Raw genomic sequence first — 51,836 nt, forward strand, 5'->3', positions numbered from 1 at the left:
TGGATCGCAAACCGGGGCAGCTGTCCGGCGGTCAACAACAGCGTGTGGCGCTGGGGCGCGCCCTGGTGGCCCAGGCCCATGTGTGCCTGATGGACGAGCCGCTGTCCAACCTTGATGCCCAGTTGCGCCAGGAAATGCGCTCTGAGCTGCGTGAGCTGCAACAGCGCCTGGGGCTGACCGTGGTGTACGTCACGCACGACCAGGCCGAAGCCATGAGCATGGCCGACCAAGTGGTGCTGCTGCACCAAGGCAAGGTGGAGCAATACGCCGCACCGCGCGCCATGTATGCGCAGCCTGCGACAACTTTTGCTGCACGCTTTATTGGCACTCCCGCCATGAATTTGCTGCGTTTGCAAGACGGCTGCATTGTGGGCAGCCCGTTGCAAACGGGCAGCGTGGCCGCCGCCAGCATGGGGCTGCGGCCCGAAGCCGTGCACTGGGGCGAAGCCCCCACCGCAGACAGCGTAGCGGTGCAGGCGCAAGTGACCGGGCAAGAGTATCTGGGCGCTGATGTGGTGCTGCGTTGCCAGGTTGGACACGAAACCCTGACGGTGCGCGCGCCCGGCAGCCTGCTGCCGGAAATAGGGCAGCAGGTGCCGCTGCACTGGCACCGTGCGGATATGCACTTCTTTGACACCCATGGCCAGCGCATGGCCGCCTGAATCCATTTTTTCTACCCGCGAGGAGCAATCACTATGCAACGCAAGACCTTCCTGAAGGCTTCGGCCGCAGCCGCAGTGCTGGGCATGACCGCCGCAGCCTGGGCGCAAACGCCTGTGGAAGTGCCGTTTTATTACCCGGTTGCCGTAGGTGGCCCCATCACCAAAACGATTGACGGCTATGCGGCAGACTTCAACAAGGCCCACCCGGAATACAAAATCGTGCCGATTTATGCGGGCACCTACCAAGAAACCATTGTGAAGGCGCTGACCGCGCACAAGTCGGGCAAGGCGCCGGCCACTTCGGTGCTGCTGTCCACCGACATGTTCACGCTGATCGATGAAGATGCCATCGTGCCCATCGACGATTTTGTGAAGACCGATGCCGACAAGGTGTGGCTCAAGGGCTTTTACCCGGCGTTCATGGCCAACAGCCAGACGGGTGGCAAGACCTGGGGGGTGCCGTTTCAGCGCTCCACGGTGGTGATGTACTACAACAAGGAAGCCTTCAAGGAAGCGGGGCTGGACCCCAACAAGGCGCCCCAGACCTGGGCGGAGTTGAAGGACGCCGCCAAAAAGCTGACCAAGAAAGACGCCAACGGCAACGTCACGCAGTACGGCATTCAAATTCCGTCCACAGGCTTTGCCTACTGGATGCTGCAAACCTTCACTACCCCCAACGATGTGCTGCTGGCCAACGAAGCGGGCACGAAGGTGACCTTCGACCACCCCAAGGTCATCGAAGCGCTGGAGATGTGGGTCAATCTGGCCAAAGATGGCGTACATCCCAAAGGCGTGGTCGAGTGGGGCACCACACCCAAGGACTTCATGGAAAAGAAGGCCGCCATTATCGTGACCACGACCGGCAACCTCACCAACATCAAAGCCAATGCCAAGTTTGACTTCGGCGTGGGCCAGATTGCGGGCCATGTGCGCAAGGGTTCACCCACCGGCGGCGGCAATTTCTACATCTTCAAGAGCGCACCCAAGGCACAGCAAGAAGCAGCTTTCAAGTTTGCGCAGTGGATCACCCAGCCCGAGCGCGCGGCGCAGTGGAGCATGGACAGCGGCTACGTGGCCGTGTCGCAAGCAGCGTATGACACCCCGGTGCTGAAAAAGTACGGTCAAGAATTTCCGCAGGCATTGGTAGCGCGTGACCAGCTGCCCGTATCGGTGGCGGAGTTTTCGACCCACGAAAACCAGCGCGTGACCAAGGTGCTCAACGATGCCGTTCAAGCCGCGCTCAACGGCACCAAGACCTCAGCCCAAGCCATGAAAGATGCGCAAAAAGAAGCCGATCGCATCTTGCGCAGCTACCGCTGATGCCACGCGGACAAAGCGGGTGCAGCCCTGTGCTGCGGCTTTGTCTGCATCACGCCTTGCCGCATGCGGTTTACAAGACCGCGCATTCGGGCAAGGCGCTTGTTGTTTGATGTGAGAAGTTGGGAACGCATGTCAGGTTCTGTTTCATCACCCATGGCTGGTGCCAGCCAACGCAGCATGCATGCGTGGCTGCTGCTGTTGCCAGCCCTGGTGTTGTTGGTGACGTTTACGCACTGGCCCACCGTGGCCACGCTGATCGATAGTTTTTTCTCCACGCCCAAGGGCGCGCAGCCAGCACAGTGGGTGGGGCTGGAGAATTACGCCGTCATGGCCGATGACCCCGTGTTTTGGCAGGCGGTGCGCAACAACCTGTGGTTTGCAGCGGCCACCATTCCGGCATCGATCGGGCTGGCGCTGCTGATGGCCGTGTGGGTGAATGAACGGATTGCCGGGCGCACTTTTTTGCGCATGGCGTATTTCACCCCCACGGTGTTGCCCATGATTGCCGTGGCCAATATCTGGCTGTTTTTCTACACCCCGCAATATGGGCTGCTGGAGCAGTTCACGGGCGCGCTGGGCTTTGCGTCACACAACTGGCTGGGCGATCCGGCCACAGCCCTGGCCTGCGTGACGCTGGTGGCGGTGTGGAAAGAGGCCGGTTTTTTCATGATTTTCTATCTGGCGGCACTGCAAACCTTGAACCCCAGTTTGAAAGAAGCAGCGGCCATTGAGGGGGCCTCGCGCTGGTACTTCTTTCGTCGCGTGCAGTGGCCGTTGCTCATGCCGACCACGCTGTTTGTGCTGATCAATGCCGTGATCAATGCCTTCCGCCTGGTGGACCATGTGTTCATCCTCACGCGCGGCGGCCCCGACAATGCCACCACGCTGCTGCTGTACCACCTGTATGAGGTGGGCTTCAAGTTCTGGGACACGGCCTACGCGGCGGCCATCACGGTGGTGCTGGTGGCGGTGCTGGCGGGCGTGGCGCTGTTTCAGTTTTTCGTGCTGGATAAAAAGGTGCATTACCAATGAGCGCACCCGCTGTGATTTACCGCCACACCTGGCTCGATACCCTGGCGGCGTGGACATTGGCGCTGTTGTGGATCTTGCCGCTGGCCTATGCGTTTTGGACCGCCTTTCACCCCAGTGAGTACGCGATTCGTTTTGACCTGAGCGCGCCCTGGACGTTGCAAAACTTTCGCAACGCCTGGGAAGCGGCCCCCTTTGCCCGTTATTTTTTCAACACCACGGTGCTGGTGTTGCTGATTTTGGCGGTGCAGTTGGTGCTGTCCACCCTGGCGGCTTTTGCGTTTGCGCGCTATGAGTTCCGCGGCAAGCATGTGGCGTTTGCGCTGGTGCTGGTGCAGCTGATGATCATGCCGGACATCTTGCTGGTGGAGAACTACCAGACCATGGCCAAGCTGGGGCTGGTGGACACTTTGCTGGCCATCGGCCTGCCGTACTTCGCCTCGGCCTTTGCGATCTTCTTGTTGCGCCAAACCTTCATGGGCATTCCCAAAGAGCTGGATGAGGCTGCCCGCGTGGAAGGTGCCAGCACGCTGCAAATTTTGTGGCGCGTGTATGTGCCGCTGGCCAAGCCGGTGTACACCGCGTTTGCGCTGGTGTCGGTGAGCTTTCACTGGAACAATTTTCTGTGGCCGCTCATCATCACCAACAGCGTGGAGTCGCGCCCGCTCACCGTGGGGCTGCAGGTGTTTTCCAGCGTGGAGCAGGGGGTGGACTGGTCCACCATCACAGCCGCCACGTTGATGACATCGGCGCCGCTGCTGATTGCCTTCATCCTGTTCCAGCGCCAGTTTGTGCAAAGCTTTATGCGCGCTGGGATCAAGTAACTCCACCCGGCCCTTTTATAAAAAAGAGAGCTGGTTGTGCTGATGAAAAAAGGGTTTCAGATACTTTTCTATCTAAAACCCTTGTTTTTCAAGCGCTACAAGCTACTTTTTTTGTTAATGCCTGAGCATGCAGGCTCAGCATGCGCGTTCAGCAGGGCCACACCGCCATGTGGTAAGCGCTGTCCCAGAACATCCATTCCAGTCGCGCTGCATCGGTATAGGCTTGGTGCATCTCGGTCACAGTTTTGGCGTCTGCCTGCGCGGCCACGGCATCGACGGTCTCGCGCACGGCACGCACGTGGGCGTGGAACTCCTCGCCGCCGTAGGTGTCGATCCAGCCTTGGTAAGGGTTGCCCGGCACGCTGCGTTTTTGCAGTTCGACCCCGACTTCGGCATAAATCCAAAAGCACGGCAGCAGCGCCGCCAGGGCTACCGCGTAGGGGCGGCTCCACGCCGTGGACTGCAAAAAGTGGCAGTAGTGGTGGCAGGCGGGCGACAGCGGTGTGCGCTGGAATATCTCTGGCGTGACATCGTAGGCACGCATAAAGCTGTTGTGCAGCAGGCGCTCGGTCACCACGGCTTCTTGGGCGGCTTGCGAAAACTGCACTACACCTTCGGCATCATCGGCCTTGCCACCCGCAATCGCCAAGGCACGGCCAAACGCCACCAGATAGTGGGCGTCTTGGATCATGTAATGCTGAAAAACGTCACGCGCCAGACTGCCGTTGGCTAGTGCCTGGTTGAAAGGTAAGGCCACGGTGGCGTTAAAGAGTGGCAGATTGCGCTGCCATGCTTGTTCACAAAAAGTCATGGTTGTAAAGGTGATGAAATAGCAGAAAAAAATCTCAAACTCGGATGAAATGCACTGTAGGGCGACAAGAACAGGTATGTTTCAGCCTGTGTGAGCGTGTCGTCACGGTTCGTCTCACCATGCTTAATGAGAGTGTGTCATGCATTTAGTCACTTGGAATACCCAATGGTGCTGCGGCCTGGACGGTGAGGTGCGCCCCGAGCGCATTGTCCAGACCGTGCAAGCCATGGGCGAATGCGATGTGTTGTGCCTGCAGGAAATTGCCATCAACTACCCCCAACTAAGGGGTGGTGCCGCCCATCAGGTGCAGCAGTTGCAAGCCCTGCTGCCCGGCTGGTCGGTTTTTTTTGGCGCTGCCGTGCACGAATGGACCGAGGCTGGCGAGCAACAGTTTGGCAATCTGATTGCCACGCGGCTGCCGGTGCTGCAGGTGCAGCACTACCCGCTGCCCTACCCGGGCGATCAGCACGTACGCACCATGCAGCGCATGTGTACCGTGGTGACGGTGCAAGACCCCCTGCTGGGCCCGGTGCGCGTGCTGACGACGCATTTGGAGTACTACTCCAAACGCCAGCGCATGGCGCAAGCGCGGTATTTGCGTCGCATGCACTTTGAAGCGTTGTCGCAGGTGTTTGCACCACCGCCGCTCGCGGACGACGGCTCGCCTTTCCAGCGCAAACCGTGCACAGAGCATGCCGTGCTGTGTGGCGATTTCAACTTCGAGTCGCACGAGCTGGAGTACGCGGCGCTGAGTTCTCCCGCAGCCGTGATTGAGTGCCTGGAGGCGGGCTGGCCCGAAGGCGTGGTGGGCGCGGCCTGGAATGATGCATGGCGCGTGCTGCGCACCCATCAGCCCCAGCCCGATACCTTCCGATTGTTTGACCGCCAGTTTGGCCCTGAGCCAGGCGCTTGCGATTTTGTCTGGGTCAGCGACAGCCTATACGACAAGGTGCGCAGCTTTGAAGTGAACCAGCAAACGCAGGCCTCAGACCACCAGCCTGTGCGCGTTGTGCTGGGCTGAGCGTTTGCCAGTCTCTCTTGCAGGCTGGCGGTGGCTGGCGGCGCTGGGTGTGCTGTGCCTGCCCGCGTGGGCTTGGGCCTTACCCACGCCGCACGAAGTGCGCAGCAGCTTTCAGTCTTCAGAAACGTACATCCTCTCGCGCGAAGGTGAGGTGCTGCAGCGCCTGCGCACCAACAGCCAGGTGCGTCGCGGCGCCTGGGTGGCCTTGAGTGAGGTATCGCCTGCCTTGCGCCTGGCCTTGCTGGTGAGCGAAGACCAGCGTTTTTATGCCCACAGCGGGGTGGACTGGCGCGCTGTTTCTGCTGCGGCCTGGGGCAATCTGTGGAACAGCAAAACACGCGGTGCCAGCACCATCACCATGCAATTGGCGGGGCTGCTGGACGAGGACTGGCGCGCCAGTGCCAGCGGGCGCAGCATGGGGCAAAAGCTGGGTCAGGCGCTGGCTGCAACGCAGCTGGAGCGGCGCTGGCGCAAAGACCAGATTCTGGAGGCCTATCTGAACCTGCTGCCTTTCAAGGGGGAGTTGGTGGGTATTGATGCCCTCAGCCGCACCTTGTTTGGCAAAGCTGCGCATGGCCTCGATGAGATGGAGTCTGCGATTGCCGCAGCCTTGGTGCGCGGCCCCAATGCCAGTGCGGCCGTGGTGGCGCAGCGCGCCTGTGCGGTCTGGCAAGACTTGCAGCCGCATGCGATCCCTACGAACGGCGCACCCAAGACCGCCTCACATGCAGCACCCCAAGCGGGGTGCACCACAGTGCAATGGCGCACCGAACAGGCCTTGCGGGCACGCCTTTGGCCTGCGACAGAAGGTGATGCTGCGCACTGGGCGCAGCGTGTGTGGGCAGGTTATGACCATGCACAAGCCATTCCCCGGCAAGGTATTGCCACCACGCTCAGCGCACCGGTGCAGCGTGCAGCGCAAGAGAGTTTGCAGCGCCATTTGCGAGAGCTGCAAGGGCGCAATGTGCAAGACGGCGCGGCGGTGGTGCTGGACAACCGCAGCGGTGAGGTGCTGGCGTGGGTGGGCTCATCGGGCACGCTCAGCCAGGCCAGCGAGGTAGATGGTGTGCTGGCGTGGCGCCAGCCGGGCTCAACCCTCAAGCCTTTTCTGTATGCGCAGGCGCTGGACGAGCGCCGCCTGACAGCGGCCTCGCTGCTGGAAGATTCTGCGGCCGAGATTGCCACGCCATCGGGCCTGTACATTCCGCAAAACTATGACCGGCGCTTTAAAGGCTGGGTGTCGGTGCGCATGGCACTGGCCGCATCGCTGAATGTGCCCGCCGTGCGCACGCTGGTGATGGTGACGCCGGATGCGTTTTTTAACCAGCTGCGTCAGCTGGGACTGCCGCTGCGTGAAAACGCCGGGTATTACGGCTACAGCTTGGCGCTGGGCAGTGCAGAAGTGCCGCTGCTGCATCTGACGAATGCCTACCGGGCCTTGGCCAACGGCGGCCAGTTTGCGCCCGTGGCACCTGCGGTTTTGGGTGCAGCACCGCGCGCCAAGCCGGTGCAGGTGCTGTCGCCGCAGGCCGCATTTGTGGTGGGCGATATATTGTCGGACGCTCAAGCCCGCGCCAGCACCTTTGGGCTGGATAGTGTGCTGGCCACACGGTTTTGGACGGCGGTGAAAACCGGCACCAGCAAAGACATGCGTGACAACTGGGCGGTGGGCTGGTCGCAGCGCTACACCGTGGGCGTGTGGGTGGGCAATGCCTCGGGCGAAGCCATGCATGGCGTCAGTGGCAGCAGCGGTGCAGCGCCCATCTGGGCCGACATCATGGCCGCGCTGCATGCGCGGCTGCCCAGCCGTGCGCCGTCAGCGCCCCCAGGCTTGCGCCCGCAGGCGGTGCAATTTGTGGCGGCTGCGGCTGCGGGTGCTGCGGCGCTAGAGCCGGGACGCAAGGAGTGGTTTCTGGAGGGAACGCAGCAGCCCGTGTTTGCTATAGAAGGGAAAGCTGCTAGCGCTCGCGATTCAAGCACTCCAGGTATGAAAGTATCTGAAAAGACTAAGAATCAAGCGCAAGCAGCTATCAAAAATGCGTTGCCTGCCGTGCATGCCCAGATTGCGCAGCCGGTCAGCGGCACCATTTTGGCGCTGGACCCCGACATCCCCCCCCAGCACCAGCGGGTGCAGCTGCAGGCCCGGCCTGTGGGGGCGGGCAGCGCCGGTTGGCAGCCGCAGGGGCTGCGCTGGCAGTTGGTGACGCGCCAGCCGCACGGGGAAACCGTGCGCCAGGAGCTGGGGCGCGGCAGCCCTGTGGCGTGGCTGCCTTGGCCGGGGCGCCACCGGCTGGAGCTGCGGGATGCCGCAGGCCAGTTGCAAGACAGTGTGGAGCTGGAAGTGCGCGGTGCAGGGGCTCGTCAGCAGCAAAGGGCTTCTTCATCTGTGCCTTCAGCACGTTCGCGCTGAATGCGTGGGGCGGCCCAATCGGCCGCAGAGAATCAGCGCTCGCGCACCAGCAAGTCGCCGGTGATCTCGGCCACGTTTTTCACGCTGGTCAGCGTCATGGCCACGCGCATTTCTTTTTCCAGCAGGTTCAGCAGGTTGGTCACGCCGGCGCCGCCTTCGGCGGCCAGTGCGTAGATGAAAGCGCGGCCAATCATCGTGCAGTCTGCGCCCAGGGCCAGCATGCGCACAATGTCCAGCCCGTTGCGGATGCCCGAGTCGGCCAATATCTTGATCTGGCCTTTGACCGCGTCAGCAATTGCGGGCAGGGCGCTGGCCGAAGACAGTACGCCATCGAGCTGGCGGCCGCCGTGGTTGGAGACGATGATGCCGTCAGCACCAAAGCGCACGGCATCCTTGGCATCTTCCGCGTCCAGAATGCCCTTGATGACCATGGGCCCCTTCCAGGAATCACGAATCCATTCCAGGTCTTTCCACGAGATGGAGGGGTCAAAGTTAGCCCCCAGATAGCCCATGTAGTCTTCCAGGCTGACGTTTTTGCCCATGTAGGTGGAGATGTTGCCCAGGGTGTGGGGGCGGCCCAGCAGGCCCACATCCAGCGCCCACTGTGGGTGCAGCACGGACTGCACATAGCGGCGCATGGCGGCGTTGGGGCCGCTCATGCCGGAGTGTGCGTCGCGGTAGCGCGCTCCCGGCACGGGCATGTCGACCGTGAATACCAGGGTGGAAACGCCGGCCGCCTGCGCGCGCTCCAGCGCGTTTTTCATGAAGCCGCGGTCTTTGAGCACGTACAGCTGGAACCACATGGGGCGGTTGAGCTTGGGGGCGACTTCCTCGATCGGGCAGACCGAGACGCTGGACATCGTGAAGGGAATGCCTTTTTGGTCAGCGGCCATGGCGGCCTGCACTTCACCGCGGCGCGCGAACATGCCCGTCAGGCCGACGGGGGCCAGCGTTACGGGCAGCGATAGCTTTTCGCCAAACAGCTCAATGCTGGTGTCCAGCTGGCTCATGTCTTTGAGCACGCGCTGGCGCAGGGCCACGTTGGCCAGGTCATCCACGTTGCGGGCCAGCGTTTTTTCTGCATAAGCACCACCGTCAATGTAGTGAAACAGAAACGGAGGCAAACGCTTTTGTGCCGCAGCACGGTAGTCGGTGGTGGAGGAAATAATCATGACGAGGTCGCAACAGAAGGTGAAAGGCGTCCCAGGCGCTGAAGCCGGGCCGTGTCTGCATCGGCTTGGGTGAGTTTGTCGTGGACAAAATTCAGGTGATCGCTGATCACGCTGCGGGCTTGCTCCGGCTCGCCATTCAAAATGGCTTGCATGAGCTGGTAGTGCTGTTGCGTCAATTGCTCCAGCACTTTGGTGTTGTCATGCACAAACATCAGGCGGCGGTTTTCGGCCACGGTGTTGAGCATCAGCTCAAACAGGCTGCGCATGACTTGCACGATGACGGCATTGTGGGAAGCCTCCGCAATCGCCAGATGGAACTGCGCATCGGCATTGGCAGAGGCTTCGGTATCTTGCAGGTGCTGGTAGTGCAGCAAAGCGTCAAAGCTGCGCTGAATGCGCGTCTTGTCCTGGGCGGTTGCACGCTGGGCCGCATGCCAGGCGGTGCTGACTTCCAGGCTTTGTCGGGTTTCCAGTACGTCGTAGCGGTACTGGGGGTCATCGCGCATCAGGGGAACCAGCGGGGAGATGACCTGTTCATGCCAGTTGGGCTGGCTGGGCGGGGTTTGCACAAAGGTGCCAGCCCCGATACGGCTCTCCAGCAGGCCGCGGCTGGAGAGTTTTTGAATGGCTTCGCGCAGTGCGGTGCGCGACACACCCAGATCTTCGGCCAGCTGTCGCTCGGCGGGCAGACGCTGGCCGGGCTGCAGCTGGCGCTGCTGAATGAGGGTGTAAAGCTGCTCGGCTATCTGATCGGAAATTCGCATGTTGGTGACTCGGTCCATAACGCCCACAGCGAATTCGTTGATCCCGTCGAGATAGCCGAGGCAGCTGCTTTAGCGCGCAGCGGCCAGGTTTTGGCCTTGGTGCCCGCCAGCTGCCAAAGGCTTGCCCTTGGTCATCGACAGGGCCGCCAGCACCACCACCAGCCACACGGCAGCAGCTACCCACCAGCCCAGGCTACCGGTGATGAGCGCTTGGCCAATCAAGCCCGCTTGAATGCAGTAGTAGGCCATAGGAACCAAGGTCTTGCGGATGACTTCACCTTCACGGTTCATCATGCCAACCACAGCGCCCGCAGCGACCACGTTGTGCACGCAGATCATGTTGCCTGCAGCACCGCCCACCGCTTGCAATGCCACCACGACGGCCGATTGATCCAGATTCAGCGCAATTTGCTGTGCGGTAGAGAACTGGAAGTAGGCAAACATCATGTTGCTGACGGTGTTGGAGCCTGCAATGAATGCACCCAGGCTGCCCACCCAAGGCGACACATTGGGCCATGCATTGCCGGCCAGGGCGGCGGCACCCTGTGCCAGCACCAAAGGCATGCTCAGCATCGAGCCGTCAGCCGAGGCGGAATTGATGAACACCTGCACCATCGGTACGGCCAGCAGCAAGGCGGGCGCCGCCTCCACCATGGTGTGTGCGGAAGACTTCACAGCGCGACCATATTGGCCTTGCTTCATGCTGAAGATCAAGATACAGGCCAGCGATGCCAGGATCAGGATGAAACCGGGCGAGTACAGGAACTGTGCCGAGGGCGAGATATTGGTGCCAAACAGCGCAGGAATCTTCAGCGTGGTCAAAGGGCCGGTCAAAAAGGCCTTCAGCGGTGCCACGGTGCGGGTGAGGATCAGCAGGGCAACCACCAGCACATAGGGAGAAAACGCACGCAGCACCGAGAACTTGGCCGCTGTGGTTGCAGAGCTGTCAGCATCGTTAGAGACGGTGCCCAGCCACTTTTGCTCCCAGGCTGCACGGGGGGGGAAGTCAAAGCTTTGTTTGGGAACCAAGAAGCCTTTTTTGGCAGCGCTGATCACGATGACCAGACCAACCAGTGCACCGACCATCGAGGGGAACTCAGGGCCTAATACGCGGGCAATCAGGTAGTAGGGCAGGGTGAAGGCCATGCCGGCGAACAGTGCAAATTTCCAAGCCTTGAGGCCTTCGGTGAAGGATTGTTGGGCACCGAAGAAGCGGGTGAGCATGCCGCACAGAATCAGCGGAATCACGAAACCCACCAGCGCGTGAATCATGGCCACGTTTTCCACGATTTGCTGCAGGTACTCCAGCGGCTGCATGGGAGCCAGCAATTGCGCCACATCGGTCTTGTTGTCAATGCCCGAGCGCACGCCCACCAGCATGGGAGTGCCTACCGCACCAAAGGACACGGGGGTGGACTGGATGACCAGCACTGCCATCACCGCAGCCATGGCTGGGAAGCCCAGCGCCAGCAGCAAAGGAGCGCCCACGGCGGAAGGCGTGCCAAAGCCCGACGAGCCTTCAATCAGCGAACCAAACAGCCACGCCACGATGATGACTTGCACGCGGCGGTCAGGAGAGACATCCATGAAGCCTTGGCGGATGGCCAGCAGTGCACCGCTTTCTTTGAGGGTGTTGAGCAGCAGCACCGCGCCGAAAACGATAAACAGCAAGGTGATGGCCGTTACCACTCCGTTGATGGTGGCAGCAGCGATTACCGCACCGGGCGCCTGCCACACAAACAGTGCCAACAGCGCTGTGACCAAGTAGGCCGAACTCATGGAGAGTTTGGCCGATCGCCCTAAAACCACCATCAAAAGAAACACCACCGCAATCGGGGTGAGGGCTAAAAGCGTGTGTCCAAGATTCATGTGTGATGTCTCCAAGGGTGGCTGCGCACGGGCGCGTGGCTTATGAATGCCACGTCACCTTTGCATGGTTTTAATTGGTCGTACCAATATTATTTAATGTTGAGCTGCAGATTGTAAAAGTCATTGCATGGACTCTATTTCCCGGTTTTTGTCTGTTTTTTCGTGGTTTACCCTTGTTTTTTGTTGATTGGTAATACCAGTCGGTGCGCAGGTTCAACGCTTATCCACACGTAGGGAGTGCGATTGCACAAGCCCTGCTTTTGCACCTCATCGATGGCTTTCGATAATGCAGCGTTTTAAAAAATGCAGCACAGGCATTGCGCTGCATCTAAGCGCAACGTGATGGGCCTTCCTAAAATGCGCAAGTCCATGATGAAGTCCATGCTGCTCCGTTTTCTTTCACACCGCGTCGCTTGGCTGGCGGTGGTTGTGTCGCTGGGCATTGGTGCGCTGTTCGCGCACACCATGTGGTCCATGCACCAGGAGCATTGGGACTATCAGTTGCGCACCAACACCAACTTGAGCAGTACCTTGGCCAAGGGGCTGGAGTGGTCCCTGGATGCCGTGGATTTGTCGCTCCAGAAAACCGCGATTGCACTCAATGAAGTGCGCGCGCTGGAAGGGCAAGAGGACAGCGAATCACACCGCGCATTGCTGGATGCTTTATGGCGCGATATCCATAACAGTGATTTATTGGTCTTGGATGACCAGGGGCGGGTCGTACACCGTGCGTTGGGCGTGCAAAGTGTGGGCAAGCAGTTTGTGTCCCATGATTTCTTTCAGGCGTTTCGGGTTCACCAGTTTCCGGGCGTTTTTATTGGCCAGCCCACCAAAGAATTGCGCATGGGCGAATATGTATTGCCGATTGCCCGTGCCATACGCGGTAAATATGGGGTGCTCAATGGCGTGGTGGTGGGCATGCTGCGCATGCAAGAGATCAACGCCTGGCTCTCCACCATGGATTTGGGGGCGCACAGCGGGGTGAATGTCATTCGGGAAGATGGTCTGGTGCTGACGCGTTTTCCCTATCAAGAAACTACCGCACCGCACAGCTTGGCGGGCTCGGGCAATTTGGCGCAGTTTGTGGCTGTTCCCCAAGGCAGCTTTGTGGGCACGGCGGTGATTGATGGTGTGGAGCGCTTGTACACCCACAACCGTGTAGGCCATTTCCCGGTGGTGGTGAATGTGGCGCAGTCCACGTATTCCATCTTTCAGTCCTGGCGCCGCAATGCGCGGCAGCTTGCAGGTTTTGCCGCTTTGCTGATGGTCAGCTGCCTGGGCTTGGCGGTGCTATTTGTGCGCGAGCTGACGCGCAGAGAGGCCACAGAGGCAGATCTGTTCACAGAAAAAGAGCGCATGCGCTTGACGCTGCAGTCGATTGGTGATGCCGTGGTGTGTACCGACGCGCAAGGCCATATCACCTACCTGAATCCGGTGGCGCGGCAAATTACCGGTCTGGAGATGCGGGAGGTGGAGAACCACCCCATCGAAGTTTTGCATGCCTTGCCCTATGCCGTGGCTGGGGGTGCGCAGGCATCGGCGCTGCGCCGTGCACTGGAAAGCGGCAAAACCGTAGACCGCTCCCGCACGACGCTGCTGCACCGAGGCAGTGGCGAGCTGCTGGAGATGGATGAGTCGGCCAGCTTGGTCAAATCCTTTGATGGCCATGTGCTGGGGGCTGTGGCGGTGCTGCGTGATGTCACGGTGGCGGCAGCCCATGAGGCGCGCATGCAGCGTCTGGCGTTCCATGACGTGCTCACCGGTTTGCCCAATCGCACACTGCTGCAGGATCGGGCGCAGCAAGCCATGGCGCACAGCAAGCGCACGGGCGACATGCTTGCGGTGCTGTACCTGGATCTGGATGGCTTCAAGCAAATCAATGACCGCCTGGGGCACCAGGCGGGGGATGCTGCGCTGGTGCATGCGGCCAAAGCGCTGCAAGCCAGTGTGCGCGAAAGCGATACCGTATGCCGCTTGGGTGGCGATGAGTTTGTGATTTTGCTGTGCGAGCTGGCTTCTAAAGCGCACCTGCAAAGCATTGCGCACAAAGTGCAGCAAGCGTGCGCTACACCGTTTGTGTGGCAGGGGGCAAGCTATGTGCTGCACGCCAGCGGTGGTGTGGCGCTGTACCCCGACCATGCCCTGCAGTGGGATGCGCTGCTGCACTGTGCCGATACGGCGATGTACGCGTCCAAGCAGGCCGGGCGCCACCAGATTCGCTTGTACCAGGTCCACGCAGAGGCTGTGCTGCTGGCGCGCGCTGAAGCCGCCGCCCAGGCGGTCGTCGGCCCCAAGGCGTAAGCCACACTTTTCGCCATCTTGCTTGCGCACGATGTGCATGCCCAGGCTGGGTGGTGGCAGCACATGGAGTGCATGACGACGCACTACGATATGCGCCCTGACTGCAATGACTGAATGAAGAAGGGCTGACCTGTGGCTGACCTGTCCAAAATTACCTGTATTGAAGACTTGCGCGTGATTGCCCAGCGCCGCGTGCCGCGCATGTTTTATGACTATGCCGATTCGGGCTCGTACACCCAGGGCACCTACCGCGCCAACGAAGATGATTTCCAGAAAATCAAGCTGCGCCAGCGTGTGGCGGTGAACATGGAAGGGCGCAGCACGCGCACCACCATGGTGGGGCAAGATGTGGCCATGCCCGTGGCGATTGCGCCCACGGGCCTGACGGGCATGCAGCACGCGGATGGTGAAATTCTGGCCGCCCAGGCGGCCAAGGCGTTTGGCATTCCTTTCACGCTGTCGACGATGAGCATTTGTTCGCTGGAGGACATTGCACAGCACACCGAGCGCCACCCGTTTTGGTTCCAGCTGTATGTGATGCGCGATAAAGCCTTTATGGAGCGCCTGATTGACCGCGCCAAAGCGGCCAACTGCTCGGCCTTGCAAGTCACGCTGGATTTGCAGATCCTGGGCCAGCGCCACAAGGACATCAAGAACGGTCTTTCCACACCGCCCAAACCTACGCTGAAGAATCTGCTCAATCTGGCCACCAAGCCGCGCTGGTGTCTGGGCATGCTGGGCACCCAGCGGCGCTTCATGGGCAACATCGTGGGCCATGTCCAAGGCGTGTCCGATATGAGTTCGTTGGCTTCGTGGACAGCCGATCAGTTTGACCCCACGTTGAATTGGAGCGATGTGGAGTGGATCAAAAAGCGCTGGGGTGGCAAGCTGATCTTGAAAGGCTTGATGGACGCTGAAGACGCGCGGCTGGCTGCGCAAACGGGTGCCGATGCCTTGGTGGTGAGCAACCACGGCGGGCGCCAGCTGGACGGTGCGCCTTCGTCCATCGAAGCCCTGCCCAGCATGGTGGAGGCCGCTGGCAAAGACATCGAAGTGTGGATGGATGGGGGCATTCGCAGCGGGCAAGACGTACTGAAAGCCCGTGCGCTGGGCGCGCAAGGCACCTTGATTGGGCGCAGCTTTTTGTACGCTCTGGGGGCCTTTGGGCAAGCGGGCGTTGCCAAGGCCTTGAGCATCATTCACAAAGAGCTGGACACGACAATGGCTTTTTGTGGACATACCAATATCAACCAGGTGGACACAGAAATTTTGGTGCCCGGTACCTACCCCAAACCTTTTCCAGCCGCTTAACGCAGCGCTTGCCTGCGTTGTGCAGGGCCTGCAGGGTGGGTTGATGCGCCCGATGTGTACGCCATGAGCACGCCATAGGCATGCCATGGCAGTGCGTATGTAGTTATAAAACAGTAGCTGCTAGCGTATGTAAATAAAGACTTTCCAATACTTTGGTATGGGAAAGCTTGGTTTATCAAGCGGTGGCAGCTACTTTTTTTTATGCATGCCTGTGCAGCACATCGCTGACGACAGCGCCCACCCTCGCCAATGTGTGGGGCGCAATCGCAAGGCGGTGGCTATGCTGCAGGCACAGCGCGGGTGCTGCTTGGTGATTGTGGGTATGTCATTGTCTTTGGAAGAAATCGCTTGGTTGTGGGTGCCGTTTACGCTGTTTGCTGCAGTGGCACAAACGGTGCGCAACACCGCACAGCGCGCGCTGACGCAGCAGCTGGGCACGCTGTCTGCCACCTTGGTGCGCTTTTTTTATGGCCTGCCGTTTGCCGCAGTGTTTGTGGCGCTGCTGTATGTGTTGCCTGCGCAAGCGCCGGCCGTGCCGCAATGGAGCGCCGCCTATTTCGGCTGGATTGGGCTGGGCGCATTTTTTCAGGTGGCAGCGACCGTGGCGTTGCTGCTGGCGATGAAAGAGCGCAACTTTGCAGTCGCCGTCACGCTGTCGAAAACCGAAATTTTGCAGGTAGCCCTGTTTGGCGCGGTGTTCTTGCATGAGCTGCCCACCGCATGGGCGCTGGTGGCCATGGTGGTGGCCACCATAGGGGTGCTGCTGTTAACGCTGCCGCCGCGGGGGCAGATTTTTTCTTTGCAAGCATGGATGAGCAAGTCGGCTTTGTATGGGCTGCTGTGCGGGGCGTGCTTTGCGATTGCGGTGATTGGTTTTCGCGGCGGCGCGCTGGCGCTGAATGCAGCCACGCCGTGGCTGTCAGGCGGCTGGGGGGTGCTGGTGGCGCAAACGCTGCAAAGTATTTTTCTGGGTGCCTGGGTGGCGCTGAAAACGCCGCAAGGCATCATGCCCATCTTCCGCGCGTGGCGGGTTTCACTGCTGGCGGGCTCCATGGGGGCAGCGGCATCGCTGGCGTGGTTTACGGCCTATGCCATGCAAAGTGCGGCAGCGGTACGCACGCTGGGCATGGTGGAGGTGGTGTTCAGCTACTTGGTTTCGCGCCGGCTGTTCAGTGAAAACTTCAGTGCAGTGGAAAAAGTTGGAATGGCGCTGATGGTGCTGGGCCTTGTGCTGATTTGTCTGCAAGGGCTGTAAAGCTTCTTTCACAATAGCGGGGTGACCTCGCCTGCTGTGCCCCGCCGTATTGCCCACCTCGATATGGATGCATTTTTTGCATCTGTGGAGTTGTTGCGCTACCCGCAGCTCAAAGGCTTGCCTGTTGTCATCGGTGGCAGCCGCCACAGCGCCGAGCATGAAGCGCAGCTGCTGGCGCAATGGGGCGCGCTGGAGCAAATCCCTGTGGATGCATTCCCGCGACTGGGTCGGTATGTGGGCCGGGGGGTGATTACCACGGCGACCTACGCAGCGCGCCAGTTTGGGGTGGGGTCGGCCATGGGCATGATGAAAGCCGCCCGGCTGTGCCCGCAGGCCATCTTGCTGCCCATTGATTTTGTGCGTTACCGCCAGTACTCACGCGCTTTCAAAGAAGTGATTGTTGCCACGGCCCCGGTGATGGAGGACCGCGGTATTGATGAGGTGTACATCGACTTCACCCACGCGCCCGGCGGCCAAGCCGAAGGAGGGCGTGTGCTGGCCATGCAGCTGCAGCAAGCTATTTTTGCGGCCACGGGGCTGACCTGCTCGGTGGGTGTGGCACCCAACAAGCTGCTGGCCAAGATGGCCAGCGAGTTCAACAAGCCGCAAGGCGTTTCTGTGCTGCAGCCGCAGGACTTGGAAGCACAGATCTGGCCGCTGCCCTGTCGCAAAATCAATGGCATCGGACCTAAAGCTGGTGCGAAATTAGAGGCGCTGGGTATCGTGAGCATTGGCGATTTGGCACGACAGCCTTTGCCCTGGCTGGTGCAGCACTTTGGCAAGGCATATGGGGCATGGCTGCATGCGGCTTCTCATGGTCTGGATGAACGCCCCGTGGTCACAGAAAGTGAGCCAGTCAGCATGAGCCGCGAGACGACTTTTGCACGCGATTTGCACGCCCGCGATGACAGGGCGGAACTCACCGCCATCTTCACCCAGCTGTGTGAGCGCGTGGCGGACGATTTACAGCGCAAAGGCTATGCGGGGCGCACGATTGGGGTGAAGCTGCGCTATGCCAATTTCAAAAGTGTGACCCGTGAAATTACGGTGGATACCTTCACCCAAGAAGCGTCAGCCATTCGGCGTGTGGCTGGTCAATGCTTAAAGCGTGTGCCGCTGGAGCAGAGCATTCGATTGCTGGGGGTGCGTGTGGGGGGACTGGTGCATTGGGATGCCACCAAGCAACAGGCACAGGGGGAGGTGCTGGGCAGCGGGCGAAAGGCTGGTGCGAAGGGGGACTTGTGGTCACTGCCGCTGTTTGACTAATTCGTGGCCTGCAAGCTTTGTGGTGCGTCAAAAAAATGTCACAAAAGCGACGAGCGGTTTGGATGGTGAGCGTTTGCTTTGTGGCTAATGCAGGTGCAGCCTGGGAAACTGGAATAGTCAATTGTCAGCAAATGCAATCTGGTTATGGGATGATCTTTGGATTCCCTGAAGGTGTGTTTTTAATGCCATCAGGCTTGTCAGTCTGGAGAATCTAGTGCGAGCCAACTTCCCCGTTACACAAAATAATTACGATTTCCCGGGTGATGAATTGTTGGTCTCTGTGACCAACACCAAGGGCGAAATTACCCATTGCAACCCCGCATTTGCGCGTGTCAGCGGGTTTGAATACGAAGACTTGATCGGGCAGCCCCACAACCTGATTCGTCACCCCGATATGCCTGCTGCCGCCTTCAAAGATATGTGGCGAACGATTGCCCACGGTTATCCGTGGACGGGCATTGTGAAAAACCGTCGGCGCAATGGCGACCACTATTGGGTGCGGGCTAACGTGACCCCCATCATGGAAGGGGGCAAGCCCCAGGGCTATTTGTCGGTGCGCACCAAGCCCAGCGTGCAAGACATAGAAGCTGCCGAAGCGCTGTATGCAGACATGAATGCGCAAGCGCAATCCGGCCAAGAAACCTTGCGTTTGCGTGGCGGAGAGGTGCGCCGTCTGGGTGTGCGCGGTTTGTGGGCGCAGCGCAGCGATGTAGGCTTGCTGGCGCGCATGGTCATCATGCTGATGATGGTGGTGGCTCTCACCATGCTGCCTGATGTGCTGGGCTGGCAAGGCGTGGCGGCGTGGGGGCTGCGCTTGGCGGCATTGCTGCTGGGCAGCGCATGGATTGCCTGGCGCTTTCAGGCGCGTTGTGTCAGCGGTATTGAAGAGGCCAATATGTGGGCCGCGCAAATGGCCAGCTGTAATTTGACCAGCACCCATGCACACAACTACACGGGTGCGGTAGGTACTTTGATGGCCCGTCTGCAGCAAATCCAAATCAACCTGCGCGCTGTGGTGGGTGATGTGCTGACCGAGGTGCAAGGCTTCAACACCATGTCCAAAGAAATCTCGCTCAGCAGTTTGGATTTGGCCAAACGCACGGAATCACAGGCCACGGACCTGGAGCAGACAGCGGCTTCCATAGAAGAAATTACTGGCACGGTGCTGCAAACCGCCGATACCGCGCAGCAGATGGAGCAAGAAAGCAACCAGAGCAAGGCCGTGGTGAGCCGCAGTGGAGAGGCGATTCAAGAGGTGGGCGAAGCGATGGAGCGTATCCGCCAATCGTCCACCCGCATGCGGGAGATCATCGGCGTGATTGAAAGCATTGCCTTTCAGACGAATTTGCTGGCATTGAATGCCGCCGTGGAAGCAGCCCGGGCTGGTGAGCAAGGGCGTGGCTTTGCCGTGGTGGCGGGCGAAGTGCGCGCACTGGCGCAGCGCAGTGCGACCGCGGCCAAGGAAATTGGGGGGCTGATCAACAACACAGTGGCAGGCATCAATGACGGTAATGCACGCATGCAGGCAGCAGGCAAAACCATTGATGGCATGGTCGATGCCGTGCAGCGTGTGAGCGAATTGGTGCACCAAATCAGCTTGGCGACCCGTGAGCAATCGATTGGTATTGCGCAGGTCAATGAAGCCGTTGCTTCGTTGGATGTCATGACACAGCAAAACGCGGCCATGGTTGAGCAGTCGTCCAGCTCAGCGGATGCACTGCACACCCATGCATCGCGTTTGCAGCGTTCGGTGGCATTTTTCAATGTGTGATCGCAAGACATGCAGCGCAAAAGCAGCCTAATGGCTGCTTTTTTTATGCCCCTGCGCGCAAAAAATCAGCGCGATAAAGCAGCAAGCTTAGTTAGCATGCAGGGATGCAAGTCTTGTTCATCGTTTTGGCGATCATTGCGCTACTGTTGTTGGGTCTTCGAAGTTCTCGTCCTAAGAAACAGATTACCCCTCGCGCAAAGGGCCGAGTTGCGGCTGCGGCGTCGAAACCGGAGCCAGAGCCAGAGGTTTCGCCCACCATCAATAGCGAAGTGAAGTTTCGCATGCGGGGAGAACGTGGCGTCGGGGGCCCTATCTATGGTGATGTGCTGTGCAGTGATGGCGTTTACTTGCCGCATGTATGGGAGTCTGATTTCCACACTTCATTTGATGGTCGCTGGATTCGCACCGGCTCTTACGGAGACTCCGCCCCTCGATTGATTGACAGAAAAAATCGCCGCGCATGGGTGTTGAGTGTGTCGGAGGCCGGGCAGGTCGATGACTTGCACTGGCGACTGCCCCATTGGAGTGGTGAAGGCGCAGGCGGCAACGGCGTTGCTGCAGAAGGCCACCATGTGCTGACAGAAACCGCTTTTGAAGCGTGGCTCCATAAAAACGTCGGGAGCAAAGCGCAGGCCCTGGTGGGTGTCTGTGATTTGTGGATACCTGCAGATTGCGTGTCTGCGGAGGCGCAAGCCATGCCCCCGGAGCTTCCTGCGCAAGACAATGCCGTGGTGCAAGTGAGTGTGCAGCGCCATTGGCCGCAATCACTGCGGGCGCTGGAAAATCCCTTAGAGCCTTTGCTCCATCCGTACTGGCAACTGCAGCTCAATGGCGAGGCGCATTCCTGGATCATTGATGGCAAGAGTCCTTTGGTGTGGCGCCCTGATGGGCAGGCCTTTGCCTGCTATGGCTATCCGGTGGCGGATGATGTGCGAAAAACGGGCTTGCGACTGGGCGTTTGGAGCGTGACGTTTGGCGGGCAGCAATGGTCAGAGTGGTTGCCACCAGATCGCAAACCTTGGTCGGTTGCGCTGTATTGGCCAGATGAGCAAGGCTCTGCGTTGCCACCGCTGAGCTGGGATGACATGGATCTGCTGCAACGCATGGAAATGGACACGCCAGCGCTGGAGCGTTTGCACGATGGCCGCAGCCTGAGCTGTGTCATGAGTGAGCTGTATGCGCCATCCAAGCACCGTGATGACGGGCGCTTGCTGCTCAAAAAAATACCAGTGCGCCAATTTTTGTGGCGCCGCAATTTGCACCAGCCTGCACGCTGGACGGCACAAAGTGTGCCTGTGGCCGGTCAGTTTTTAACCTGGAATCTGGTGCATGAAGCCCAGGATCAGTCAGGTGCCACGGCGGCGTATTCGGTGCAATGCGGCGAGCAACAGTTGCCCGGGCTGTGGGAGTTAGAGCACGTGGTGGTGGATGGGCGTTGGGCGATTTTGTGCCCTTGGGGCATCTCTCCCTTGCAGGGCGGCAAGCCTGTGCCGTGGGTGTGGGATGGGAAGCAGCTGTATGCCATCGCAATGAACCTGCCAGTACTGCGTATGCGCCCTCATGTGTTGGAAGGACATGCGCAGCTTCTGGTCATGGTGGGATGTGGGCCCGATAACAGCAATTTGGCCAGCAGCGGTTTGTGGCGCTGGCCTTTGCAAGTGGCGGATGAAACCAACCTGACCAAAAATGGCTGGACGCCGGCCTATGAGTGGCGTGATATCGCGGTGAATGCGCAGGGCGTGTGGCAACTGCTGCCGCGTTGGCGCGAGGTGCACCAGGTACAGCACCCCTGCGCAGATGGCGACTATGTTTGGCGCCAGCCTGCTGCGCGAGAAGCCCTGTGGTGGTGGGGTGGTTTGCACAATCAGATGAGCAACAACTGGCGCCCCCAAGCAGCACGTTGCGAAGGCGTGCTCGTGACACAGTCTGGCGCAGTGCTCTGTGGTGTGGGGCCCAGTGCTTGTCCGCACCATGCGGGGGATGGTTGGCTATCGCTGGAGTGGCTGGCGCGAGGCGCAGAAGGCGAGCCGCACCATTGGAAGCTGCATTGGTTGCGTCCCCATAAGCACGAAGTGTGGACGCTGGAGCTGCGGGCATACATGCCTGTGTTGCAGCTTTGGGATGCACAGCAAGGCGTGCAGTGGTCAGACGCAGAAATGCCCGCGCTGGAAGACGGGGGGGCTGTGCAGACCGCGCAGCATGTGATCGCTCCTATGCGCTGGGAAGGTGCGCAGTTGGATGTGCTCAAGCAAAGTCCTGTGGGACTGTGGGTGCGCAAACAAGATGCAGTCTATGCGGATGCGATTGCGCTGCGTGATGATTGGCCTTGGGAAAGACCCGTGCCGACATCACCGCAGCGCACATAAAAAAACCGGCTCTCAGGAGCCGGTTTTTTATTGGCAGCTCACCAAGGTGTGTATACCTTGGTGGTGTGCAGTGCTTAGGGCTTGTTGCCTGTAGGGAAGGGCCATGCGGCTTGCGGTGCCAACACGGTCTTTGCCACTGCCGCTGTGGTTTCTGCTGCAGGCGCAGCGGCCTTCTTGGCAGGAGCGGCAGCCTTGGGTGCAGCAGCCTTCTTGGCAGGCGCAGCGGCCTTAGGCGCAGCAGCCTTCTTGGCAGGCGCAGCGGCCTTAGGCGCAGCAGCCTTCTTGGCAGGAGCGGCGGCCTTAGGCGCAGCAGCCTTCTTGGCAGGCGCGGCGGCCTTAGGCGCAGCAGCCTTCTTGGCAGGCGCAGCGGCCTTAGGCGCAGCAGCCTTCTTGGCAGGCGCAGCGGCCTTAGGTGCAGCAGCCTTCTTGGCAGGCGCGGCAGCCTTAGGCGCAGCAGCCTTCTTGGCGGGCGCAGCGGCCTTAGGTGCAGCAGCCTTCTTGGCAGGAGCGGCAGCCTTAGGTGCAGCAGCCTTCTTGGCGGGCGCAGCGGCCTTAGGTGCAGCAGCCTTCTTGGCAGGAGCGGCAGCCTTAGGTGCAGCAGCCTTCTTGGCAGGAGCGGCGGCCTTAGGTGCAGCAGCCTTCTTGGCAGGAGCGGCAGCCTTAGGTGCAGCAGCCTTCTTGGCAGGAGCGGCAGCCTTAGGTGCAGCAGCCTTCTTGGCAGGCGCAGCGGCCTTGGGTGCTGCTACCTTCTTGGCGTGAGCCGCTTTTTTAGCAGCTTCGGTCTTGGTTACGGGTGCAGCTTTTTTATCAGCCACTTTCTTTGCAGTTGCCATCGTTTTCTCCTTCATCAATTTGCACACAGCGTTTGCGTGATCGAACTTCGCGAGCGATCACGAGCCATTGCGACGTGGAGTGGTTTGACGCATGGACACACAAACGCCCTATGCCATCACCTGTAAAAATAATTTGTGATGGCATGGGCGCATTATGAATTCCATCGCATGGGTTTGCGAGGTTTTATAGCGACTTAATCCCAAGAAAGTGCGCCACCGGTTTGGTATTCGATCACGCGTGTCTCAAAGAAGTTACGTTCCTTCTTCAGATCAATCATTTCGCTCATCCAGGGGAACGGATTTTCTTCGCCGGGGAACAGTTCTTCGAGGCCGATCTGTGTGGCGCGGCGGTTGGCGATGTAGCGCAGGTAGCCCTTGAACATCGAGGCGTTCATGCCCAGCACGCCGCGTGGCATGGTGTCTTCGGCATAGGCATATTCCAGGTCCACGGCCTTGCGGAACAGGGCGTTGATTTCTGCCTTGAACTCGGGTGTCCACAGGTGGGGGTTTTCGAGCTTGAGCTGGTTGATCAGGTCGATGCCGAAGTTGCAGTGCATGGACTCGTCGCGCAGGATGTACTGGTACTGCTCGGCCGCGCCGACCATCTTGTTCTGGCGGCCCAGGGCCAGGATCTGCGTGAAGCCGACGTAGAAGAACAGGCCCTCCATCAGGCAGGCAAAAACGATCAGCGACTTGAGCAGGGTCTGGTCGGTTTCGGGCGTGCCGGTGTGGAAGTGGGGGTCCATGATCGCTTCGATGAAGGGGATCAGGAACTCGTCTTTGTGGCGGATCGACGGGATCTCGTTGTAGGCGTTGAAGATCTCGCCTTCGTCCAGGCCGATCGACTCCACGATGTACTGGTAGGCGTGAGTGTGGATGGCTTCCTCGAAGGCCTGGCGCAGCAGGAACTGGCGGCACTCGGGCGCCGTGATATGGCGGTAAGTCCCTAGGACGATGTTGTTGGCAGCCAACGAGTCGGCCGTGGTGAAGAAGCCCAGGTTGCGCTTGACGATGCGGCGCTCGTCGTCGGTCAGTCCGTTCGGGTCCTTCCACAGCGCGATGTCGCGCGTCATGTTTACCTCCTGCGGCATCCAGTGGTTGGCGCAGGTGGCAAGGTATTTCTCCCAGGCCCATTTGTACTTGAAGGGCACCAGCTGGTTGACGTCGGTCTTGGCGTTGATGATGCGCTTGTCGGCGGCATTCACACGCTGGTGCGTGCTGGCCGATGTGGTGTGGTTGGGGTGGGTGGTGGACGAAATCTCGTCATCAAAAGTCAGCATGTCGTACTCCCTGCAATCTGCAAAAAAGTGAGCTGGCTGCGCAGTGCAGACAAAGGTTTCAAGCGATGAGGCTTGAAAGACTTTGTGGTCTGCGCGCTGGCTGCTATGAAATCAATGGGTGCCTTACTGGCAGGCCTCGCAGCCCGGGTCGTCGATGGCGCAGAACTTCACGTCCGTGGCGGGAGCCCCGGTGCTGGCCCGTGCGGCGGCGGCGGCGCGGTCCAGGGCACTGGAGGTCTCGACCGCGGCGGGGGAGACCGCGTTCAGCGCGCGGCTCTGGATGGTCGACTTTTCGGCCGCCGTGGCGCTGGTGGTGCGCAGGTAGTAGGTGGTCTTCAAACCGCGCAGCCAGGCCAGCATGTAGGTGTCGTGCAGCTTCTTGCCCGAGGCACCGGCCATGTAGATGTTCAGGCTCTGGGCCTGGTCGATCCACTTCTGGCGGCGTGCAGCGGCTTCCACCAGCCAGGTGGGCTCCACCTCGAAGGCCGTGGCGTACAGCTGCTTGAGGTCCTGCGGCACGCGGTCGATGGCGCGCAGCGAGCCGTCGAAGTGCTTCAGGTCCATGACCATCACGCTGTCCCACAGGCCCAGCTGCTTCAGGTCACGCACCAGGTACTGGTTGATGATGGTGAACTCGCCCGACAGGTTGGACTTCACCGACAGGTTGCCGAACGAGGGCTCGATCGAGGCATCGACGCCGACGATGTTGGAGATGGTGGCAGTGGGCGCAATCGCCACGCAGTTGCTGTTGCGCATGCCATCCTGGGCGATCTTGGCGCGCAGCGCCTCCCAGTCCAGTCGGGTGCTGCGGTCCACATCGACGTAGCCGCCGCGCGCCTGCTCCAGCAGGTTCAGCGAGTCCAGCGGCAGGATGCCCTTGGACCACAGCGAACCCTGGTAGCTGGAGTAGGTGCCACGTTCTTTGGCCAGCTCGGTCGAGGCCCAGTAGGCGTAGTAGCAGATGGCTTCCATAGACGCATCAGCGAACTCCACCGCCGCGTCGCTGGCATACGGCGTGCGCATGGCGTACAGCGCATCCTGGAAGCCCATCAGGCCCAGGCCCACGGGGCGGTGGCGCAGGTTGGCGTCGCGCGCCTTGTCCACGGCGTAGTAGTTGATGTCGATCACGTTGTCCAGCATGCGCATGGCGGTGCGCACGGTCTTGCGCAGCTTGTCGTGGTCCAGCTGGCCATCGCGGATGTGCTGGGCCAGGTTGACCGAGCCCAGGTTGCACACGGCGGTCTCGGTCGCGCTGGTGTTCAGCGTGATTTCGGTGCACAGGTTGGACGAGTGCACCACGCCCACGTGCTGCTGGGGCGAGCGGATGTTGCAAGGATCCTTGAACGTGATCCAGGGGTGGCCGGTCTCGAACAGCATGGACAGCATCTTGCGCCACAGGTCCACGGCGGGCACGCGCTTGAAGAGCTTGAGCTCGCCTGCATCGGCCTGGGCTTCATAGGCGGTGTACGCCTTGGCAAAGGCCTGGCCGTACAGGTCGTGCAGGTCGGGCACGTCGGAAGGGCTGAACAGTGTCCACTGGCCCTTTTCCATCACGCGCTGCATGAACAGGTCGGGGATCCAGTTGGCGGTGTTCATGTCGTGCGTGCGTCGGCGGTCGTCGCCGGTGTTCTTGCGCAGTTCTAGGAACTCTTCGATGTCCAGGTGCCAGGTTTCCAGGTAGGCGCAGACGGCGCCCTTGCGCTTGCCGCCCTGGTTGACGGCCACGGCCGTGTCGTTGACCACCTTCAGGAAGGGCACCACGCCCTGCGATTCGCCGTTCGTACCTTTGATGCGGGCGCCCAGCGCACGCACCGGCGTCCAGTCGTTGCCCAGACCACCCGCAAACTTGGACAGCAGTGCGTTTTCTTTGAGTGCGTCGTAGATGCCACCAAGATCGTCGGGCACGGTGGTCAGGTAGCAGCTGGACAGCTGCGAGCGCTGCGTGCCGCTGTTGAACAGCGTGGGCGTGGACGACATGAAGTCGAAGGAGCTCAGCAGCTCATAGAACTCGATGGCGCGGGCGTTGCGGTCGTCCTCGTTCAGTGCCAGGCCCATGGCCACGCGCATGAAGAAGGACTGGGGCAGCTCGATGCGGGTCTTGCGCACGTGCAGGAAGTAGCGGTCGTACAGGGTCTGCAGGCCCAGGTAGTCGAACTGCTGGTCGCGCTCTGCCTTCAGGGCTGCGCCCAGGCGCGGCAGGTCGAATTGGAGCAGCTCGGGGTTCAGCAGCTCGTGCTCCACACCCTTGGCGATGAAGGCGGGGAAATTCTCGGCGTAGGCCGCGTCCATGTCGGCCGGCTGCACGTCGCGGCCCAGCACCTCGCGCACGATGGTGTGCAGCAGCAGGCGGGCGGTGACGTAGGTGTAGTCGGGGTCGCGCTCGATCAGTGTGCGGGCGGCCAGGATGGCGGCCTTGTAGACCTCGGCCAGGGGCACGCCGTCGTACAGGTTGCGCAGGGTCTCTGCCACGATGGGTGCGGGGCTGATGTCGGCGTTCAGGTCGTGGCAGGCGGCCGTGATCAGCGCCTCCAAGCGGTCCTGGTCCAGCGGTATGCGTTGGCCGTGGTCGGTCACGTGCAGGGTGGGCTTGGGCGCTGCGGCGGCCGCGGCGTCTTCGGCGGCCTTTTTCTTGGCGGCGGCGCGCTCATGGTTGCGGGCTTCGCGGTACAGCACGTAGGCACGGGCCACATCTTGGTGGCCGCCGCGCATCAGGGCCAGCTCTACGTGGTCCTGCACGTCCTCGATGTGGAAGGTGCCGCCCTCGGGGCGCGAGCGCAGCAGCGCGCGAACGACGGCGTTGGTCAGGGCTTCGACGGTTTCGCGAATGCTGGCCGATGCCGCACCTTGTGGGCCACGCACCGCGAGAAAGGCTTTGGTGACAGCAATGGCAATTTTTTGCGGCGCAAACGGCACCACATCACCGCTGCGGCGAATGATTTGGTATTGATCCAGTACGGCTGGAATGCTGCTGGCACCCGGGGTGCGCGGCGTTGCCAAGTCGGAGTTTGAGCTGTTCATCGCGTCTTGCATGAGGGCCTCTTGGTGCGGGTGGCTGGGCACTGCCAAGGAATGCAGTACCCCAAAAAAAACTGTGCTGCGCACTGTTTTTGTGCGCTACCCATGGTGTTTGTAAAAATAAAAAACACTAGGGGTAGTGTATTTGTCTGCTGTGACAAAAGCGTGTTGGTGTGCTGTTGCTACTCCGCAAATTTCCCGGTTGACATGCCGCCAGGCGTTGCGGCATCTGCGCCTGGGCGAAAAAAGCACGACTGTCTGCGGATTACAGGGCCAAAGTGGCGTGCAGGCCTTGCGGGGTGTGGGGCGCGGTATGTGTGGAAAAAGGAATAACCCCCTTAACGTCAGGTGGCTTTGTGGCGCTATATGTGTTGTTTTGATTTTTGTTAAAGCGCTATATGTAGTGTTTACTTAGTGGGGCTGCTCAGGAGTTAAATAAAAAAAAGAGCGCTTGGCGCGCTCTTGGTAAGGGTTTGGTGGCTTTATCTTTTGCAAAGCCTTGATAGATGAGCGCAAGTAGCTCTCTTTTTATGGCTTGTTGGGTGGCACGGTGCTGGGCCATTGCACAGGTAGGTGCTGCAGCTGCTGCTGCAGGTGCGCCCAGTCAAAACCCGGGCCTGGGTCTTGTTTGCGCCCCGGTGCGATGTGCTCGTGCCCGGCAATGTGTGTGAGGGAGTAGTGGGCAGCCAAGGCTTGACACAGGTGCTCCAAGGCTTGGTATTGGGGGACATCAAACTGCCCACCTTCGAGGCCCTCGAGTTCAATACCAATCGAAAAATCATTGCAGTTCTCACGCCCGCACCACTGTGATGTGCCGGCGTGCCACGCGCGATCGTCGCAGCTGACAAACTGCCACACCACGCCTTGGCGCGTGATGAAAAAGTGGGCAGATACCTGCAGTCCTCGAATGCCTTGAAAGTAGGGGTGGGCGTCCCAGTCGAGCTGGTTGGTGAAGAGCTGCTGCACGCAGCCCGTGCCGTATGCACCGGGTGGCAGACTGATGGAGTGCACCACGGCCAGACTGATGTCGACCCCTTCAGGGCGCGGGCCGAAGTTGGGGGAGGGCAGGTGCAGGGCGCTCGAGAGCCAGCCTTGCTGCCAAGTGGGCAGGGATGCGTCAGTGGTGGGCGTCATACAGCGGATTGTCGCTGGATGGTTCCGCCTCATCGGGTGACAGTGGAATTTGCAGCCGCGCTATCCGATAGCGCATTTGGCGCAGGCTGATGCCCAGCCGTGCGGCAGCTGCCGTGCGGTTGAAGCCGCAGCTTTGTAGTGCCCGCATCAAAATGCTGCGCTCTTGCTGGTCCAGCCACGCTTGTAGGTCGCTGGGTAGCTCGTCGGCATCGCAGCTTAGGGGGCTGTGCTGCACAGCAGGGGGCACCACGGTGCCAGCGGCTTCTGGCAGGGCCATCTCTTCATCCAAAGCGATGGCGCGGTGCAGCAGGTTTTCCAGCTCTCGGACGTTGCCGTGCAGCGGTTGCTGCTGCAGATGGGCCAAGACATGGTCAGAGAGCGTGGGCACCAGATTGCCCATGCCCTCGCCGGCAATACGCTGCAGCAACGCGGTGCACAGGGTAGGCACGTCTTCGCGGCGTTCGCGCAGCGGGGGGATGGCAATGTCGATCACATTCAGACGGTAGTACAGATCCTGGCGGAAGTGGCCGGAGTGCACGTCGGCCGCCAAGTCGCGGTGGGTGGCGCTGACAATCCGCACATCGACGGCTTCTTCTTGCGTGGTGCCCAGGGGGCGGACACGGCGCTCTTGGATCACGCGCAGCAATTTGCTTTGCATGGCCAGCGGCAGCTCACCAATCTCATCCAAAAACAAAGTACCGCCGCGTGCTGCGCTGAAAAAACCTTCGCGGTCTGCCGTGGCACCGGTGTAGGCGCCTTTGCGGGCACCAAAAAACTCGGCCTCCAGCAGGTGCTCCGGAATGGCACCGCAGTTCACGGCCACCCACGGGCCGTGCGCACGGTGGCTGCATGCATGCAGGGCCCGCGCCACCAGCTCTTTGCCGGTGCCAGACTCGCCCGTCACCAACACCGGAGCCATGCTTTGCGCCACTTTTTGAATGCGTTGCTTGACCTGTTGTATGGCGGCTGAAGTGCCCACCAAGCGATCCAGCGCGGCCGAAGCCGACAAAATTTCTCCCCCATGGCGGTGCGCCGCCGGAGGGGCGTTGTGCGGCGTAGGTGCGGGTGGTCGCGCTGCTTCATGGCTGACGGCAGAAGCCACGATGGTGCGAAATTGCTTCAGGTCGACGGGCTTGGTGAGGTAATCAAAAGCGCCGTAGCGCAATGCTTCTACGGCATTTTCCGCAGAGCCATAGGCAGTCATCACAATCGCGCGTTCGTTGCGGCGCTGCGCGCACAACTCCCGCAGCAACTCCATGCCCAACCCATCGGGCAGGCGCATGTCGGTAATCAGTACGTCAAAGCGGCAAATTTGCAGATGCGCACGGGCTTGCGCCAAGGTGCCTGCAGTTTCCACGCGGTAGCCTTCACGCAGCAATGTCAGCTCATAGAGCGTGCGCAGATCCGGTTCATCATCGACAACAAGAATGGTGGCTGAAGAATTTCCCATACGGTGATCACATCACAATCGGATCAAACAAGGAAGCGTTGGCAGAGTGCAGGAGTCGGCCTCGCATGCGCACGGTGAAGGCATTACCTGCTTGCATGCCGCGCGCCGTGAGTCGTTCGCAGCGGCTGTAGCTGATGCTGCCCTCATGGCGTTGACAGAGTTCGCGGCAGATATAAAGCCCCAAACCCGTGGAGCGGCTTTGCGACGAGAAAAAAGGCTCAAACAGGTGTTTTTCCACCGAGGCTTCCAGCGGTGCACCTTCGCTCCATACCTGCAGCCAGAAATGCCCTTCACCACCTGCACCGGTCAGCAGTTGCAGGGCGTCTTCATGTTGTGCCTGGCAATGGCGGGCGGCGTTATCCAGCAGGTTCACGACGACGCGACGCAAATGTTCCGTGTCAAAGGCGACGTAAGCATTCGCACTTTGCGGTTGGAAAATTCCGTGAGAAATACCGCTGTTTTGCAGGCGCCATTCTTGCCAGATGTTGGCAAGCTCCACGTCTAACTCCAAGGTGCGTGAGTCGCTGTGCTGGATTTGCTGCTGTACGCGGGCAATGTCCAGCACCTCTTCGGCAATGCGCGCCAGCCGCTGCGCATTTTGTTCCACCATATGACTCAGGCGTTGCTGCGCGGGCTCTGTCAACTCTTCTTGCAGCAAAGCGTTGGCTTGCACAATCGCTGCCAGAGGATTGCGAATTTCATGGGCCACAGCCGCAGACATGCGGCCCATGGCCGCCATTTTCTCGGTGCGCAGGCGCGCTTCGACTTCACGCAGGTCATGCAAAAACATGACGCACAGCCAAGCATGCGGGGCCAGCACACTATCAGTGGCATCGCCCTCCAGCTCTGGCAACCAGCTATCGCCTTCCATGCTGGTGGTGAGCCAGGTGCGTACATACAAGCCTGTTGGGCTTTGACCCACTGCCAGCAGGTGGATGTGCTGGCTGAGTGATTGGCTGCTGGCGTAGGTTTGGTCAACCATGGTGCGCAACGCCTGCCACTCGGGATGCAGCAGGTCATGCAGGCCGAGGGGCGCAGGAAGCCCCAGCAATTCACAGGCTGCAGGGTTGGCCATGCGCACTTGATAGTGCCTGTCGACCACCACCACGCCCTCTGAGAGGTTGGCCACAATCAGGCTGTTGACTTGCGTCTGGGTGCGGGCTGCTTGGCGGTTGGTGCGCGCCTGCCGCTCTTGATAGGCCAGGCGCTGTGCCAGCTGCCGAGTCAGGTAGGCCACGGCAAAAAAACCTGCGCAGACCAAGGCAGTCTGCATATAGCTTTCACCAGAAATGCCCTCCCACTGCCATGCATGAAAAATGTCGATGCCCAGCAAAATCAGGGTAATGCTGGCCGTGGTGGCCAGGGCCAGCCGCATATGGCCCAGCACCGATACGGTGAGGATGGGCAGGGCGAGCAGTGGCGTGTAATGCATTTTGCCCAGCTGCATCTCTTGTAAGAGGCAGATGGTGGCAACGTCAGATGCCAGTAGCAGCAGCCAGGGCCAGCGCCAGTAACTGGCAGGAGGCTTGTGGTGCAGCACAACCCAGCCCAGCAGCGCAATCACCAAGTAGCCGGTGGTGACCAACCACAGCCAATACACATTCTGCGGAAGCCCTGCGGATGTCCATGTCTGGGTTGCAAGCAGTGCAATCAGCAGCGTCGCAACCAGTACCCGGGCCGAGAGAAAGGCCTGCCACAGCCGGCGTGCACTTTGCAGGGGGAGTGTGGTGGCTTGAGGCAAGGCTGGTACGGGGTAACTAGCGAGGGCCGAGGTGGCGGTGCTCAGTGCTGCAGTAGTGGCTGCGGTCTGGGCTGGTGATAGCGTCGCTGGCGGGCAGATGCACGCCGCAGTGCGCGCAGGTCACCATATCTTCGGGCTGGCGCAAGCGTGGCTTGCTGGAAGGCTGCGCAGCCGCTGCTTTGCGACGGTTGTTGCGCCAAATGCCGATGGCAATGATGACCACCAGAGCAACGAGTACATATTTCATGACATGCGTCCTAGCATGACGACTTCCACAACGAAGCGCGAGCCTGCGTAGGCCAGCAATAACAGGGCGGCGCCCGCATAAATCAAGTGCACTGCGTGACGCCCGCGCAGACCAAAGCGCGAGCGGCCAATCAGCAAGCCTGCAAATGCAAACCAAGCCAGCAAGGAGAACACGGTTTTGTGGTCCCAGTGCCAAGCCCGGCCATACAGCGACTCTCCAAATAACCAGCCTGCCAGCAGCGTTGCCGTCAGCAGTACAAAACCAGCGGTGACGAAGCGGAACGTCAGGCGCTCCAGCATCAGCAGGGGCATGCCGTTTTCATCGTTGGTGGCGGCACGCATACGGCGCTCTGCGCGCGACATCAATCCCGCATGCACCACGGCTGCGGCACACAGACCATACGAAGCGATGCCCAGTGCCAAGTGCAGTGGCAGCCACGCCGATGCATGCACGGCCATCGGTTTGCCGGGGAAAAGCTGGGACAGCAGCACCGCCAGCGCACCCAGTATCGAAAGCACGCCCACGGCACGCATCTTGGGGTAGAGCTGCTGCTCAATGGCATACATGGTCAGCATCAGCCATGCAGTCATGGAAAGTGCGGGGGCAAAGCCAAAGCGCGCAGGGGATGCCGTCAAGCCTGCTGCGATGGTGAGCAGATGCAAAACCCATGCTGCGCGCATACCCATGCGGGCATGGTTTTCTGCCATGCGTTGTGCGCCCAATACAGGGACAAGGTAGGCAGCGATGGTGGCCAAAGCCAATGCCGTGGTCCAGCCGGGCGTGCCGGAGAAAAAATGCGTGGAAGACTCCATGCCTGTAATCATAGCTGTCCGCCTTGGACGCTGGGGGCGCTGTTGCATGCTGGCCTTGTGCCTTCTCCGTGCTTGTAGGGTCTGTGTGCTCTGTGCCGCTACAGGGCAGGGCGCGGAGGCAGCGGGTAGAATGGGTCGCTTGTTTGTACAGGGCTGCCCGCGGCGGGCAGCACGGGCACAGCGCGCAGCGCAGCCCCCTGCCCAAGGCGCCGGGCCCCGTGGCCAAGCCGCATACGGCGCATGCTTTTCTCTTCGGACACACTCGCTTATGGCATCCGCACTTACCGACAAACTCTCGCGCCTCGTCAAGGAAATGCGTGGCCAGGCCCGTATTACCGAATCCAATGTGCAAGACATGCTGCGCGAAGTGCGCATGGCGCTGCTGGAGGCGGACGTGGCCTTGCCCGTGGTGCGCGACTTTATTGCACGCGTCAAGGAAAAGGCGCTGGGCCAGGAGGTGCTGGGCAGCCTGAAGCCCGGCCAGGCTTTGGTGGGGATTGTGAACGCCGAACTGGCGGCCACCATGGGCGAAGGCATTGCCGACATCAACCTCAACGCCCAGCCGCCCGCCATCATCTTGATGGCTGGTCTGCAAGGTGCAGGTAAAACGACCACCACGGCCAAATTGGCCAAGCACCTGATTGAAAAGCGCAAGAAAAAGGTGCTGACGGTTTCGGGCGACGTGTACCGCCCTGCGGCGATTGAACAGCTCAAGACCGTGACAGCCCAGGCTGGCGCCGAGTGGTTCCCCTCGACCCCTGACCAGAAGCCCCACGACATTGCTGTGGCAGCGCTGGACTACGCCAAGAAGCATTACTTCGACGTGCTGCTGGTCGACACGGCCGGCCGTCTGGCCATCGACGAGCTGTTGATGGCCGAAATCAAGGACCTGCACGCCACCCTGAACCCGGTGGAAACCCTGTTTGTGGTCGATGCCATGCAGGGTCAGGACGCGATCAACACTGCCAAGGCCTTCAAGGAAGCCCTGCCGCTGACCGGCATCGTGCTGACCAAGCTGGATGGTGACTCGCGCGGTGGCGCGGCGCTGTCGGTGCGCCAGATCACCGGCGCACCCATCAAGTTTGCCGGTGTCTCCGAAAAGCTCGATGGCTTGGAAGTGTTTGATGCCAGCCGCCATGCGCAGCGCGTGCTGGGCATGGGCGACATCGTGGCGCTGGTGGAGCAGGTCACCAAAGGCGTGGACATGGAAGCCGCGCAGAAGATGGCCGAAAAGCTCAAAAGCGGCGATGGTTTTGATCTGAACGACTTCCTGGCGCAACTGCAGCAAATGAAGCAAATGGGTGGCTTGTCGAACTTGATGGACAAACTGCCCAGCGAGATGATGGCCAAGGCCGGTCAGGTGGATATGGACAAGGCCGAGCGCGAAATCAAGCGCAAGGAAGGCATCATCTGCTCGATGACCCTCAAAGAGCGCAAACACCCCGCCCTCATCAAGGCCACGCGCAAAAAGCGCATTGCCGACGGCGCGGGCGTGCAGGTGCAGGAGGTGAACCGTCTGCTCAAGGAATTTGAGCAAATGCAGACCATGATGAAGAAGATGAAGGGCGGCGGCCTCATGAAGATGATGAAGCGCATGGGGGGCATGAAAGCCATGAAGGGCATGATGGGCGGTGGCGGCATGCCCAAGCTGCCGTTCTGACGTTGTAATAGTTCACCACCGTCAATCCCACCGCATCGCAGCAAAACGATGCGGTTTTTTTGTCTCTAAATTTAAAAAATAGGAGCTGGCTGCGCTCTCAGATAAAGGGATTGGCAGGTATTTCTCATTGAAGTGCATAGAAAGACTGCGCTGGCAGCTCTTGTTTTTACTTTTGAGGGGATGTTGCCCATAATGCACGGCATGCAAGCACCGCTTTCTAACCCTTTGTCGCAGCAGTCGTCGCGCCGCGCGTGGCTGTTGATCGGGGCGGCTGCCGTACTGGCTGGCTGCTCCAGTGCTTCCAAGGCGCCCAGTAGCGCGCGTCGTGGTGCGGCGACCTCGGCAGGCCCAGCCCCCGTCGATGCTTTGCAGCTGCACAGCGGTCTGCGCGAAGCCTTGCTCGCTCGTGCGATGCTGGTGGTCAACACGCCCTACACCTATGGTGGCAATTCACCGGAAGGTGGCTTTGACTGCAGTGGCCTGATCCAGTGGGCAGTTCAAGGCATTCACGAAGGGCGCTTGCCGCGCACCACCTCCCAATGGGCGCAGTTCAGCGCGCCAGTGCAAGACCGTGGTCTGCAGCGTGGAGATTTTGTGTTCTTCAATACCTTGGGTGGGCGCTATTCCCATATGGGCATTTTTGTCGGTAATGGGCAGTTTGTGCATGCGCCCTCCAAAGGTGGCACCGTGCAGCGCGTGCGCATGGATCACGTGTACTTTGCCAAGCGTTTTACCGAGGCGCGCAGCATCTTCGCCTGAGCTTGGGCGCCTGGCTTTTGCGCCCCCCAAGGGAGTAGTGGAAACGTGCGCAAAACCGCTTGGGTGTTTGCCTGACAGACAAGGCGCGTAGGTCCGATCAACATGGTGCGCTTAAGGAGGAAGTAGCCATGACCATGACCCAATCCCTTCGTTTGTGTGCAGTCAGCGCTGCGCTGGCAGGTGCCGCCGCCTTGTTGGCAGGGTGCCAAGACTCCGGTCCACAAATGCGGGCAGATACCTTCCCGATGGGGCAAGCGGACAAGTTTGACCAGCCACCACCACGCAAACCTTTGTTGGGTTCAGACAATTATTTGCGCTCGCACGATGTGCTGCCAGTGGCCAAAGCCGATATTCGCGAGCCTTTGCCGCCAGCCGTGCCTTTGCCTGCTGCAACAGCGCAGCAAGAGGTGCTTCAGCCTCAAGACAGCACAGCGCAGCCTTCCGAAGAGCAGGGCGGTGTGACACCTGCAGCCGGCATGGCTGCGGTGATTACGAATGCCCAGGGCGATGGCGAGCAGCACAAGCTTGATGGCACTGTTGCTAAATAAAAGCGCCTGAAGCAGCCTGTGCCAAGGCCTAAAAACCAAAAACCCCGCAATGCGTCAGCACTGCGGGGTTTTAAATTTTGGTGGTCGTAGTGGGACTTGAACCTACGACATCAGCATTATGAATGCTGCGCTCTAACCAACTGAGCTATACGACCGAACTCTGGTGGTCGTAGTGGGACTCGAACCTACGACATCAGCATTATGAATGCTGCGCTCTAACCAACTGAGCTATACGACCAAGAGAGCGTGATTATATATCAAATTTTTTAGAGGTTGACGAAGTTGGCCGGGCGCTTATTCACGAACGCGTCCATGCCTTCCTTTTGGTCCTGGGTGGCAAACAGCGCGTGGAACAGGCGGCGCTCGAACATGACGCCATCGCTGAGGCTGCCTTCAAATGCGCGGTTGACCGATTCTTTGGCCGCCATGACGGCAAGCTGCGAGAAGCCGCTGATAGTGATGGCGGCGCCCAAGGCTTCGTCTGCCAGCTTGTCAAACGGCACCACACGGCTGACAAGGCCTGCACGCTCTGCTTCTTGGGCGTCCATCATGCGGGCCGTCAGGGCCATGTCCATGGCTTTGGATTTGCCCACGGCGCGTGGCAGGCGCTGCGTGCCCCCAGCACCTGGGATGACGCCCAGCTTGATTTCGGGCTGGCCAAACTTGGCGTTGTCAGCCGCAATGATGAAGTCGCACATCATGGCTAGCTCGCAGCCGCCGCCCAGCGCAAAGCCGCTGACCGCCGCAATCACGGGTTTACGGATGCTGCGAATGGCTTCCCAGTTGCGGGTGATGTAGTCGCCTTTGTAGGCATCGGCAAAGCTGTATTTGGCCATGGCACCGATGTCCGCACCTGCGGCAAAGGCACGTTCGCTGCCGGTGATGATCATGCAGCCAATTTTTTCATCGGCATCAAAGGCTTTGAGGGCGGCGCCCAGTTCATCCATCAACTGGTCATTCAGCGCGTTGAGCTGTTTGGGGCGGTTGAGGGTAATGATGCCGACTTTGTCAGCTTCCACGCGCACTTCAATCATTTCGTAGGCCAAGGCTTGTCTCCTAATAGTCATGGGTCATGGTTATGCCACCCATGACTATACCCAAGCGCTGCAGAGGACAGTTCAGGGCGAGAGCCAACGGTTGACAGCGGTGGCGTCCGTGATCGTGAGTTGGTAGTTAGAGGTGGGGGCATCTGCCGCGCCAAGGCTCAAGGGCAGGCGAAGTAGCTGGCGATCGCGCGACACCAGCACAGTGATATGGGGGGTGCCGCGTGCGGCATACAGGTCCAGCTCTTCCAGTTTGGCGATTCGCCATGCGGCAGATTGGCCGTCTTGCGTTGGCACTTCCATGCCGTACCACTCATCACCCGCCATAAAGCCTGCTTGCTCGGCAAGGCCACCGCGCAGTACCTGCTTGATCAAAACGCTGTGGCTTTCCTGGACGCGCAGGCCCAAAGCCTGGGCCGGCGCGGGCTTGTCGGCATCGGTCTGCACGCCGTGCGACTTCAGGAGATCGGGCAAAGGCAGGTCGTCGGTGCCGTGTACCCAGGCCTGCAACTCGGCTTGCCAGCTGCGCCCTGAAAGCTCCTGCAGTACCGCCAGCACATCGGCTTCGGTCATGGCTGCACCTTGGCAGCGCTGCCACAAGCCTCGCATGACGGCATCCAGCGTGGTCTGCCCTTCGCGGCGCAATTGGAGATCGAGACACATGGCGACCAGTGCGCCCTTGGTGTAGTAGCTGACGGTGGCGTTGGCGGTGTTTTCGTCTTGGCGATAGTACTTGACCCAGGCATCAAAGCTGGACTGGGCCACACTTTGCACCTTGCGCCCCGGCGTTTGCTGTACCTGGTTGAGGGTTTTGGTAATGAGCTTGAGGTAGGCGGCGTTGTCGATCAGGCCAGCACGGCGCAGCAGCAAATCGTCGTAATAGCTGGTGAAGCCTTCAAAGAACCACAGCAGTTCGGTGTAGTTCTCCTGGTCGTAGTTGTACGGCACCAGTTCGGCCGGGCGCAGGCGTTTGACGTTCCAGGTGTGGAAGTATTCGTGGCTGATCAATCCCAGTAGCTGGATGTAGCCGTCGCTGGTTTTGTCTACGCCAGTGCGCGGCAAGTCAGCGCGGCTGCAAATCAGTGCGGTGGAGTTGCAGTGCTCCAGGCCGCCATAGCCATCGTGCGTTGCGTTCAGCATGAACACATAGCTGGCATGCGGCGCTTGGCCCCAGAAGTCAATTTCTTGCTCACAGATTTTTTGGGTATCGCGCAGCAGGCGTTCGCCATCAAAGGAAGCGGCAGCACCGGCCACGACAAAGCGGTGTGGCACGCCACGGGCGGTAAAGCAGCCACTCCAGAAGTTGCCCATTTCCACCGGGCAGTCCACCAGCTCGTCATAGTGCGCAGCCGTATACAGGCCAAAGCCTTGGGCATCGGTATCTACAGGAGTCAGCCCGGTCGCCAGCTGCCATGTGGGGGCCTTAGAGCTGGGGCTGATATGCAACTGGTGTGTTTGGGTTTCTTGACCATGCACACGCAGCAGCAAGCTGGTGCCGTTGAAGAAGCCACGGCGCTGATCCAGCCAAGCAGTGCGCACCGAAGTGTCATACGCGCTGACTTCGTAGCTCAACTCCAGAGGCTGACCGGCTTGGCAGTTCAGTTGCCACTGGTGCTTGCTCAACTGCTGGATGGTGATGGCATGGCCGCCTTGCTGCGCTTGTAAGTTTTGCAGGTTTTTGGCGAATTCACGCACCAGGTAGCTCCCGGGTATCCATACGGGGAGTGAGACACGCTGCTGTGCGCTGGGCTGGGCAATCGAAAGGGTAACCCGGTACAGGTGGGCATGCAGATCATGCAGCTGAACGCGGTAATGCAGGGTGGGGGTTGCGGTGTGAGGCATAGCGGTAGAGATCTAATTCAGACGCTGCGGCATGCCTGGCGGCTGTGCCGCAAGTGAAACAGGCTGCCGAAGCAGCCTGTTTGTCATCATTTATTTTTTGTGGGCTGCAGCCAGGTATTTTTCCACCTCGCTGGAAGGAATCGCTCCGGGCACACGGGTATTGTCAGCAAAGATCAAAGTGGGGGTACCGGTAATCTTGTGCTTGCGGCCCAGCGCCAGGTTGCGCTCAATGGCGTCAATGTCACAGCTGGCGGCGGCAGGATTTTTATCCCGCAGCATCAGTTCGTGCCAAGTTTTGGCGCTGTCTTTGGCACACCAGATATTGCGCGACTTTTCTGCAGAGTCGCGGCTCAGGATTGGGTAGAGGAACAGGTAAACCGTGACGTTGTCTACGTTTTGCATGTCGCGCTCAAAACGCTTGCAGTAGCCGCAGTTGGGGTCTTCAAAAACCGCCAGTTTGCGCTCGCCCTTGCCGCGCACGATCTTGACGGCATCGTTCAGCGGCAGGTTTTTGAAATCCACCGCCGTCAATTGGTTGATACGGTCTTCCGTCAGGTTGCGCTGTGCCTTGGTGTCAATCAGTTCGCCTTGAATCAGGTAGTCACCGGTCTCGTTGGAATAAAACACATCCGTGCCCACGCGCACTTCGTACAAGCCCTTCATAGGGGTGGGCTTGACTTCATCCACGCGCTGCAGCTGAGGAATACGCTCTGCCAGGGTCTTGGTGATTTGGTCTTGAGGTTGGGCTGCAAAGGCACAGCCCCAAGCAGCAGTGGCCAACAACGCCGTGGCGAACAGTTTCATGGCAAAAATTCCAGTGAATAAAAGATAAACAGGTGTTGGGGCGCGAAACGAACAAAAGGTTCCTTCGCGCGAGGAGTGCACCTAGCGGGGCAGGCCCATGGCTTGGCGAGCCGTCCAGTCTTTGAGCAGGCCGCTGCGCTCAAAGCTGCGCAGTCCCCAGTTTCTCAAGGCTTGCACCGGTGCTTCCGGGCGCGTAAACAGTTGCTGCAGACCGTCCATGGCCAAGCCCAGGGGGGCCAGTCCGGCTTTGCGCTCGCGTTCATAGCGGCGCAACAGTTTCAAGTCACCGGTGCTGCGCCAGTCACCACGCGCTTGCAGAATACGCGACAGCGCTTGTACGTCAGCCAGTCCGATGTTCAAACCTTGGCCAGCCAGCGGGTGCACATTGTGCGCTGCGTCGCCAGCCAGCACCCAACTGGTGGGGGTGCGAGCCTCCGTCGTTCCGGGGAATGGGCCACACCAGCGCTTGGCTACGGCTTGCTGCAAAGGCCAGACCATGCGCAGGCCTTGCAATTGCAACTGGCCGAGGCTGCTTTGGCTGATCTCGCTCAGCGCTTGGGTAAATGTGGCTTCATCGGTGCTTTGCCAGTGGGCGGCATCTGCTTGGGCCACCGACCACACCACTGCCACGCTGTGGCCGTCGGCACCTTCCAGCGGTAACAGCGCCAAAATGCCTTGGGGAGAGAACCACTGGCGCGCGACTTGGCCGTGCGGCAATTCGCAGCGCAACCGGGTGGCAATCGCGTGCTGTCCGTAGGGCGTGACATCAAAATCCACGCCAAACTCGGCGCGGGTGGCGCTGGCTCGGCCTTCGCAGATGGCGGTCAAAGGTGCTTGCACGGGGCTGTCCACCACTTCGACTTGGGGCTGGTAGCGCACGGCTTCGGCCAGACGCTGCTCCAGCGCAGGCACATCCACAATCCATGCCAGCGCTTCTACGCCTTGCGCACCTGCGTCAAAGTGCACGCTGCCATCCACATCGCCATGCACTTCCATGTGTTTGACGGCGGTGGCAAAAGGCGCATCTGGCCATGTGCGCAAGGACTCCAGCAATTGCTTGGAGTTGGTGTTGAGTGCATACGCCCGGACATCGGCATGGCTGGGCTCGGCACGCGGTGCAGCGACCAACGCGACGCGCAGCCGCTCGCGGGCCAATAAGAGAGCCAGGGTACGGCCGACAATGCCGGCTCCGCGGATACATACATCAAAGGTTTGCGCCATGGGCTGCATTGTAGGAGGGCTGGCCGTCGCCGTTGAGAAGGACGGTTTCCTGCAATCAAGCCTGCAGCCCATATCGCCAAAATGAGTCAGCCAGTCACAATAAGCGCATGACCATTTCCTTCATTGAACAAGCAGATGTCACAGGCACGATCGGTGCACTGTGGGTCTTTCCTGTCAAATCCTGTGCAGGTGTGTCTGTACAGTCGGCCCAATTACTGCCCACTGGCTTGAAGTGGGATCGCGCTTGGATGGTGGTAGACCCTGAAGGCGTCTTCATCACCCAGCGCGAAGTGCCACAGATGGCGCTGATTCAGCCATGGATTGACGAGCAAGCCGGCACACTGCAACTGCAGTACCCCGGCGCACCTGGATTGACGGTGCCCTTGGCTGTGCCTGGCGCAAGCGATGCGTCGCAGATGCGGGTGCAGGTCTGGGACAGCCATGTCAACGCCTGGGATACAGGGGAGGCGGCCGCTGCATGGTTTAGCCAGGTGCTGGGGCGGGCATGCCATTTGGTGCGCTTTGATGGCGCGCAGCAGCGCTTGTCGGGCAGCCGATGGACCGGGGGCATCGAGGGCGCTACCCAATTTGCCGACGGCTACCCTTTGTTGGTCACCACCAGCAGCGCCTTTGATGGCCTGAACGACAAGCTGCAAGCGCAGGGGCATGAACGCGTAGATGGCCTGCGCTTTCGCGCCAACATCGTGCTTGATGGCTTGGCCGAGCATGAGGAAGATTTCATCGAGACCTTGTGGGTGCACGCAGAGGCAGCGCCTGTGGCCATTCGCTTGGGCAAACCTTGTGCGCGCTGCCCCATCCCGAATATTGACCCACGCACCGCTCAGTCCAGCCCCGAGGTGAGTGACACCATTGCCCAATACCGCCAGGATGCCCGCATGGATGGTGCTATTACTTTTGGGATGAATGCGGTTGTGGCTGAGGGCGCTGGGCAGGTGCTGCGCGTGGGCCAGCCTGTAGGCGGTCAACTTAAATTTGAATAACGCGCGCCATGCTTCGCTAAGATGCCACCTAGATTTTGGAGGAGTTCCCATGAAATATATGTTGCTGGCCACTGCCGCAGCCCTCGCCTTGGCTGGCTGTGCCACCCAATCCGCCGACCCGATGGCCAAAGAGGCCGCCCCCTACGTTGCTAAACCTGACTATGAGCACGCCATGGTGTGCGACACCCGCTACGACGACTTGCAAAAGTGCGAAGCCACCTTGAAGTCACTGTGCGGTGAGCGCGGCTTCTTGGACTTGCGCATTCGCCCCCTGCGTGAGCCCGGCGCCAGCGTAGATAGCTCTACGCATCGCCTGCTGCAATTGCAGTGCAAGGCGCGGGCTGCCAAGTAACGCTCCTCAGCCTTGGAGCTGATGGATGCCAAAGCCAACCTTTCGGTTGGCTTTTTTATGCATGAAATAAGGCTCTAGCGCTTATCAGGATTGCGCTGATAGCTATTTTTTATTGCATGAATGGCTGGCGGTGCTGGGTGTACACAGGCTGGGGTGAAATTCCGGCCTGTGTCATCCAAGCCCACGCAAAATCTAGCGTGGAGAGCGACTTGCTACAGGGAAGTACGGTGCGCCAGATGGGCAGTAACTGAGTGCGAAACCGCCTGGCCCCGCCTGACATTCCCCGGTCATTACAATCACCCCCTGATTCCTGTGACTCCACCGTGCCGCCCAAGGCCGCGGGGTTGCACACTTACTAGAACCAGTGTTGATTTCCACGCAGAACTGACCCGGTGGGCATGCGGACAAAAACTTGGACTATCAGAGGAGATAGTTCATGTACACATACGCAGACAGGATGCGAGCGGTTGAGCTTTACATCAGACTTGGATTGCGTGTCAGGGCCACGATCCGCCAGTTGGGATACCCAACGAAGAACGCATTAAAAGGTTGGTATCAGCAGTACCTGAAGCATCAGGATTTGCCTGAGAACAAAGCACCAAGAGCGCAGAAATACTCACTGGAGCAAAGACAGGCGGCAGTCGCTTATTACCGTGCCCATGATCGCTGTATTGCTGCAACGATGAGGGCTTTAGGCTACCCAGGCCGAGGTACGTTGACTGCCTGGGTTCGGCAAGACTGTCCTGAGACGAGCAAATCGATAGTGGGTAGAGCTTGGCCGGCTGCCAAGCCTGATGCGCTGATGTGTGAGGGGGTTGTGCAACTGTGTGCCCGGCAATCGACAGCACAGGAGGTTGCGCAGAAGTTGGGGGTGTGTAGAGGAACCTTGTACAACTGGAAAAATCAGTTGCTTGGCCCTTATGCCCCTGCATCCATGAAACCTACCCCAAAGCAATCCCCAGTATTGGATGAAGTAGCACTCAAGCGCCAAATCGAAACATTGCGTCAGGATGTACGGAGGCTGAAGCTCGAGCGTGAGCTTCTGAAACGGGCTCACGAAATCTTAAAACAAGGCAGCGACATTGATCTGCATAGGCTGACCAACAAGGATAAGGTTGTACTGGTTGAAGCGCTGCGTGCGCAGTATGAATTGCCAGAGCTGCTTTCCCTTGTAAGCCTTGCTAGAAGCTCGTATTTCTACCATCGCTCCCGGGTGAAACTGGCAGATAAATACGTGGATGTACGCCGCAACATCACAGAAATCTTCAAAGCTAACTACCGCTGCTATGGCTATCGCAGGGTACAGGCATCCCTAATCCAAGAGTGCAAAGGCATCTCCGAGAAAGTGGTGCGCCGACTAATGAAGCAAGAAGGACTGCTCGTGTCCAAGCCTAAACGCCGCAGGTACAACTCGTACCTAGGTGAGATCAGCGCAGCCCCGCAAAACATCATCAATAGAGACTTCCATGCCGCTGCACCCAATCAGAAGTGGCTCACCGACATTACTGAATTCCAGATTCCCGCGGGCAAGATTTACCTGTCGCCAGTGATTGATTGTTTCGATGGGATGGTGGTGAGCTGGAGCATAGGTAGCCATCCCAATGCCCACCTCGTCAACACTATGCTCGATGCTGCCATTGATACTGTCCAATGCAACGAGGTCCGGCCTGTAATTCATTCGGATCGTGGGGCTCACTATCGTTGGCCAGGCTGGCTCTCAAGGGTGCATGATGCAAAGCTGGTTCGCTCAATGTCCCGCAAAGGGTGCTCACCGGACAATGCAGCATGCGAAGGCTTCTTTGGCAGACTGAAGATTGAGCTGTTCTATCCGGGTAACTGGCAATCAACGACGATTGAGCAGTTCATTGAAGCCGTAGATACCTACATCCGTTGGTACAACGAAAAACGTATCAAGGTATCTCTGGGGCGTTTGAGCCCTGTGCAATACCGGCAAAAACTTGGTCTAGCCGCATAAAACCAGTCCAAGTTTTTATCCGCATCCCCAGTGGGTCACTTCTGGATGGAAATCAACAGGGGGGCTAATCCAAGAAAATCAAGGGGCACTGCTTGAGTTACATAGAGCCATTCCCGTGCCTACCAGAGACGTTCCTCTTGCTGAAATTCTTGAATTCAAAAGGCGTCGCGCTGATGAGTTATTGCTGCTAAGGACGCATTTAGATTCTTTCGTTGGAGAAATTCAACGGGCAGAAGATAAGCCTGCAGCATTGGAGAAGCTGATAGAGGAGATTGACTCGGCATGCTCAGACCTTCTCAAAGTTGGTAAGGAATGGCAGTTCCCTGTTTACCTATCCAATCTGAAAGCATCTTTCAGTCTCAGTCCTACTAAGTTCTTGCCAGCCGTCATGGGGGGATGGAAGTTGGCGGAGCCTTATGGTCTCACCGCAGCCTCGGCTGTAGCTACAGCGTCTGGGCTGGCTAGCACAATAGAAGTTAAAGGGGACTTTGGATTCCGCTCGGTCAAGCGTCCCGTGAGTCCATACCGCTACGCCTTCCATGCTCACGAAGAGCTCCGGTAGGTGAGACACAAGGGTGTGCCACAAGCCCTTGTTTTGATCTACGATCTAGGGCTGTTGCAGGGGCTGCCATAAGGGCACAAAAGTGTGTGCCACTTCCCATCATTCGCTCCATCGTTTCCCTAACTTGCGGACTGCACGGCAGCCTGAATTTTCACTAGTTCTGCCGAAACTGCTGTCAGCTCCACAGCAACATATTGGCGGTTGAGTGTGTCTGACCTGGGCGGTGTGTGGTTGAGGATTCGACGCAGCACGGAATCCGGTATGCCTTGAGCCTTACCGACAGAAGCATGCAGTTTGCGAAGATCGTGAAGCATGAACTTCGGCGCTCCTGCGCGTATTGCCATCTCGGCAAGGTGCTCCACGCTGACCCCTTTGAAAAGCGTTTGTGGCGCTGCTAGACCCTTACAGCGGCGGCGCAAGATGGCATCCATCAGTGGCGTTATGGGAAGCCTATGAGGCTTGCCGTTCTTGGTCATCGGTATGGTGATCAGCCCTTTCTCGAAATCGACCTGCTCACGCGTTAGTCCTGCGCATTCACTACGCCGTAGGCCGGTATACAGCAGCAGCATCAAGCAATCCCTCTGAGGCTCAGGCAAGGTATCCACTGCACTTTTCCATGCAGGTAGGTCGCTGACCTCTAGCGTTCTTGGTCTGGGCTTTGCACGTTCGGGCATCAAGCCTGCGGCGGCCAGCTTGGTGAAGGGGGTAGCCAACTCCAAGCCATGCACAGCATTTGTATATTTGATAAGCGCACCTATCACGCCACGACCGAACTCAACCAGCGCAGCGCCTTTTGTTTGTGCGAACTGGTGGCAGTGTTCAGCAAAGCTGGGGTGGCGCAGGTCGTCCACAGGCCGGTGTAGCCATTCGGCAAAGTGCGTGCGGAAGAACGAGTCGTAGCGCTTACGGCTTGCCTCCTTGAGTTTCTTGGCATCACAGTAAGCGGGTAGCAGCTCTGCAAGCGTAGGAAGTGCTTTGAACGCTTTTTCAGGACGCTCTGGCAATACACCACGTCGGCACTCTCTTAATAGAGCCATGGCCCGATCTCGGGCTTCCTCAACGCTTATCAGGGGCCAGCGTCCCAAGGTGCATCGGAACTGCTTACCCCGCACGCTAGTAGCAACTTGAAAGGTCTTGGTGCGTGCGCCAACCTTCACACAGAACCCGCACAGCACTCGGTCACGCAGGATTACCCCGGGCCGCAATCCGTCCCTCACCAGCAGAGATTCGCTGATCATTACAATCGGCATAGATTTCAGTGACAAAACTGGCACAAAACTCTGCAAAAACAGAGCGTCCACGTCACATCTCTTCAAAAGAACCAGATTCGCTGCAATGCGGATCGGGCACTTCCGCCACCCGGGTGTGGTGCTCGATAGTGCATTGATACCAAAGGAAATTCCATGAGCCTCAAGTGCGGCATCGTGGGCCTGCCCAACGTGGGCAAGTCCACCCTCTTTAACGCCCTGACCAAAGCCGGCATCGCTGCTGAAAATTACCCCTTCTGCACGATTGAGCCCAACACTGGTGTGGTGGAGGTGCCCGATCCCCGCCTGAACCAGCTGGCTGAGATCATCTCGCCCGAGCGCATCGTGCCCGCGATTGTGGAGTTTGTGGACATCGCAGGCTTGGTGGCTGGCGCTTCCAAGGGCGAAGGCCTGGGCAACCAGTTCCTGGCCCACATCCGCGAAACCGACGCGATTGTGAACGTGGTGCGTTGCTTTGAAGACCCCAACGTGATCCACGTGGCGAACAAGGTCGACCCGATTGCCGACATCGAAGTGATCCAGACCGAGCTGTGCCTGGCCGACTTGGCCACCGTGGAGAAGGCGCTGAACCGCTACTCCAAGGCCGCGCGTTCTGGCAATGACAAGGAAGCTGCCAAGCTGGTCTCGCTGCTGGAGCCTATCCAGGCAGCACTGAACGAAGGCAAGCCTGCCCGCGTGGTGCCCGTGTCCAAGGAAGACGCGCCCCTGCTCAAGCCTTTCTGCTTGATCACCGCCAAGCCTGCCATGTTTGTGGGCAACGTGGCCGAAGATGGTTTTGAGAACAACCCGTTGCTGGACCAACTCAAGGCCTATGCCGAAGCCCAGGGTGCGCCGGTGGTGGCGATCTGCGCCAAGATCGAAGCGGAAATGTCCGAGATGGACGATGAAGACCGCGACATGTTCCTGCAAGAGCTGGGCCTGGAAGAGCCCGGTTTGAACCGCCTGATCCGTGCCGGCTTCAAGCTGCTGGGTCTGCAAACCTACTTCACCGCCGGTGTGAAGGAAGTGCGCGCCTGGACCGTGCGCGTGGGCGCTACGGCCCCTCAAGCTGCGGGCGTGATCCACGGTGACTTTGAGCGCGGCTTTATCCGTGCACAAACCATTGCGTTTGAAGACTTCATTGCCTACAAGGGCGAGCAAGGCGCCAAGGATGCCGGCAAGATGCGCGCCGAAGGCAAGGAATACATCGTCAAAGACGGCGATGTGATGAACTTCCTGTTCAACGTCTGACCATTGTTTGTTTTTGGTTGAATCGGTTTGGATTGAAACACTTCTTTAAAATCAATACGTTGCATTGATTCTTCATCCAAATCGATTCAAATTGATCTCACTGAATCTGAAGCTTTACCGGGTACGGCTCCGGGTATAGCATTGCAGAACTTTTGCTCAATACCGGGTATAGGTTTGGGCGACTTTTGCAAGAGGATTCATGCTGACAGATACCAAGTGCAAAGCTAGTGCACCCCGTGAAAAGCTCTATCGTTTGGCCGATGGCGGAGGGCTTTACCTAGAGGTAAAACCTAATGGGGTCAAGGCTTGGCGCTATCGTTTTGAGATCAAAGGTAAAGAGAGCCTCTTTGCCATTGGCGAATACGCGCCTGCCTCTAATAAAGAAACTGCTGCGCAAGCGGAGGAGAGACGGGGCGCTAAGCGCTTCACATTGCAGGAAGCGCGTGGTGAGCGTACACGGTGTAGAGATCTGGTAAGGCAGGGCATCAATCCTGCGGATCACCGTAAACAGGAGCAGATCAAGGCTGAGCATGCTGCTCGTATCACTTTCGAGGTGATTGCCAAAGAGTGGTTGTCAATGCGAGATTGGCACGAGCTGACTAAGCTGCGGCGCTTGGATGTCTTTGAGCGGGTTATCTTTCCCAAGATAGGCCAACTGCCGATTGCCCAGATCACGTCTTTGCAAGTGCTAGATGTCTTGAACGATGCAGACAAGAAAAATGGCCCATCTGTTCGTGATGTCGCCAAGCGTTCGATGTCGTCGGTATTTGAGTTGGCGATCGCAACCTTGAGGGCTGAGACTGATCCGGTATACCCGGTACGAAAGGCTCATCCTCGTAACAAGACCCAGCATAAGAGGGCGCTAGAAGAAGGCGAAATCGCTCAGTTGCTGCGTGACTTCAAAGGTCTTGGGGGACGATATGAAACGGTGGCATCGTTTCAGCTTATGTGGTGGACTTTGTGTCGCCCGAATGAAGTTGTCGAAGCGCAGTGGCAGGAGTTTGACCTTGGTGCAGCGTGTTGGCTGATTCCTGCTGAGCGTATGAAGATGGGGAAGGCACACAAGGTGCCCTTACCCAGTCAGGCTGTCGAGATGCTGAAGGTTATGCGTGGGCTGACAGGTAGGTTTCAGTATGTCTTTCCTGGCCGTGACAAACGCACTGTCTCTATGAGCCAAGCATCTTGGCGGCAGGCATTGATGAAGCTCGGGTGGAGTGGTCGTTTTAGTCCACATGCTACACGCGTTACTGGTAGCACTCGCTTGCATGAGGTGGGCTATCGATCAGAATGGATCGAGCGGCAATTGGCGCACGCAGATACGAATGCTGTCCGTGCTACTTATAACCATGCGCTGTACTACGAAGACAGAGCTCAGATGATGCAGAAGTGGGCTGATCATTTGGAGAAGCTTTCAGCACTGGAGAGTTGAGCGCCGATGACTCAACGCTTAAAGAAAAAGCTGTGTTTGCCTTTTTAAGTAGTGAGAGATGATGAAGCGTACTTTGCAGCCTTGCCGTTTGCAAAAATGCAGGAGGTATAGCCCAGTGGATTTCGCTTAGCAACTGGAATCAGTTGTTCAAACGACCGGGACCACCTCTCAACGTCGCGACCTAATGAATGCTTGGGGTGCTTTTGTGACGAGTGCCATAACCAAAGCACATGTATACATTGAAATGTATTGGCGTGCTTTAACAGGCGAAGGATGCTCTCAATGAGTACGCATGAGAAGGGTTTTCAGCAGGTCGCGAACATAAGCAATCCGGAGGCTGTTCATGCCTTGCCCGTTGCATTTTTATCTGAAAGCCGATTTGCGCATTTCACCCGCAGTGCTTCACCCGCTGAACGTCAAAGCCTGATGGTGCGTGCAATGCGGGCTGCTACGCAGGTGCAGCGTAATGTAGTCGAGGCGTGCGAAGAAAAAGAAAAAACGAAGCGCGCAGATCAAGTCTGAACTTCTACAACTCAGCAAGCGCTGTCAATAGCTTGCCTCTGAGTGCTGGCATGTCTTGCTTGATCACAGCTAAGACGATGTCATATTGGACACCGTCATAACCGTGGCTGAGGGCGTGTCCGAATTTTTGTGTAAACGGTTCGGACTTCAGTTGATGTAGAGGCGGTCTCCGAACTCAATGGTAAAGCGTGTCAGCGCAGCTTTCCAATCCCGGATGGGCATGCTCCACTTCTGGCTGATGTTGCGTAGGGCCAGATAGAACAGCTTGGTCAGCGCCTCATCGCTGGGGAATGAGCCCCTGTTCTTGCTCAGTTTCCTCAGGCCCATGTTGACCGACTCAATGGCGTTGGTGGTGTAGATGACCTTGCGGATTTCTGCTGGGTAATCAAAGAACGGTGTCAGGCGACTCCAGTTTCTGCGCCAGGACTGGCTAATGGGCGGGTACTCGGTATCCCAGCGCTGCTCAAACTCACAGAGCATCAGCTCAGCCTCTTGTACGGTAGCTGCCGTGTAGATACGGCGCAGGTCGGCTGCCACTTCTTTGCGGCGTTTCCACGAGACGTAGTTCAGGCTGTGGCGCACCATGTGCACGATGCACAACTGAACCACCGCCCTTGGGAACACGGCCTCAATGGCCTCGGGGAAGCCCTTGAGTCCGTCAACGCATGCAATGAAGATGTCTTGCACGCCACGGTTGCGCAACTCGGTGACCACCTGCAGCCAGAATTTGGCCCCCTCGCTCTGGGCCAGCCACAGGCCCAGCACCTCCTTCTCGCCGCTCATATTGATGCCAATGGCCAGGTACACCGCCTTGACCCGTACCGCTCCCTCACGCACCTTCACATGGATGCAGTCTAGGTACACGATGGGGTAAATAGGCTCCAGTGGCCGGGCCTGCCAAGCCTTCACTTCATCAGCCACGGCATCAGTCACCGAGGAAATCAGGCTGGGCGAGACCTCGGTGCCGTACATCTCCTGCAGGTGGCTCTGAATCTCCCGCACTGTCATGCCACGGGCGTACAGCGAGATGATTTTGTCGTCGAATCCGGCCCAGCGGGTCTGATGCTTGGGGATGAGTTGCGGCTCAAAGCTGCCGTGTCGGTCCCGGGGTACTTCGATGGGTAGTTCACCGAAATCACCCTTGAGGGTCTTCTTGCTCTTGCCATTGCGGGTGTTACCAACAGGGTTGGAAACAGCTTCATTGCGCTCGTGCCCCAGATGCTCGGTCAGCTCAGCTTCCAAAGCTCGCTCGACTAGTATCTTGGTCAACTGCTTGAGCAGGCCGTTCTCGCCAATCAGATCTTCAGGCTTCTTGTAGTTGGCCAGCAGGCCGGACAGCAGTTCTTCAGGTACGTCGTGTTTCTTGGTGCTCATGGTGTTTACGGACAGGCCGGATTGCGCCGGCAGTGGATTGTCCGTTTACACAAAATTCTGCACACCCTCGTGGCTGATTTTGGAGCGCATGCCCCACCATCCTGAAGCATTCAACGCATGGCGCGCCTCAAAGCTAGGATCAGCAGTTTGTGCGTTATGAAGACACTGTCCAACGACCTCAATGCAGCGTACCAAGGAGTCGCGCAGCATATTGACTTCGATGGCATCATCGTCTTCATCACACAGCCTCTCTTGCATCCCAGGTGATGCACTGCTCAGGTACATCTCAGCCATATCGATGCGCTTGATGGCATCTTGCAGATAGTCAGGCAGCCTTTCTGGTTTGACGGGGTCAATGCTCACAGCGCAACAGCCCCTTGCACTACTGTGTCGCGCCATTTTTTGGGCAAGCTGCGCGGGGTGTTCACATCGAACTGGACACCGATTTCCTTGCTCAGCTCCATCTGCATATTGACCAAGTCCAGCAGGCTCCCACCAGGCATCATGTCGATCAATAGATCAACGTCACTGGTGTCGTGTTGCATACCAGATGCGACCGATCCAAACAGGCGCGGATTAGCGCCTTTGTGACGAGCGACGATGGAGCGGATACGCTCTCTTTGGCTGAGTAGTTGGCGGTAAGTGGTCATGGTCAACCTCCTTGCTGTCATTCTTGCAGTCTATGGATTCTCCGGCAAGAAAAGGGCAGATTCAAACCTGCCCACCCACGCCCTTGAACTTCTCCACAAACGCAGCGATCTTTTGAAACACCGTCTGCTTCTTGGTCAGGTACTGCGGATTCAGCGGGCTCATCTTGGGCAGCACAGCATTCAGTTCTGTGCCACTGTCTGAGGCGTATTCACGTTTGAGGGAATTGGTGATGTAGCGTTTGGCAGCTTCCGCATTCAGCTTCTCCTCATCAATCAACGCCTGTGCTTCACGCTGCTGCTCAGCCTGGGCGTATTGGAAGAAGGCATCAATCACCGTGGCCTTGTCGCCCAGGTCATCAAGATTGGTGTGGTTGATAAAGTCCACCACCAAGTCTTCCTTGGCGCGGTTGCCAATGCTGGCGCGTATGACGCGGCGCACATCCTCAACCAACGTGGATTTGTCTTTGAGCTTCTTGTTGTTCTCAAAGATCAGTTCAAGGATGTAGTCCAGATTGATCTCTTGGGACTTGAGCAAGTCCACCTCAAACACCACATCGTTCCAGTCGATGCCAGAGGGTGTTACATCGCCACCGCCACCTTCACGCTCCTTGCGTATCCAGTCGCGTACATCGTTGTAAGTGGAGCGGTAGTCCTGCACCTTGCGCTCCGCAGGCATGGTGATGGCTTGCAGTGCCTGCAAATCTTCATCGCTCAGGTAGTGCTTGGCCTTGAAGTCCTCTACGGCTGCAGGATCGTTCAGATCCACTTCTTGCAAAGCCTTCAAGCTGGCGAACTCATCGTAGTTCTGCAGGATGTTTTCCAGGCGCAAATACTCGCCAAACAGCTTCACGAAAGCTTTCTTGTCTGACTCCTTCTCAATGGCTGCAGGGTCAGGAAAGCGTTCTTCCAGTTCTTTCACCACCTCGATAAAG

Annotated in this window: 43 protein-coding genes and 2 tRNA genes (1 of these 45 cut by a window edge); 22 read left to right on the top strand and 23 right to left on the bottom strand. The window is 58.9% G+C overall.

The features are described 5' to 3' along the window. The 4 genes from QEP12_RS01260 to QEP12_RS01275 all read left to right on the top strand — a co-directional run. A protein-coding gene (locus tag QEP12_RS01260) for an ABC transporter ATP-binding protein (protein WP_284213121.1) crosses the window boundary here: on the top strand, positions 1-662 show its 3' portion. The gene continues 379 nt to the left of window position 1, outside the view; only the last 662 of its 1,041 coding nucleotides appear in the window; its start codon lies beyond the left edge, outside the window; the stop codon is at positions 660-662. Between the two features lie 33 nt (positions 663-695). Then, positions 696-1,982, top strand: coding sequence for an ABC transporter substrate-binding protein (locus QEP12_RS01265; RefSeq protein WP_219162757.1), 1,287 nt, complete (start codon positions 696-698; stop codon positions 1,980-1,982). A gap of 129 nt (positions 1,983-2,111) precedes the next feature. Beyond that, complete coding sequence (locus QEP12_RS01270; protein ID WP_284213122.1) at positions 2,112-3,014, top strand: carbohydrate ABC transporter permease; 903 nt, start codon at positions 2,112-2,114, stop codon at positions 3,012-3,014. Next, on the top strand, positions 3,011-3,835 hold the full coding sequence (locus tag QEP12_RS01275) for a carbohydrate ABC transporter permease (protein WP_174863517.1): 825 nt from the start codon (positions 3,011-3,013) through the stop codon (positions 3,833-3,835). Before QEP12_RS01270 ends, QEP12_RS01275 begins: the two co-directional genes overlap by 4 nt. Positions 3,836-3,983: 148 nt before the next feature. Here QEP12_RS01275 and tenA read toward each other — a convergent pair whose 3' ends face one another. Continuing rightward, a complete protein-coding gene (gene tenA / locus QEP12_RS01280) occupies positions 3,984-4,646 on the bottom strand; it encodes a thiaminase II (RefSeq protein WP_284213124.1) in 663 nt (220 codons plus the stop codon). A gap of 139 nt (positions 4,647-4,785) precedes the next feature. Between tenA and QEP12_RS01285 the strand changes: the two genes are divergently transcribed. Both QEP12_RS01285 and pbpC read left to right on the top strand, forming a co-directional pair. Beyond that, a complete protein-coding gene (locus QEP12_RS01285) occupies positions 4,786-5,667 on the top strand; it encodes an endonuclease/exonuclease/phosphatase family protein (protein WP_174863518.1) in 882 nt (293 codons plus the stop codon). A 4-nt stretch (positions 5,668-5,671) separates the two neighbouring features. Continuing rightward, entirely contained in the window at positions 5,672-8,077 is a 2,406-nt protein-coding gene (gene pbpC / locus QEP12_RS01290) for a penicillin-binding protein 1C (RefSeq protein ID WP_431308048.1), read from the top strand. Between the two features lie 32 nt (positions 8,078-8,109). Here the strand turns inward: pbpC and lldD are convergent, their stop codons facing one another. The 3 genes from lldD to QEP12_RS01305 all read right to left on the bottom strand — a co-directional run bounded on the left by lldD (position 8,110) and on the right by QEP12_RS01305 (position 11,882). After that, positions 8,110-9,249 (bottom strand): FMN-dependent L-lactate dehydrogenase LldD, encoded by a 1,140-nt coding sequence (gene lldD / locus QEP12_RS01295; RefSeq protein WP_210929470.1) that lies wholly within the window; start codon positions 9,247-9,249, stop codon positions 8,110-8,112. After that, positions 9,246-10,013 (bottom strand): transcriptional regulator LldR, encoded by a 768-nt coding sequence (lldR, locus tag QEP12_RS01300; protein ID WP_284213126.1) that lies wholly within the window; start codon positions 10,011-10,013, stop codon positions 9,246-9,248. Before lldR ends, lldD begins: the two co-directional genes overlap by 4 nt. Before the next feature lie 69 nt (positions 10,014-10,082). Beyond that, positions 10,083-11,882: an L-lactate permease gene (locus QEP12_RS01305; RefSeq protein ID WP_174863019.1), complete on the bottom strand. Its 1,800-nt coding sequence runs from the start codon at positions 11,880-11,882 to the stop codon at positions 10,083-10,085. Positions 11,883-12,224: 342 nt separating this feature from the next. Here QEP12_RS01305 and QEP12_RS01310 point away from each other — a divergent pair, with 342 nt between their 5' ends. The 6 genes from QEP12_RS01310 (at position 12,225) to QEP12_RS01335 (ending at position 22,152) form a co-directional block, all read left to right on the top strand. Next, on the top strand, positions 12,225-14,183 hold the full coding sequence (locus QEP12_RS01310) for a bifunctional diguanylate cyclase/phosphodiesterase (RefSeq protein ID WP_284213127.1): 1,959 nt from the start codon (positions 12,225-12,227) through the stop codon (positions 14,181-14,183). 132 nt (positions 14,184-14,315) lie between these two features. Further along, positions 14,316-15,494, top strand: coding sequence for an alpha-hydroxy acid oxidase (locus QEP12_RS01315; protein WP_284213128.1), 1,179 nt, complete (start codon positions 14,316-14,318; stop codon positions 15,492-15,494). A gap of 322 nt (positions 15,495-15,816) precedes the next feature. Further along, positions 15,817-16,749 (top strand): DMT family transporter, encoded by a 933-nt coding sequence (locus QEP12_RS01320; RefSeq protein ID WP_284213129.1) that lies wholly within the window; start codon positions 15,817-15,819, stop codon positions 16,747-16,749. A 63-nt stretch (positions 16,750-16,812) separates the two neighbouring features. Beyond that, positions 16,813-18,015: a DNA polymerase IV gene (gene dinB, locus QEP12_RS01325; protein ID WP_284213152.1), complete on the top strand. Its 1,203-nt coding sequence runs from the start codon at positions 16,813-16,815 to the stop codon at positions 18,013-18,015. A 214-nt stretch (positions 18,016-18,229) separates the two neighbouring features. After that, positions 18,230-19,786, top strand: coding sequence for a methyl-accepting chemotaxis protein (locus QEP12_RS01330; RefSeq protein ID WP_174862852.1), 1,557 nt, complete (start codon positions 18,230-18,232; stop codon positions 19,784-19,786). A 281-nt stretch (positions 19,787-20,067) separates the two neighbouring features. Beyond that, the gene (locus QEP12_RS01335) at positions 20,068-22,152 is read left to right on the top strand and encodes a hypothetical protein (protein WP_284213130.1); all 2,085 of its coding nucleotides are present in this window, start codon (positions 20,068-20,070) and stop codon (positions 22,150-22,152) included. 74 nt (positions 22,153-22,226) lie between these two features. Here the strand turns inward: QEP12_RS01335 and QEP12_RS01340 are convergent, their stop codons facing one another. The 8 genes from QEP12_RS01340 to QEP12_RS01375 form a co-directional block, all read right to left on the bottom strand. Continuing rightward, positions 22,227-22,985, bottom strand: a complete 759-nt coding sequence (locus tag QEP12_RS01340; protein ID WP_284213131.1) for a hypothetical protein — start codon at positions 22,983-22,985, stop codon at positions 22,227-22,229. A 194-nt stretch (positions 22,986-23,179) separates the two neighbouring features. After that, positions 23,180-24,265 carry a ribonucleotide-diphosphate reductase subunit beta gene (locus QEP12_RS01345; RefSeq protein WP_284213132.1) on the bottom strand — a complete coding sequence of 362 codons (1,086 nt, stop codon included), beginning with the start codon at positions 24,263-24,265 and terminating at the stop codon, positions 23,180-23,182. Between the two features lie 123 nt (positions 24,266-24,388). Then, positions 24,389-27,295, bottom strand: a complete 2,907-nt coding sequence (locus QEP12_RS01350; protein ID WP_284213133.1) for a ribonucleoside-diphosphate reductase subunit alpha — start codon at positions 27,293-27,295, stop codon at positions 24,389-24,391. A 513-nt stretch (positions 27,296-27,808) separates the two neighbouring features. Further along, positions 27,809-28,414: a 1,6-anhydro-N-acetylmuramyl-L-alanine amidase AmpD gene (gene ampD / locus QEP12_RS01355; protein ID WP_174862847.1), complete on the bottom strand. Its 606-nt coding sequence runs from the start codon at positions 28,412-28,414 to the stop codon at positions 27,809-27,811. Beyond that, on the bottom strand, positions 28,398-29,864 hold the full coding sequence (locus QEP12_RS01360; protein WP_174862846.1) for a sigma-54-dependent transcriptional regulator: 1,467 nt from the start codon (positions 29,862-29,864) through the stop codon (positions 28,398-28,400). Before QEP12_RS01360 ends, ampD begins: the two co-directional genes overlap by 17 nt. A gap of 7 nt (positions 29,865-29,871) precedes the next feature. Then, positions 29,872-31,605 carry a sensor histidine kinase gene (locus QEP12_RS01365; protein ID WP_284213134.1) on the bottom strand — a complete coding sequence of 578 codons (1,734 nt, stop codon included), beginning with the start codon at positions 31,603-31,605 and terminating at the stop codon, positions 29,872-29,874. 16 nt (positions 31,606-31,621) lie between these two features. Next, entirely contained in the window at positions 31,622-31,852 is a 231-nt protein-coding gene (locus QEP12_RS01370) for a PP0621 family protein (protein ID WP_174862844.1), read from the bottom strand. Continuing rightward, entirely contained in the window at positions 31,849-32,664 is an 816-nt protein-coding gene (locus QEP12_RS01375) for a cytochrome C assembly family protein (protein WP_174862848.1), read from the bottom strand. Before QEP12_RS01375 ends, QEP12_RS01370 begins: the two co-directional genes overlap by 4 nt. 268 nt (positions 32,665-32,932) lie before the next feature. Here QEP12_RS01375 and ffh point away from each other — a divergent pair, with 268 nt between their 5' ends. The 3 genes from ffh (at position 32,933) to QEP12_RS01390 (ending at position 35,631) form a co-directional block, all read left to right on the top strand. Then, the gene (gene ffh, locus QEP12_RS01380) at positions 32,933-34,324 is read left to right on the top strand and encodes a signal recognition particle protein (RefSeq protein ID WP_219162740.1); all 1,392 of its coding nucleotides are present in this window, start codon (positions 32,933-32,935) and stop codon (positions 34,322-34,324) included. A gap of 201 nt (positions 34,325-34,525) precedes the next feature. Further along, positions 34,526-35,083, top strand: coding sequence for a C40 family peptidase (locus tag QEP12_RS01385; RefSeq protein ID WP_174862843.1), 558 nt, complete (start codon positions 34,526-34,528; stop codon positions 35,081-35,083). A gap of 128 nt (positions 35,084-35,211) precedes the next feature. Then, complete coding sequence (locus tag QEP12_RS01390; RefSeq protein ID WP_219162738.1) at positions 35,212-35,631, top strand: hypothetical protein; 420 nt, start codon at positions 35,212-35,214, stop codon at positions 35,629-35,631. 78 nt (positions 35,632-35,709) lie between these two features. Here the strand turns inward: QEP12_RS01390 and QEP12_RS01395 are convergent. From QEP12_RS01395 to QEP12_RS01420, 6 genes are all read right to left on the bottom strand, one after another. Beyond that, positions 35,710-35,786: transfer RNA gene (locus tag QEP12_RS01395), tRNA-Met, on the bottom strand. 6 nt (positions 35,787-35,792) lie between these two features. Then, positions 35,793-35,869: transfer RNA gene (locus tag QEP12_RS01400), tRNA-Met, on the bottom strand. A gap of 28 nt (positions 35,870-35,897) precedes the next feature. Continuing rightward, a complete protein-coding gene (locus tag QEP12_RS01405; RefSeq protein WP_174862841.1) occupies positions 35,898-36,677 on the bottom strand; it encodes an enoyl-CoA hydratase in 780 nt (259 codons plus the stop codon). 72 nt (positions 36,678-36,749) lie between these two features. Further along, positions 36,750-38,516 (bottom strand): M61 family metallopeptidase, encoded by a 1,767-nt coding sequence (locus QEP12_RS01410; RefSeq protein ID WP_284213135.1) that lies wholly within the window; start codon positions 38,514-38,516, stop codon positions 36,750-36,752. 90 nt (positions 38,517-38,606) lie between these two features. After that, the gene (locus tag QEP12_RS01415) at positions 38,607-39,320 is read right to left on the bottom strand and encodes a DsbC family protein (protein WP_284213136.1); all 714 of its coding nucleotides are present in this window, start codon (positions 39,318-39,320) and stop codon (positions 38,607-38,609) included. Between the two features lie 81 nt (positions 39,321-39,401). After that, on the bottom strand, positions 39,402-40,541 hold the full coding sequence (locus tag QEP12_RS01420; protein WP_284213137.1) for an FAD-dependent monooxygenase: 1,140 nt from the start codon (positions 40,539-40,541) through the stop codon (positions 39,402-39,404). Positions 40,542-40,648: 107 nt separating this feature from the next. Here QEP12_RS01420 and QEP12_RS01425 point away from each other — a divergent pair, with 107 nt between their 5' ends. The 4 genes from QEP12_RS01425 (at position 40,649) to QEP12_RS17040 (ending at position 44,431) form a co-directional block, all read left to right on the top strand. After that, the gene (locus tag QEP12_RS01425; RefSeq protein ID WP_284213138.1) at positions 40,649-41,542 is read left to right on the top strand and encodes an MOSC domain-containing protein; all 894 of its coding nucleotides are present in this window, start codon (positions 40,649-40,651) and stop codon (positions 41,540-41,542) included. Between the two features lie 49 nt (positions 41,543-41,591). Then, on the top strand, positions 41,592-41,894 hold the full coding sequence (locus QEP12_RS01430) for a hypothetical protein (protein WP_174862840.1): 303 nt from the start codon (positions 41,592-41,594) through the stop codon (positions 41,892-41,894). A 436-nt stretch (positions 41,895-42,330) separates the two neighbouring features. After that, the gene (locus QEP12_RS01435) at positions 42,331-43,869 is read left to right on the top strand and encodes an IS3 family transposase (protein WP_284213140.1); all 1,539 of its coding nucleotides are present in this window, start codon (positions 42,331-42,333) and stop codon (positions 43,867-43,869) included. A gap of 67 nt (positions 43,870-43,936) precedes the next feature. Continuing rightward, positions 43,937-44,431: a DUF6236 family protein gene (locus tag QEP12_RS17040; RefSeq protein WP_431308050.1), complete on the top strand. Its 495-nt coding sequence runs from the start codon at positions 43,937-43,939 to the stop codon at positions 44,429-44,431. Between the two features lie 119 nt (positions 44,432-44,550). On the opposite strand, the gene QEP12_RS01440 is transcribed toward QEP12_RS17040, so the two are convergent. Further along, positions 44,551-45,732: a tyrosine-type recombinase/integrase gene (locus tag QEP12_RS01440; RefSeq protein ID WP_174862478.1), complete on the bottom strand. Its 1,182-nt coding sequence runs from the start codon at positions 45,730-45,732 to the stop codon at positions 44,551-44,553. 102 nt (positions 45,733-45,834) lie between these two features. Between QEP12_RS01440 and ychF the strand changes: the two genes are divergently transcribed. From ychF to QEP12_RS01455, 3 genes are all read left to right on the top strand, one after another. After that, positions 45,835-46,929, top strand: coding sequence for a redox-regulated ATPase YchF (ychF, locus tag QEP12_RS01445; protein WP_042415225.1), 1,095 nt, complete (start codon positions 45,835-45,837; stop codon positions 46,927-46,929). Between the two features lie 199 nt (positions 46,930-47,128). Further along, a complete protein-coding gene (locus tag QEP12_RS01450) occupies positions 47,129-48,358 on the top strand; it encodes a tyrosine-type recombinase/integrase (RefSeq protein ID WP_174863245.1) in 1,230 nt (409 codons plus the stop codon). Between the two features lie 282 nt (positions 48,359-48,640). Beyond that, entirely contained in the window at positions 48,641-48,880 is a 240-nt protein-coding gene (locus QEP12_RS01455; protein ID WP_284213141.1) for a hypothetical protein, read from the top strand. 147 nt (positions 48,881-49,027) lie between these two features. On the opposite strand, the gene QEP12_RS01460 is transcribed toward QEP12_RS01455, so the two are convergent. The 4 genes from QEP12_RS01460 to QEP12_RS01475 form a co-directional block, all read right to left on the bottom strand. Beyond that, positions 49,028-50,254, bottom strand: a complete 1,227-nt coding sequence (locus QEP12_RS01460; RefSeq protein ID WP_284213142.1) for an IS256 family transposase — start codon at positions 50,252-50,254, stop codon at positions 49,028-49,030. A 45-nt stretch (positions 50,255-50,299) separates the two neighbouring features. Continuing rightward, positions 50,300-50,617: a hypothetical protein gene (locus QEP12_RS01465; protein ID WP_174863242.1), complete on the bottom strand. Its 318-nt coding sequence runs from the start codon at positions 50,615-50,617 to the stop codon at positions 50,300-50,302. Continuing rightward, positions 50,614-50,904 carry a nucleotidyltransferase family protein gene (locus QEP12_RS01470; RefSeq protein ID WP_174863241.1) on the bottom strand — a complete coding sequence of 97 codons (291 nt, stop codon included), beginning with the start codon at positions 50,902-50,904 and terminating at the stop codon, positions 50,614-50,616. The genes QEP12_RS01465 and QEP12_RS01470 overlap by 4 nt, the downstream gene beginning before the upstream one ends. Before the next feature lie 61 nt (positions 50,905-50,965). After that, positions 50,966-51,836, bottom strand: an 871-nt coding sequence (locus QEP12_RS01475; protein ID WP_431308049.1) for a type I restriction endonuclease subunit R, EcoR124 family, incomplete at its 5' end; no start/stop codon positions are given.

The sequence above is a fragment of the Comamonas jiangduensis genome, from assembly GCF_030162955.1.
Lineage (GTDB): Bacteria > Pseudomonadota > Gammaproteobacteria > Burkholderiales > Burkholderiaceae_C > Comamonas > Comamonas jiangduensis.

Bases quoted from the DNA above. Each gene is read 5' to 3' on its own strand.
- QEP12_RS01425 (WP_284213138.1), top strand. From the start codon at position 40,649: ATGACCATTTCCTTCATTGAACAAGCAGATGTCACAGGCACGATCGGT.
- QEP12_RS01275 (WP_174863517.1), top strand. From the start codon at position 3,011: ATGAGCGCACCCGCTGTGATTTACCGCCACACCTGGCTCGATACCCTG.
- QEP12_RS01435 (WP_284213140.1), top strand. From the start codon at position 42,331: ATGTACACATACGCAGACAGGATGCGAGCGGTTGAGCTTTACATCAGA.
- QEP12_RS01350 (WP_284213133.1), bottom strand. From the start codon at position 27,295: ATGCAAGACGCGATGAACAGCTCAAACTCCGACTTGGCAACGCCGCGC.
- QEP12_RS01335 (WP_284213130.1), top strand. From the start codon at position 20,068: ATGCGGGGAGAACGTGGCGTCGGGGGCCCTATCTATGGTGATGTGCTG.
- QEP12_RS01345 (WP_284213132.1), bottom strand. From the start codon at position 24,265: ATGCTGACTTTTGATGACGAGATTTCGTCCACCACCCACCCCAACCAC.
- ychF (WP_042415225.1), top strand. From the start codon at position 45,835: ATGAGCCTCAAGTGCGGCATCGTGGGCCTGCCCAACGTGGGCAAGTCC.
- QEP12_RS01310 (WP_284213127.1), top strand. From the start codon at position 12,225: ATGGGCCTTCCTAAAATGCGCAAGTCCATGATGAAGTCCATGCTGCTC.
- QEP12_RS01430 (WP_174862840.1), top strand. From the start codon at position 41,592: ATGAAATATATGTTGCTGGCCACTGCCGCAGCCCTCGCCTTGGCTGGC.
- QEP12_RS01415 (WP_284213136.1), bottom strand. From the start codon at position 39,320: ATGAAACTGTTCGCCACGGCGTTGTTGGCCACTGCTGCTTGGGGCTGT.
- ampD (WP_174862847.1), bottom strand. From the start codon at position 28,414: ATGACGCCCACCACTGACGCATCCCTGCCCACTTGGCAGCAAGGCTGG.
- QEP12_RS01470 (WP_174863241.1), bottom strand. From the start codon at position 50,904: ATGACCACTTACCGCCAACTACTCAGCCAAAGAGAGCGTATCCGCTCC.
- QEP12_RS01420 (WP_284213137.1), bottom strand. From the start codon at position 40,541: ATGGCGCAAACCTTTGATGTATGTATCCGCGGAGCCGGCATTGTCGGC.
- lldD (WP_210929470.1), bottom strand. From the start codon at position 9,249: ATGATTATTTCCTCCACCACCGACTACCGTGCTGCGGCACAAAAGCGT.
- lldR (WP_284213126.1), bottom strand. From the start codon at position 10,013: ATGCGAATTTCCGATCAGATAGCCGAGCAGCTTTACACCCTCATTCAG.
- QEP12_RS01460 (WP_284213142.1), bottom strand. From the start codon at position 50,254: ATGAGCACCAAGAAACACGACGTACCTGAAGAACTGCTGTCCGGCCTG.
- QEP12_RS01265 (WP_219162757.1), top strand. From the start codon at position 696: ATGCAACGCAAGACCTTCCTGAAGGCTTCGGCCGCAGCCGCAGTGCTG.
- QEP12_RS01320 (WP_284213129.1), top strand. From the start codon at position 15,817: ATGTCATTGTCTTTGGAAGAAATCGCTTGGTTGTGGGTGCCGTTTACG.
- QEP12_RS01450 (WP_174863245.1), top strand. From the start codon at position 47,129: ATGCTGACAGATACCAAGTGCAAAGCTAGTGCACCCCGTGAAAAGCTC.
- QEP12_RS01375 (WP_174862848.1), bottom strand. From the start codon at position 32,664: ATGGAGTCTTCCACGCATTTTTTCTCCGGCACGCCCGGCTGGACCACG.
- QEP12_RS01305 (WP_174863019.1), bottom strand. From the start codon at position 11,882: ATGAATCTTGGACACACGCTTTTAGCCCTCACCCCGATTGCGGTGGTG.
- QEP12_RS01385 (WP_174862843.1), top strand. From the start codon at position 34,526: ATGCAAGCACCGCTTTCTAACCCTTTGTCGCAGCAGTCGTCGCGCCGC.
- QEP12_RS01455 (WP_284213141.1), top strand. From the start codon at position 48,641: ATGAGTACGCATGAGAAGGGTTTTCAGCAGGTCGCGAACATAAGCAAT.
- QEP12_RS01410 (WP_284213135.1), bottom strand. From the start codon at position 38,516: ATGCCTCACACCGCAACCCCCACCCTGCATTACCGCGTTCAGCTGCAT.
- QEP12_RS01270 (WP_284213122.1), top strand. From the start codon at position 2,112: ATGTCAGGTTCTGTTTCATCACCCATGGCTGGTGCCAGCCAACGCAGC.
- QEP12_RS01340 (WP_284213131.1), bottom strand. From the start codon at position 22,985: ATGGCAACTGCAAAGAAAGTGGCTGATAAAAAAGCTGCACCCGTAACC.
- QEP12_RS01285 (WP_174863518.1), top strand. From the start codon at position 4,786: ATGCATTTAGTCACTTGGAATACCCAATGGTGCTGCGGCCTGGACGGT.
- ffh (WP_219162740.1), top strand. From the start codon at position 32,933: ATGGCATCCGCACTTACCGACAAACTCTCGCGCCTCGTCAAGGAAATG.
- dinB (WP_284213152.1), top strand. From the start codon at position 16,813: ATGGATGCATTTTTTGCATCTGTGGAGTTGTTGCGCTACCCGCAGCTC.
- QEP12_RS01370 (WP_174862844.1), bottom strand. From the start codon at position 31,852: ATGAAATATGTACTCGTTGCTCTGGTGGTCATCATTGCCATCGGCATT.
- tenA (WP_284213124.1), bottom strand. From the start codon at position 4,646: ATGACTTTTTGTGAACAAGCATGGCAGCGCAATCTGCCACTCTTTAAC.
- QEP12_RS01390 (WP_219162738.1), top strand. From the start codon at position 35,212: ATGACCATGACCCAATCCCTTCGTTTGTGTGCAGTCAGCGCTGCGCTG.
- QEP12_RS01360 (WP_174862846.1), bottom strand. From the start codon at position 29,864: ATGGGAAATTCTTCAGCCACCATTCTTGTTGTCGATGATGAACCGGAT.